At 63.4% G+C, this 55,759-nt stretch carries 51 protein-coding genes and 2 tRNA genes; 26 read left to right on the top strand and 27 right to left on the bottom strand.

Going from position 1 to position 55,759, the window contains the following annotated elements; genetic code table 11:
- Positions 1-150 precede the first annotated feature (150 nt).
- The 5 genes from AC19YR_RS18245 (at position 151) to AC19YR_RS18265 (ending at position 3,973) form a co-directional block, all read left to right on the top strand.
- Positions 151-522 (top strand): nuclear transport factor 2 family protein, encoded by a 372-nt coding sequence (locus AC19YR_RS18245; protein WP_500599613.1) that lies wholly within the window; start codon positions 151-153, stop codon positions 520-522.
- Between the two features lie 53 nt (positions 523-575).
- Complete coding sequence (locus AC19YR_RS18250; RefSeq protein ID WP_095108797.1) at positions 576-1,238, top strand: iron-containing redox enzyme family protein; 663 nt, start codon at positions 576-578, stop codon at positions 1,236-1,238.
- A 130-nt stretch (positions 1,239-1,368) separates the two neighbouring features.
- The gene (locus AC19YR_RS18255) at positions 1,369-3,201 is read left to right on the top strand and encodes a long-chain-acyl-CoA synthetase (protein WP_095108798.1); all 1,833 of its coding nucleotides are present in this window, start codon (positions 1,369-1,371) and stop codon (positions 3,199-3,201) included.
- A 167-nt stretch (positions 3,202-3,368) separates the two neighbouring features.
- On the top strand, positions 3,369-3,683 hold the full coding sequence (locus AC19YR_RS18260) for a hypothetical protein (RefSeq protein ID WP_095109002.1): 315 nt from the start codon (positions 3,369-3,371) through the stop codon (positions 3,681-3,683).
- Entirely contained in the window at positions 3,683-3,973 is a 291-nt protein-coding gene (locus AC19YR_RS18265; RefSeq protein ID WP_095109001.1) for a helix-turn-helix domain-containing protein, read from the top strand. The genes AC19YR_RS18260 and AC19YR_RS18265 overlap by 1 nt, the downstream gene beginning before the upstream one ends.
- A 12-nt stretch (positions 3,974-3,985) precedes the next feature.
- Here the strand turns inward: AC19YR_RS18265 and pdxR are convergent, their stop codons facing one another.
- Positions 3,986-5,485 carry a MocR-like pyridoxine biosynthesis transcription factor PdxR gene (gene pdxR / locus AC19YR_RS18270; protein WP_095108799.1) on the bottom strand — a complete coding sequence of 500 codons (1,500 nt, stop codon included), beginning with the start codon at positions 5,483-5,485 and terminating at the stop codon, positions 3,986-3,988.
- A 104-nt stretch (positions 5,486-5,589) separates the two neighbouring features.
- On the opposite strand from pdxR, the gene serC reads away from it, so the two are divergent.
- The 4 genes from serC (at position 5,590) to glyA (ending at position 10,131) form a co-directional block, all read left to right on the top strand.
- Complete coding sequence (gene serC, locus AC19YR_RS18275) at positions 5,590-6,672, top strand: 3-phosphoserine/phosphohydroxythreonine transaminase (RefSeq protein ID WP_500599565.1); 1,083 nt, start codon at positions 5,590-5,592, stop codon at positions 6,670-6,672.
- A 123-nt stretch (positions 6,673-6,795) separates the two neighbouring features.
- Positions 6,796-8,025 carry a benzoate/H(+) symporter BenE family transporter gene (locus AC19YR_RS18280; protein WP_500599567.1) on the top strand — a complete coding sequence of 410 codons (1,230 nt, stop codon included), beginning with the start codon at positions 6,796-6,798 and terminating at the stop codon, positions 8,023-8,025.
- Positions 8,025-8,837 carry a YggS family pyridoxal phosphate-dependent enzyme gene (locus AC19YR_RS18285; RefSeq protein ID WP_500599568.1) on the top strand — a complete coding sequence of 271 codons (813 nt, stop codon included), beginning with the start codon at positions 8,025-8,027 and terminating at the stop codon, positions 8,835-8,837. The genes AC19YR_RS18280 and AC19YR_RS18285 overlap by 1 nt, the downstream gene beginning before the upstream one ends.
- Positions 8,838-8,865: 28 nt before the next feature.
- The gene (gene glyA / locus AC19YR_RS18290; protein WP_500599569.1) at positions 8,866-10,131 is read left to right on the top strand and encodes a serine hydroxymethyltransferase; all 1,266 of its coding nucleotides are present in this window, start codon (positions 8,866-8,868) and stop codon (positions 10,129-10,131) included.
- 120 nt (positions 10,132-10,251) lie between these two features.
- On the opposite strand, the gene AC19YR_RS18295 is transcribed toward glyA, so the two are convergent.
- From AC19YR_RS18295 to gliR, 11 genes are all read right to left on the bottom strand, one after another.
- Positions 10,252-10,581, bottom strand: coding sequence for a hypothetical protein (locus AC19YR_RS18295; RefSeq protein ID WP_500599571.1), 330 nt, complete (start codon positions 10,579-10,581; stop codon positions 10,252-10,254).
- 214 nt (positions 10,582-10,795) lie between these two features.
- Positions 10,796-10,871 (bottom strand) — tRNA-Thr (locus tag AC19YR_RS18300).
- Positions 10,872-11,269: 398 nt separating this feature from the next.
- A complete protein-coding gene (locus tag AC19YR_RS18305; protein ID WP_500599573.1) occupies positions 11,270-12,511 on the bottom strand; it encodes a nucleoside deaminase in 1,242 nt (413 codons plus the stop codon).
- Between the two features lie 297 nt (positions 12,512-12,808).
- A complete protein-coding gene (locus AC19YR_RS18310) occupies positions 12,809-14,038 on the bottom strand; it encodes a methyltransferase (protein WP_500599574.1) in 1,230 nt (409 codons plus the stop codon).
- A complete protein-coding gene (locus AC19YR_RS18315) occupies positions 14,019-14,708 on the bottom strand; it encodes an ABC transporter permease (protein WP_095108807.1) in 690 nt (229 codons plus the stop codon). Before AC19YR_RS18315 ends, AC19YR_RS18310 begins: the two co-directional genes overlap by 20 nt.
- Entirely contained in the window at positions 14,705-15,400 is a 696-nt protein-coding gene (locus AC19YR_RS18320; RefSeq protein WP_500599575.1) for an ABC transporter permease, read from the bottom strand. Before AC19YR_RS18320 ends, AC19YR_RS18315 begins: the two co-directional genes overlap by 4 nt.
- A gap of 72 nt (positions 15,401-15,472) precedes the next feature.
- On the bottom strand, positions 15,473-16,225 hold the full coding sequence (locus AC19YR_RS18325; protein ID WP_095108809.1) for an ABC transporter substrate-binding protein: 753 nt from the start codon (positions 16,223-16,225) through the stop codon (positions 15,473-15,475).
- A gap of 13 nt (positions 16,226-16,238) precedes the next feature.
- Positions 16,239-17,012 carry an ABC transporter ATP-binding protein gene (locus tag AC19YR_RS18330; protein WP_095108810.1) on the bottom strand — a complete coding sequence of 258 codons (774 nt, stop codon included), beginning with the start codon at positions 17,010-17,012 and terminating at the stop codon, positions 16,239-16,241.
- A gap of 377 nt (positions 17,013-17,389) precedes the next feature.
- Positions 17,390-17,830, bottom strand: a complete 441-nt coding sequence (locus AC19YR_RS18335) for a hypothetical protein (RefSeq protein ID WP_095108811.1) — start codon at positions 17,828-17,830, stop codon at positions 17,390-17,392.
- A 5-nt stretch (positions 17,831-17,835) separates the two neighbouring features.
- On the bottom strand, positions 17,836-18,255 hold the full coding sequence (locus AC19YR_RS18340) for a hypothetical protein (protein ID WP_095108812.1): 420 nt from the start codon (positions 18,253-18,255) through the stop codon (positions 17,836-17,838).
- A 326-nt stretch (positions 18,256-18,581) separates the two neighbouring features.
- Complete coding sequence (gene gliR / locus AC19YR_RS18345) at positions 18,582-19,589, bottom strand: AraC family transcriptional regulator GliR (protein WP_095108813.1); 1,008 nt, start codon at positions 19,587-19,589, stop codon at positions 18,582-18,584.
- A 243-nt stretch (positions 19,590-19,832) separates the two neighbouring features.
- On the opposite strand from gliR, the gene AC19YR_RS18350 reads away from it, so the two are divergent.
- The 6 genes from AC19YR_RS18350 (at position 19,833) to AC19YR_RS18375 (ending at position 29,611) form a co-directional block, all read left to right on the top strand.
- Positions 19,833-21,428, top strand: coding sequence for an FAD-binding oxidoreductase (locus AC19YR_RS18350; protein WP_500599577.1), 1,596 nt, complete (start codon positions 19,833-19,835; stop codon positions 21,426-21,428).
- Between the two features lie 3 nt (positions 21,429-21,431).
- Entirely contained in the window at positions 21,432-23,033 is a 1,602-nt protein-coding gene (locus AC19YR_RS18355; protein WP_500599578.1) for a glycerol-3-phosphate dehydrogenase/oxidase, read from the top strand.
- Positions 23,034-23,052: 19 nt separating this feature from the next.
- A complete protein-coding gene (locus AC19YR_RS18360) occupies positions 23,053-24,612 on the top strand; it encodes an FGGY-family carbohydrate kinase (protein ID WP_095108816.1) in 1,560 nt (519 codons plus the stop codon).
- A 288-nt stretch (positions 24,613-24,900) separates the two neighbouring features.
- On the top strand, positions 24,901-26,199 hold the full coding sequence (locus tag AC19YR_RS18365) for a phospholipase (protein WP_500599579.1): 1,299 nt from the start codon (positions 24,901-24,903) through the stop codon (positions 26,197-26,199).
- A 38-nt stretch (positions 26,200-26,237) separates the two neighbouring features.
- Positions 26,238-28,181 (top strand): DUF1302 domain-containing protein, encoded by a 1,944-nt coding sequence (locus tag AC19YR_RS18370; protein ID WP_500599580.1) that lies wholly within the window; start codon positions 26,238-26,240, stop codon positions 28,179-28,181.
- Positions 28,182-28,237: 56 nt separating this feature from the next.
- Positions 28,238-29,611 (top strand): DUF1329 domain-containing protein, encoded by a 1,374-nt coding sequence (locus AC19YR_RS18375; RefSeq protein WP_500599582.1) that lies wholly within the window; start codon positions 28,238-28,240, stop codon positions 29,609-29,611.
- Positions 29,612-29,760: 149 nt separating this feature from the next.
- On the opposite strand, the gene AC19YR_RS18380 is transcribed toward AC19YR_RS18375, so the two are convergent.
- From AC19YR_RS18380 to AC19YR_RS18400, 5 genes are all read right to left on the bottom strand, one after another.
- Positions 29,761-29,836: transfer RNA gene (locus AC19YR_RS18380), tRNA-Phe, on the bottom strand.
- 102 nt (positions 29,837-29,938) lie between these two features.
- The gene (locus tag AC19YR_RS18385; RefSeq protein ID WP_095108820.1) at positions 29,939-30,211 is read right to left on the bottom strand and encodes an oxidative damage protection protein; all 273 of its coding nucleotides are present in this window, start codon (positions 30,209-30,211) and stop codon (positions 29,939-29,941) included.
- Positions 30,208-31,275, bottom strand: coding sequence for an A/G-specific adenine glycosylase (mutY, locus tag AC19YR_RS18390; protein ID WP_500599584.1), 1,068 nt, complete (start codon positions 31,273-31,275; stop codon positions 30,208-30,210). The genes AC19YR_RS18385 and mutY overlap by 4 nt, the downstream gene beginning before the upstream one ends.
- Positions 31,272-33,503 carry an AsmA family protein gene (locus AC19YR_RS18395; protein ID WP_500599585.1) on the bottom strand — a complete coding sequence of 744 codons (2,232 nt, stop codon included), beginning with the start codon at positions 33,501-33,503 and terminating at the stop codon, positions 31,272-31,274. Before AC19YR_RS18395 ends, mutY begins: the two co-directional genes overlap by 4 nt.
- Before the next feature lie 83 nt (positions 33,504-33,586).
- Positions 33,587-33,985 carry an acetyl-CoA sensor PanZ family protein gene (locus AC19YR_RS18400; protein ID WP_500599587.1) on the bottom strand — a complete coding sequence of 133 codons (399 nt, stop codon included), beginning with the start codon at positions 33,983-33,985 and terminating at the stop codon, positions 33,587-33,589.
- A 224-nt stretch (positions 33,986-34,209) separates the two neighbouring features.
- Between AC19YR_RS18400 and AC19YR_RS18405 the strand changes: the two genes are divergently transcribed.
- The 7 genes from AC19YR_RS18405 to AC19YR_RS18435 all read left to right on the top strand — a co-directional run bounded on the left by AC19YR_RS18405 (position 34,210) and on the right by AC19YR_RS18435 (position 40,180).
- Entirely contained in the window at positions 34,210-35,871 is a 1,662-nt protein-coding gene (locus tag AC19YR_RS18405) for an OFA family MFS transporter (protein ID WP_500599589.1), read from the top strand.
- Positions 35,872-36,150: 279 nt separating this feature from the next.
- The gene (gene hisB / locus AC19YR_RS18410; RefSeq protein ID WP_095108825.1) at positions 36,151-36,744 is read left to right on the top strand and encodes an imidazoleglycerol-phosphate dehydratase HisB; all 594 of its coding nucleotides are present in this window, start codon (positions 36,151-36,153) and stop codon (positions 36,742-36,744) included.
- Entirely contained in the window at positions 36,744-37,382 is a 639-nt protein-coding gene (hisH, locus tag AC19YR_RS18415; RefSeq protein ID WP_095108826.1) for an imidazole glycerol phosphate synthase subunit HisH, read from the top strand. Before hisB ends, hisH begins: the two co-directional genes overlap by 1 nt.
- The gene (locus AC19YR_RS18420) at positions 37,382-37,639 is read left to right on the top strand and encodes a DUF2164 domain-containing protein (RefSeq protein WP_500599591.1); all 258 of its coding nucleotides are present in this window, start codon (positions 37,382-37,384) and stop codon (positions 37,637-37,639) included. Before hisH ends, AC19YR_RS18420 begins: the two co-directional genes overlap by 1 nt.
- A gap of 101 nt (positions 37,640-37,740) precedes the next feature.
- Entirely contained in the window at positions 37,741-38,484 is a 744-nt protein-coding gene (gene hisA / locus AC19YR_RS18425; RefSeq protein ID WP_500599593.1) for a 1-(5-phosphoribosyl)-5-[(5-phosphoribosylamino)methylideneamino]imidazole-4-carboxamide isomerase, read from the top strand.
- A gap of 98 nt (positions 38,485-38,582) precedes the next feature.
- On the top strand, positions 38,583-39,353 hold the full coding sequence (gene hisF / locus AC19YR_RS18430) for an imidazole glycerol phosphate synthase subunit HisF (RefSeq protein WP_095108829.1): 771 nt from the start codon (positions 38,583-38,585) through the stop codon (positions 39,351-39,353).
- 71 nt (positions 39,354-39,424) lie between these two features.
- Complete coding sequence (locus AC19YR_RS18435) at positions 39,425-40,180, top strand: substrate-binding periplasmic protein (RefSeq protein ID WP_500599594.1); 756 nt, start codon at positions 39,425-39,427, stop codon at positions 40,178-40,180.
- On the opposite strand, the gene AC19YR_RS18440 is transcribed toward AC19YR_RS18435, so the two are convergent.
- From AC19YR_RS18440 to gpmI, 6 genes are all read right to left on the bottom strand, one after another.
- The gene (locus tag AC19YR_RS18440) at positions 40,171-41,424 is read right to left on the bottom strand and encodes a Vps62-related protein (protein WP_095108831.1); all 1,254 of its coding nucleotides are present in this window, start codon (positions 41,422-41,424) and stop codon (positions 40,171-40,173) included. The two genes, AC19YR_RS18435 and AC19YR_RS18440, sit on opposite strands and share 10 nt — an antisense overlap.
- Positions 41,425-41,466: 42 nt before the next feature.
- On the bottom strand, positions 41,467-43,059 hold the full coding sequence (locus AC19YR_RS18445; RefSeq protein ID WP_500599595.1) for a trypsin-like peptidase domain-containing protein: 1,593 nt from the start codon (positions 43,057-43,059) through the stop codon (positions 41,467-41,469).
- Positions 43,060-43,161: 102 nt separating this feature from the next.
- The gene (locus tag AC19YR_RS18450; protein WP_095108833.1) at positions 43,162-43,944 is read right to left on the bottom strand and encodes a divergent polysaccharide deacetylase family protein; all 783 of its coding nucleotides are present in this window, start codon (positions 43,942-43,944) and stop codon (positions 43,162-43,164) included.
- 1 nt (position 43,945) lies between these two features.
- Positions 43,946-45,253, bottom strand: coding sequence for a S41 family peptidase (locus tag AC19YR_RS18455; RefSeq protein WP_500599596.1), 1,308 nt, complete (start codon positions 45,251-45,253; stop codon positions 43,946-43,948).
- Between the two features lie 27 nt (positions 45,254-45,280).
- Positions 45,281-46,567 carry a murein hydrolase activator EnvC family protein gene (locus AC19YR_RS18460; RefSeq protein ID WP_095108835.1) on the bottom strand — a complete coding sequence of 429 codons (1,287 nt, stop codon included), beginning with the start codon at positions 46,565-46,567 and terminating at the stop codon, positions 45,281-45,283.
- A gap of 215 nt (positions 46,568-46,782) precedes the next feature.
- A complete protein-coding gene (gpmI, locus tag AC19YR_RS18465; RefSeq protein WP_500599598.1) occupies positions 46,783-48,312 on the bottom strand; it encodes a 2,3-bisphosphoglycerate-independent phosphoglycerate mutase in 1,530 nt (509 codons plus the stop codon).
- A gap of 154 nt (positions 48,313-48,466) precedes the next feature.
- On the opposite strand from gpmI, the gene AC19YR_RS18470 reads away from it, so the two are divergent.
- The 3 genes from AC19YR_RS18470 to secB are packed head-to-tail and all read left to right on the top strand — an operon-like array spanning position 48,467 to position 49,666.
- A complete protein-coding gene (locus tag AC19YR_RS18470; protein ID WP_095108837.1) occupies positions 48,467-48,880 on the top strand; it encodes a rhodanese-like domain-containing protein in 414 nt (137 codons plus the stop codon).
- A 1-nt stretch (position 48,881) separates the two neighbouring features.
- Entirely contained in the window at positions 48,882-49,136 is a 255-nt protein-coding gene (gene grxC / locus AC19YR_RS18475; RefSeq protein ID WP_095108838.1) for a glutaredoxin 3, read from the top strand.
- 41 nt (positions 49,137-49,177) lie between these two features.
- Positions 49,178-49,666 carry a protein-export chaperone SecB gene (secB, locus tag AC19YR_RS18480; protein ID WP_095108839.1) on the top strand — a complete coding sequence of 163 codons (489 nt, stop codon included), beginning with the start codon at positions 49,178-49,180 and terminating at the stop codon, positions 49,664-49,666.
- Positions 49,667-49,768: 102 nt separating this feature from the next.
- On the opposite strand, the gene AC19YR_RS18485 is transcribed toward secB, so the two are convergent.
- Positions 49,769-50,224: a tRNA (cytidine(34)-2'-O)-methyltransferase gene (locus tag AC19YR_RS18485; protein WP_095108840.1), complete on the bottom strand. Its 456-nt coding sequence runs from the start codon at positions 50,222-50,224 to the stop codon at positions 49,769-49,771.
- Between AC19YR_RS18485 and AC19YR_RS18490 the strand changes: the two genes are divergently transcribed.
- Positions 50,223-50,663, top strand: a complete 441-nt coding sequence (locus tag AC19YR_RS18490) for a hypothetical protein (RefSeq protein ID WP_095108841.1) — start codon at positions 50,223-50,225, stop codon at positions 50,661-50,663. The genes AC19YR_RS18485 and AC19YR_RS18490 overlap by 2 nt on opposite strands.
- Positions 50,664-51,100: 437 nt before the next feature.
- Here the strand turns inward: AC19YR_RS18490 and ntrC are convergent, their stop codons facing one another.
- The 3 genes from ntrC to glnA form a co-directional block, all read right to left on the bottom strand.
- A complete protein-coding gene (gene ntrC, locus AC19YR_RS18495) occupies positions 51,101-52,537 on the bottom strand; it encodes a nitrogen regulation protein NR(I) (protein WP_095108842.1) in 1,437 nt (478 codons plus the stop codon).
- Positions 52,534-53,619 carry a nitrogen regulation protein NR(II) gene (gene glnL / locus AC19YR_RS18500; RefSeq protein WP_500599600.1) on the bottom strand — a complete coding sequence of 362 codons (1,086 nt, stop codon included), beginning with the start codon at positions 53,617-53,619 and terminating at the stop codon, positions 52,534-52,536. The genes ntrC and glnL overlap by 4 nt, the downstream gene beginning before the upstream one ends.
- Positions 53,620-54,296: 677 nt before the next feature.
- Positions 54,297-55,703, bottom strand: a complete 1,407-nt coding sequence (gene glnA, locus AC19YR_RS18505) for a type I glutamate--ammonia ligase (protein ID WP_095108844.1) — start codon at positions 55,701-55,703, stop codon at positions 54,297-54,299.
- Between the last annotated feature and the right edge of the window lie 56 nt (positions 55,704-55,759).

Here is a 55,759-nt window from a genome sequence, read left to right on the forward strand (position 1 = left end):
CTCGCAGTGGTTGCCGTTGAAATAGCATCACCATAATGGTGACGCGCTCCTGGGTACTCAGGTGGTTGTATTGGGTAGACATGGCAACACCTTACATCAGGCGTTGCACTTGCTCCTTGAGACCGCCAAGCCAAGAACAAAGAAGCCGTTATCGAATTTTATGAACGTATGTTTGGTAATCGGGAACTTGCGGTCGCCGATACCCATATTGCCGAAGAATATGTTCAGCACAATAACGTGTTTATTCCGCCGCGGCGCGAAGGCTTCAAGACGTACTTCACTCAGTTCTTCAAGACCTTTCCGGAGTCGGGTACCAGTATTGAACGGGTGTGTGCCGAAGGGGACTATGTTTTTCTCTATGCCAAGCACTGGGCCAAACATCGCTTCTTTACCGTCAATTACAAGGTGATCGATATCTACCGTGTCGAAAACGGTGTGCTGATGGAGCACTGGGACACTATCGAAGGCCTCGGCCTGTTCTCCAAGTGCATCTATATCGTCAAATCCGTATTGCGCCTGTAACACCCTAAAAAGTGTCATGAACGATTCATCAACCCGCCAAGGAAGAAAGTGAAATGACTGAAGTTACCGAGTTCCGCAAAGAGCTGAAAGCCGTCTGTGATGAAGAGTGGGCCAAGATCAAATCCGGCCGTTTCTTCCAGATGATGAAACGCCCTGAATTGCAGCGTGATCTTTACGTCAAATCGATTGTTCAGGTGTACCACTACACCAAGAACAACGCGATCAACCAAGCGGTGGCGTGCTGGAACGAGGACCACAAGAAAGTGGGCCTGCTGCGCTTTGCGATGAAGCATGCGTATGAAGAACTGGGCCATGAAAACATGGCGTACAACGACCTGATCGCCATTGGCGTCGACCCGGCCGAGTTCGAAAAACCCATGTTGCCGGCCACCGAGGCGTTTTATGGCTACTTGGATTTCGTCTCTGTGTGCCGCGGCATCATCCCGCGTCTGGGCTACAGCTTCTGGGCCGAAGACAGCTACGAGCACCTTGAGCCGCTGATGGACGTGTGCAAGAACGGCCTCAAACTGACTGACCAACAACTGACCTTCTTTGTGGCTCACGCCATCATCGACGAAAAACACTCCGCCGAAGTCAACGCCGCCATCGACCGTTGGGTCGAGACCGACGAAGAGAAAGCGGCAGTGATGCAAGTGGCGCGCACCACCGTGTACCTGATGGGCAAGATCCTGGAGTCGGTCGCCGACGAGTTCTAAGCTGCGCCGCCCCGCGCAGGCCTGCTTGCGCGGGGCGTTTTTACATGGCGTACACAGAATAAAAACGATGCGTTGGCCGGGACTTGTTGCGTGTGCCCGGCGGGAACGGATCAACCCATGAGGAGGTGCCATGAGTAGCAATAGCGACATGATTACCTGGGGCATGATGCTGCGTAAGATCCCCTCCATCACCCGCGCCATTCCCCGGCTCATCAAGGGTGTCAACGTCACCAAGCTCAAACCCGACCAGCCCTGCGGCCTGGGCTGGGCCTTCGAGCAAGCGGTGCAGCGCAACCCCCACGGCCCGGCGTTGCTCTACAAGGAATGCCGTTTCAGCTACGAACAGGTCAACCAATGGGCCAACCGAATCGCCCATTACCTGCTGGCCCGTGGCCTGAAAAAAGGCGATGTGGTAGGCATCTTCATCGAAAACCGCCCGGAACTGCTGGTCAGCGTCCTGGCCGTGAGCAAGATCGGCGGCATCTGCGCCATGCTCAACACCTCGCAAACCCACAACGTGCTGATCCACAGCCTGAACCTGGTCAACCCGGCGGCCATCATCGTCGGCGAAGAACTGGTCGAGGCGTTCGACGCCGTGCGCAACGAGGTGGCCATCGACGAGCTGAACACTTTTTTTCTCGCCGACACCGACACCACCCGTGACCCGGGCATCGCCCCCGAGGGCTACGTCAACCTGACCCGTGTCAGCGAAGAACACGCCACGAGCAACCCCGTGACCACCGGCCAGGTGTACTTCGACGACGCCTGTTTCTACATCTACACCTCCGGCACCACCGGGTTGCCCAAGGCCGGTGTGTTCAAGCACGGGCGCTGGATGAAGGCCTACGGCAGCTTCGGCATGATCGCCCTGGACATGCGCCCCGACGACATCGTCTATTGCACCTTGCCGCTGTACCACGGCACCGGGTTGTGCGTGAGCTGGGGCTCGGCGCTGGCCGGCGCATCGGGGTTCGCCATCCGCCGCAAATTCAGCGCCAGCCAGTTCTGGGATGACGCGCGCAAGTTCAAGGCCACCACCATTTGCTATGTCGGCGAGCTGTGCCGCTACCTGCTCGACACCCCGCCCGCGCCCAACGACGCCGACAACCCGGTGGTGAAAATGATCGGCAACGGCCTGCGCCCCGGCGTGTGGACCGACTTCAAGGCGCGTTTCAAGATCGAGCGCATCTGCGAGTTGTACGCCGCCAGCGACGGCAATATCGGTTTCACCAATATCCTCAATTTCGACAACACCATCGGCTTTGCCCTGAACGCCTGGTCACTGGTGGAATACGAACACGACACCGGCGAGCCACGGCGTAACGCGAACGGTTTCATGCAGAAAGTCGCCAAGGGCGGCCAGGGCCTGTTGCTGGCCAAGATCGACGACAACGCGCCGTTCGACGGCTACACCGACCCGGAAAAAAACAAAAAGGTGATCCTCTACGACGTGTTCGAGAAGGGCGACCGCTACTTCAACAGCGGTGACCTGATCCGCGACATCGGTTTTGGCCACGCCCAGTTTGTCGATCGCCTGGGCGACACCTACCGCTGGAAGGGCGAGAACGTCTCCACCACCGAAGTCGAAAACATCATGGTGCAGCACCCGCACATCGCCGAAGCCGTGGCCTACGGCGTGGAAATCCGCAACACCAACGGCCGCGCCGGCATGGCTGCCATCACCCCGGCGGCGCCCCTGGAACACCTGGATTTTTGCGAGTTGCTGCGCTTCGTCAAAAGCCAGATGCCGCACTACGCGGTGCCGATGTTCCTGCGTATCAAGACCCGCATGGAAACCACCGGCACCTTCAAGTACCAGAAAACCAAGCTCAAGGCCGAAGCCTTCGACCCCAGCCAGACCGGCGAAGACCCGGTGTACGCCTGGCTGCCCGGCTCCGAGACGTACGTGCCGGTGACGCAGCAGGTGCTTGAGGACATTCACGGGGGCAAGTTCCGCTACTGAACGCTGCTGGGTGTGAGGCGAACAACAAGGCTTGCAGGGATGCGGGCCTTTTTGTTGGGGGCAGAAGAGGCGAATGACTTTGCAACGAAATACCGTTTATCCACAGATTGCCCGATTGGCGGCGGCGGGCTAGCGTTGTATACGTCATTGGCGTATAGATGGGCAAAATGTTATTTATCGAATCCCCGGTTTTTACAGAAGACGTGAATGAGCTTCTCAGTGACGACAGTTACGCGCAGTTCCAGGCGTTTCTGGCCGTTCATCCCACGGCGGGCGATGTGATCCAGGGGACAAATGGATTGCGCAAAATTCGTTGGGTTTCACGTGCCTCAGGCAAGCGTGGCGGGGTCAGGGTGATCTATTACCATCTCTCGTTGGCGTGCCAGATTCGCCTGATTCTCATCTACCGTAAGGGGCTCAAGGACGATCTATCGGCAAGGGAAAAGAGCGTGTTGAGTGAATTAAACAAAGGGTGGAAATGATGGAGAAGAATCTCTTTAACCGTCTGGTCGAAAGCATGACCCAGATGGACGAGATTGATCGCGGCGCGCGCGCGCCCTCGCGCGAATTTCATATCGATGCGCTGCAGATAAAAATGATCCGCAAGGCTACGGGCCTGTCCCAGGCTCGCTTTGCCAAAGCCATCGATGTGCCTGTGGCAACGTTGCAGAACTGGGAACAGGGCCGACGAGAACCAGAAGGCCCGGCGCGCGCCTTGTTGCGGGCGATTCATAACGACCCGGCGCATGTGCTGGCGGCACTTGAGTACTGACAGGGTCGCGCTTTACCCCTTACGCAACACCCGCGCCAACCGCTGCACCGCCGTGTCGATCTCATGGGCGGTCATGGACGAATAGCCCAGCAACCAACCCTGTTGCCGGGCCTCGCCGGCGTATAGGCGGCTCAGCCCCGAGAGTTGCAGGCCGGCGCTGGCGGCTTGGCGCAGGGTCTTTTCCTCCGACCAGCCTTGGGCGAGCAGGCAGGGGATCTGCAAACCGCCCTGGGGGCGCAGGGCGGTGGCGATGCCGCCCAGGTGTTGGCCGATGGCGGCGAGCATGGTTTCCCGACGCCCGGCGTAGAGCTTGCGCATGGCCCGCACATGGGCGTTGTAGTGGCCGTCCTCCATAAAGCGCGCCAGGGTCAGTTGCAGGATTTGCGGGGTGTGGCCGTCCATGATGCTGCGCGCGTAGGTGAAGGGTTTGACCAGCTCCTGGGGCAGCACCATGTAGCCCATGCGCAGGCCCGGGTAGAGGGTTTTGCTGAAGGTGCCGAGGTAGATCGTGCGCTGGTACGGGTCCAGGCCCTGCACGCAAGCCGTAGGCAGGCCGTCGTAGTGGAACTCGCTGTCGTAGTCGTCCTCGATGATCCATTTGCTCTGTTCGGCGGCCCAGCGGATCAGCTCCAGGCGCCGCTCCAGCGGCAGGGTCGCGCCGGTGGGGTATTGATGGGACGGCGTCACGTAGACACAGGGCGCGCCGCTGCGGTCGGCTTGCAGCAGGTCGGTGCGGATGCCCTGCTCATCGACGTCGATGGGCACGACGCGGGTCTCGGCAGTCTCGAAGGCTTTTTTCGCGCCGAAGTAGCCGGGGTTTTCCAGCAGGATCGGTTTGCCCGCGTCCACCAGCAATTGGGCGCAGAGGAACAACGCCTGGCGCGTGCTGCTCAGGATCAGCACCTGCTCGGCGCTGCACTTGGCCCCGCGTTCCAGGTTCAGGTAGGTGGCGATGGCCTTGCGCAGCGGCGCGGCGCCTTGCGGGTCGCCGTGCAGCAGGATGGTGGCGCGGTAGTCCTTCATGGCCTGGCGTTGCAGGCGTTCCCAGACATCGGTAGGAAAACTGCGGGTTTCCGGCAGGCCGGTGGCAAAGGCCTTGAGCACCTGCTGGTCGCTGACGCCGCCGCTGTCGAAGATCATCCGCCCGCGCCGGCTTAGGCCGGTGCCGGGCTCGGCGGCGTCGTGGCGGCTGTCCTGGCGTTTGAGGCGTTGGCGTGCCGCGCCGCGCAACTGGGCGCCCACGGTTTCGCAGACGTAACTGCCCGAGCCCTCGCGGCGCACGATGAAACCGTCGCGGTGCAATTGCCCGTAGGCGTTTTCAACGGTGTCGCGGGCAATGCCCAAGGACTTGGCCAAGGCCCGGGTCGCGGGCAGTTTCAGGCCTGGGCCGAGGGCGCCTTCGATGATGAGCGCACGCAGGGCCCGCTGAATTCGCTGGTGCAGGTCAAGCAGCGCGAACTCGGCATCGTTGAGGCGGATCTTGAGGGTTTCGAGCTCGAAGGTCTTTGCCATGTGGTCTGCCCAACCTGAATAAATTGGCCTGAAAAGGCAGGCCAGTCTATCCGTAGACTCTGCCCCTCGCCACCGGGCGAGCCGTGAGTGGAGGAGGGGCGGGCATGGCAAGGTCACATAACTTCAGCGCGGGGCCGACCGCGTTACCTTTGAGCGTGCTGGAGCAGGCGCACGGAGAATTCTTCGACTTCGCCGGCAGCGGCATGTCGGTGATGGAAATCAGCCATCGCTCGGACCTGTTCATGGAACTGGCCTACCGCGCCGAACAAGACCTACGCGCGCTGCTGCATGTGCCTACGCACTATCAGGTGCTGTTCGTGCAGGGCGGCGCCTCGCTGCAGTTTGCCCAGGTGCCGATGAACCTGATGGGCACGAAGGGCAGTGCGGACTACCTGCACACCGGGCTCTGGTCGGGCAAGGCGATCCAGGTTGCGCGGCGCTTCGGTGACGTGCGCATCGCCGCCAGCAGCCAGGAGAGCGATTTTGACCGCATCCCCGGCGCCGCACAGTGGCAGCTCAACCCGCAGGCCGCGTACCTGCATTACACCGAGAACGAGACGGTGCACGGCGTGCAGTTCGCCGCCACCCCCGAGGCCGGCGTGCCGCTGGTCTGCGATGCCTGTTCCAGCCTGCTGTCCAAACCCATCGATGTCGCCGGCCATGGCCTGATCTACGCCGCCGCGCAAAAGAACATGGGCGCGGCCGGGTTGAGCGTGGTGATAGTCGATGAGGCATTGCTCGACACCGCGTTGGCGTGTACCCCCGAAATCCTCAATTACGCCCACATCGCCCGGGCGCGTTCGATGCTCAATACGCCGCCGACCTTCGCCTGGTACCTCACCGGGCTGACTTTGCAGTGGCTGCGCCGCAGGGGCGGAATCGAGGCCATCCACCAGACCAATCTGGCCAAGGCGCGTGTGCTCTACGCCTGCATCGATGGCAGCGACGGCTTCTACCGCAACCGCGTGCAGGCGCCGTTTCGTTCGATCAACAACGTGCCGTTCGCCCTGGCCGATGCGGCCCTGGAGGCGGATTTCTTGCGCCAGGCCAACCTGCGCGGGCTCAAGGGCCTCAAGGGCCATGCCTCGGTCGGTGGCCTGCGCGCCAGCCTCTACAACGCGGTGACACTGGCGGCGGTCGAGGCCTTGAGCGAATTCATGCAGGACTTCGCCCGCCAACACGGCTAGGCCTGTCGTGAATTGGTCTGGTCAGTGTGCCAAAAGTGCCGGGGCCAGGCAGGCCATTACCGCGTTATAAATCGCCATTCCGTCGAGGCCCGTCGCCTCGTTTTGCCTGGAGCCCACGCCATCATGTCTTCTTCCGCCTCCCGCTCCCCCGTGCGTTTGCGCGACCTGGTGCACCCGGTTGTCGCCGGGTTGATTTCGGTCATCGTCAACTATGGTGGCACGTTCATTCTGGTGTTCCAGGCTGCCAAGGTCGCGGGGTTGAGCCCCGAGCTGACCGCCTCGTGGGTGTGGTCGGTGTCCATGGGTGTGGGCATCACCGGGTTGGTGCTCAGTTGGGTGTCCCGCGAGCCGATCATTACCGCGTGGTCGACGCCGGCGGCGGCATTCCTGGTGGTCGCCCTGAGCACCACGCCCTACGCCGAGGCGGTGGGCGCGTACATGATCTCGGCGGCGGCGTTCGTGTTGCTGGGCTTGTCGGGTTGCTTTGAAAAAGTTATCCGTTTGATCCCGCCGGGGGTGGCCGCCGGTTTGCTGGCCGGCATCCTGTTGCAGTTCGGCATCGGCGCCTTTGGCGGTTTGAGCGTCGATCCGCTGCTGGCCGGGGTGTTGATCGGCGCTTACCTGATCCTCAAGCGCTTTAGCGCCCGCTACGCGGTGGTGGGCATCCTGGCCCTGGGGCTGGCGTTGTTGTTGGCGGGCGGGCGGGTTGATCTGTCGGGGCTGAGCCTGCAACTGGCGAGCCCGGTATTCACGATGCCCGGGTTCTCCCTCAACGCCTTGCTCAGCGTGGCGCTGCCGCTGTTCCTGATTACCCTGACCGGCCAGTACATGCCGGGCATGCTGGTGCTGCGCAACGACGGCTTCAGCACCAGCGCCAACCCCATCGTCACCCTCACCGGCTTCGGCTCGCTGCTGATGGCACCGTTCGGCTCCCATGCGTTCAACATCGCGGCGATCACGGCCGCCATCTGCACCGGCAAAGAGGCCCACGAAGAGCCCTCCAAACGCTGGATCGCCGGGGTGGCGGCGGGGGTGTTCTACATGCTCGTTGGCATCTTCGGCGTGACGCTGGCGGCGGTGTTCATGGCCTTCCCGGCAACCTTCATCACCACCCTGGCCGGCCTTGCGCTGTTGGGCACCATCGGCGCGAGCCTGGCCGGGGCCATGGCCGATACCAAATCCCGCGAGGCATCGTTGGTTACCTTCCTGGCCGCCGCCGCTAACATCACGTTGTTCGGCATCGGCGGCGCGTTCTGGGGGCTGGTGATCGGGTTGTTCGCCTACGTCGTGCTCAACGGCCGTTTGCCGCGCCGCGAGCCCGCCCCTGCCACCCGCGAAGGAGCCGCCAACTGATGCCTAGCCCAACTGATGAAACCCTGCATCAACAACACGGCCGTTACCCCCAGGCCAACAACGTCGAGGACTTTCGCCGCAACCTGGCCGCCGTGCAGCAGCGCATCGCCGCCGCCTGCGCCCGCGTGGGCCGCGACCCGGCCAGCGTACGCCTGCTGCCGGTGAGCAAAACCTTTGACGAGGCCCACTTACGCCTGGCCTATGCGGCGGGTTGTCGGCTGCTGGGGGAAAACAAAGTGCAGGAGGCGCAACGCAAGTGGGAGGCCATGGCCGACCTGAGCGACCTGCGCTGGTCGGTCATCGGCCACTTGCAAACCAACAAGGCCCGGCAAGTGGCGCGGTTTGCGTCCGAGTTCCAGGCACTGGACAGCCTGCGCGTCGCCCAGGAACTGGACCGGCGCCTGCACAGCGAGGGGCGGCAGTTGGACGTGTTCGTCCAGGTCAACACCTCGGGCGAGGCGAGCAAATACGGCTTGGCGCCGGAGCAGGTTGGCCAATTCCTACAAGCCTTGCCCGGGTTTCCCGCGCTACGAGTGCGGGGGCTGATGACGTTGGCGCTGTTTTCGGCCGATGTCGCACGGGTGCGCCCGTGCTTCGTGCGTTTGCGCGAACTGCGCGAGCGCTTACGCCAGGACGCCCCGGCCGGGGTGGGCCTGGACGAACTGTCCATGGGCATGTCTGGCGATTTTGAAGTCGCCATCGAAGAGGGCGCCACCGTGGTGCGGGTCGGCCAAGCCATCTTCGGCGCTCGGGCCATGCCGGATTCCTATTACTGGCCAACGGCGGACGCCCGCCCCGTTGGCCATGACTGATGCTTTTTCTCTACAGGACGCCAACGCTATGTACGACTCATCCCTGAAACTTGAAGACTTCGACGCCGAGCTATGTAAGGCGATTCATAACGAAGAACACCGCCAGGAAGATCACGTCGAACTGATCGCCTCCGAGAACTACGCCAGCCCCTTGGTCATGGCGGTGCAGAACTCGGTGTTCACCAACAAGTACGCCGAAGGTTACCCGGGCAAGCGCTACTACAGCGGCTGCGAGTACGTAGACGTTGCCGAGCGCCTCGCCATCGAGCGGGTGTGCCAGTTGTTCGATTGCGACTACGCCAACGTTCAGCCCCACGCCGGCGCCCAGGCCAACGCGGCGGTGTTCCTGGCCCTCATCAACCCCGGCGACACCGTGATGGGCATGAACCTGGCCCAGGGTGGCCACCTCACCCACGGCAACCCGTCCAACTTCTCCGGCCGCCACTACCACATCGTGCCTTACGGCCTCGACCCACAAACCGGGCTGATCGATTACGACGAGATGGAGCGAATCGCCCTGCAAACCCGGCCGAAAATGCTGATTGGTGGCTTCTCCGCCTATTCGCGCTACAAGGATTGGGCACGCATGCGGGAAATTGCCGACAAGGTTGGGGCGATTTTCTGGGTGGATATGGCCCACGTCGCCGGCCTGGTGGCGGCGGGCGAATACCCCAACCCGCTGCCCCACGCCCACGTGGTCACCAGCACCACCCACAAAACCCTGCGCGGCCCGCGTGGCGGCTTGATCCTGTCCAAGGGCCAGGACGCAGCGTTCAACAAGAAGCTCGACTCGGCGGTGTTCCCCGGCGTCCAGGGTGGCCCGCTGATGCACCAGATCGCCGCCAAGGCAGTGGCCTTCAAAGAGGCGCTGGCGCCCGAGTTCAAAACCTACCAGCAGCAAATCGTGGTCAACGCCCGGGCCATGGCCGCCGTGCTGCAACAGCGCGGCTACACGATCGTCTCCGGCGGCACCGACAACCACATGATGCTCATCGACCTGTCCGCCAAACCCTACACCGGCAAAGACGCCGACGCGGCCCTGAGCAACGCCTACATCACCGCCAACAAAAACTCCGTGCCCAACGACCCGCGCTCACCCTTCGTCACCTCGGGCCTGCGCATCGGCACCCCGGCCGTCACCACCCGCGGCTTCACCGCCCTCGAATGCGAACAACTGGCCGGCTGGCTCTGCGACGTCCTCGACACCCTGGAAAACGGCGGCACCGAACACGTCACCCAACGGGTGCGCGAACAAGTGGTTGCCCTGTGCCGCCGGCACCCGGTCTATCGCTGAAGCCACCGGGCAAACGAACACAAAAAAGGCCTGCTAGGCGCAGGCCTTTTTTGCCGAGTTCTACTTATGGCGGCCCAACCAAACAGAACGGTTTTGAAGCCTGTTTGGATGGGCAGGATATTAGGGCTGTGCGTTGGTTTGCTTTGGGCATTTTAAAAGCCAGAACAGTGTGAGCACCGTCGGCCAAAACAACGTATTGAGGATGTCATGGACGCCTGCCTGCCAGCGCCAGTACCCGAGGCTGACGATATCGTCCCGCCGATCTAGCCACTCGCCAGCACCCACAAGGGCGAAAACAACCAGCCAACCCACGTAAGGCCTACCTCTTCGGACGACGGCCATCAATGTCAAATAGACCGTCAGCCCCACATAGATATGCAGCGCGTCTTTCGACAGCCCGGTTGCCGACACAATAAACAGCTTGATGCTTTGTGCGGTTGAGGTGTCCATACCCACTCATCCTCCATACACCCGTGCCAGGTTTGGCTTCCATCCGCGTAACGTTAAACCAATCAGGATGGCGAACCAGTGCGCAGCACCCCGTTTCTGCCGAATGACCTGGCCCCTGCCGCCACCCCACAAACCCCTAAAACGAAAAAACCCGCCAAGAGGCGGGTTTTTCGGGGGGTCCAGAGATTTTGAAAGCCTTCTCTGGAACCTTGTATGGTGCCGGCACCAGGAGTCGAACCCGGGACCTACTGATTACAAGTCAGTTGCTCTACCAACTGAGCTATACCGGCGTGTTAGGGCGACGATTATAGCGATTGGCGGGATTCTGTAAACCCCTGAAATCTGACTATTTTTAGCTGGCTCTGCCGCTGCTCGAAACCGCCTCGGTTTGACGGGTATCACCGTCGCAATCACCTGAACTGTCGAGACCACCAGAACCGCTTAAAACACTTCAACACTCTCCTAAGCTTCGAGTGACATTGCGTGTGAGCAAGGTTTTTGAAGGTGAGGAAGAAGTCCTCACCCATGACGCCGATACGCTCAGCCGTTTTGATGCTGAGCAAATCAAATCATGAGCAAAGTTGTGCTTCAACCGCCGAACCTCGGCCGTCAATTGGGGAGGATTTATATCGTCATCGTGACAGTGAAGGCCAGCCCACCTTTTACGGCGAGCCGGCCATTTCTTGGGTCAAACCCCGTTTTTCACCGCATCGATCAGCCCCTGGTCCAGCACTTGGGCCGGGGCGACTTGTACGCTTTGGGTGTAGAACGGCGGCAAGCTCTGGGCCAGGGTGGCGAGTTGTTGGGGGGTGGTGTTGGTCGGTGGTAGGACGTATTGCAGGTTGGAAGGGTAGCTCTGTGGCACGGGGCCTTCCATCGTTGAGCCGTAGGCGCCGAAGGTCATTACGGCTTGTGGGGTGCTGGGGTCCGGGGCGTAGAGGAAGACGAAGGTGCCGTATTTGGGGTGGGTCAGGTATTGCGCGGCTTCGGCGCGCACGGCTGGGTCGGGGTCGTTCATCAGGGTCCAGCGCAGCAGGGCGTAGCCGCGGGTGGTTTGCATGAATGCGGTTTTGATCGGGGACTGGTTTTCCGCGCCGCCCAGGCAGGCGATCAGGTTGCCGAAGGGGTCGAGCAGGGCGACGGCGTTGAAGCTGTCGGCGTTTTGCGCGGTGTTGAGCAGCGGTTGGGCCAGGGTAGCGCCGGGGTCGCGCGGGTTCGGGCAGGTGACGGTGAGGGCGTAGGGGCTCAGTTGGGTCAGGGCTTGGCGCACCTTGCTGTGGGCCGGGAGCGTGGCCGGGTTTTGCAGTTGTGCGGGCGGCAGGCCGCTGTTGTTGCTGGCGTCGCGCACGGTGTTGACGCTGGCGTTGAAGATGGAGGCGGTGAGGTAGTAGGCCGCGCTGTCGATGGTCTGTTGGCTGAATACCGGGCTGTTGGCGCCTTGGTAGGCGCGGCTTACCGGCGCGGCGATGGCGTAGTAGCCCCAGCTGTTCTGCGCCTGCTGGCGCACCGCTGGCGGCAGGGTGGGGAAGCTGAAGGCGCTGTTGTAGTTGATGCCGGCATAGTCGTCGATGGCGCTGACGGCCACGTTGAAACCGGCGGTGAGCAGGGAGCCGGCGCACATGGCGCAAGGGTCCAGGGTAGTGACCACGGTCAGTTGCGCGGGCGCGGGCAGGTTCATCGCGCCGCGGTTTTCAAAGTACCAGTCCACCAGTTGCCGCTCGCCGTGGGCGGTCGGGTCGTGGGGCAGGAAGTAGGGCTGCGCGGCGCCCGGAAAGGGCATCAGGACGTTGTTGTGCATGGCGACGATCACGTTGCCGGTGGCGTTGTCGATGATGGCGCCGCCGACGGCGAAGGTCTGTTGCAGGGCGGCGTCGATGGCCTGGTTGGCGACCAGTTCGACGGCTTGTTGCGCACTGTTCACTGTGCTCATGGGTGTTGTGCTCCTTGCGGTGGGCGCCAGGGATCTCTGGCGTTTGAACACCATAGCTGAGCTTTGCAAGGGTGCTTATGACGTTTCGCTAGAGTGCTTATGCACAACGGGTGGGCCAAGTGCGCGGATTTGCCGCGGTTTTGTGGAGCGGTTCGCATTGGGGCCTAACTAACTGTTTTTGCGCCTTTTTATTTTATGAACAAAAAATGACCAGGCTTGATTTACGTCGGAACGCCAGGGATTTACAGGCTTGCCTGAAAAACCATCAACAGAGTTATCCACAGGCTGTGCGGCAGATCAGTCGCGTTCGGCCAGCACCAATAAGTTGCGTGGGGTCAAGGGCGCAGGGCAGAACTGCCCGAGGCGCACGCGGTAGCCGCGCTCCTGCAAAAACAAGGCCCGGTCCAGCACCAACCACAGTTCCAGTGGGCGGCGGAACAGGCCCCGCAGCAGTTCTAGGTTGCGCACGTGGGCCAGGCGTTGCCAGCCGGCGGCTTCCAGGGCTGGCCAGTCTTGTTCGGGCACTGTGGATAAGTGCTTGAGGGCGGCCAGGTCGCGGCAGTAGTCGGCAAAGGGTTTGGCCAGCCAAGCGGCGGATAGGGACGGTGTGGGCAGGTAGTCGTCGCTGGCGCGCAGTTGCCGTTGCAGCAGGTCGAAGGCCAGGCGCCGGGCCATGGAGGTGTCGCGCTGGCGTCGGACTCGTGCCCCAGCGGTGACGGTTTCGCTCATCGGCAGCGCCAGATCTTCCAGCGAAAGTTGTAGGGCAGAGGCCTGGGCCGCTGCTGAAAGGGCTTGGTAGCGCTCGCCCTGGATGCGGTTGTAGCAGCACGGGGCGATGGCCAGTTGCCCACAGCCTGCGGCGCTGGCGAGTTGCATCAGGCGCACATGCAGGTCGCCGCAGGCGTGCAAGGCCACTGGGGTGTGGGTGGCATTCAGGCGCAACCCGGCTTCGGCGGCCATGACATCTTGCTGCACGTGGCTGGCTTGCAGCCGATGGCGGGCGCTCAACTGCTGGCCGGCCTCGATCAGCGCCGGGTCGTACTCCAGGCAGGTCAGGTGTTGTCCGGGTTGCAGGAGACGGCGGCCTAAGTGGCCTTTACCGGCGCACCAGTCGAGCCAATGGCTGGCGGGGTGCTTGAAGTCCAGGCAGGCGGCGAAGGCTTCGATCTGCTGCCATTTGCGCCCTGGTACATCCACCGCCAGCCGCGCCGCTGCGGGCGTCAACCCGATAACGGGCAGGCTGCCTACCGCGCAGAGTTGGGCTGAACGCTGGGCGAGGTCGGGAAACGGTGCGGGGGCGGCGAGGTGCTGCGGCTGGTTGTGGCTGGCGTCGGCCTCCTCCAGGGAGCGGCCGCGCAGCCACTGGGCCAGCGCTGGGTGGTCGCTTTCCCAGGGCAAGTGGCGGTGGGTGAACGGGCGTGGCCGCCACAGGTCTTGGTGGGCGGTGAGTAAGGCGTCGAGTTCCTGGAACCGGGCGAGCAACTGCTCGCCCTCCAGCACCGTCGGCTCAGCGGCCCTGGCAGGCATCGACGCGTAACCAGCGCTCCAGCAGTTTGAAGCCGCGCACCAGCATGTAGGACATCAGCAGGTAGAACATGCCTGCCGCGAAGAAGATCTCCACCGGCAGGTAGGTGCGGGCAATGATGGTGCGCGCCATGCCGGTCAGTTCCAGCAGGGTGACGGTGCTGGCCAGGGCGCTGGCCTTGAGCATCAGGATCACTTCGTTGCTGTAGGCCGGCAGGCCGATGCGCGCCGCGCGCGGCAGGATGATGTAGAACAGCGCCTTGGGCCGCGACATGCCCAAGGCCCGCGCCGCTTCGATTTCGCCGGGCGGAATGGCTTGGATGGCGCCGCGCAGGATCTCGGCAATGTAGGCGGCGGTGTGCAGGGTCATGGTCGCGGTGGCGCACCAGAACGGATCGCGCAGGTACGGCCACAGGGCGCTGGCGCGCACCGCGTCGAACTGTGCCAGGCCGTAGTAGACCAAAAACAGCTGCACCAGCAGCGGCGTGCCGCGGAAGAAGAAAATGTAGGCATAGGGCAGGGCGCGCACGTACCACAGGCGCGACGAGCGGGCGATGCCTAGCGGGATGGCCAGCAGCAGCCCGACGATGACAGCGATGGCTACCAGTTCCAGGGTCAGCGTGGCGCCCTGGGCCAGTTTCGGCAGCCACTTGATGATGACTTCCCAATTCATTGCGTGCCCCTCGCGAAGCCGCGTGCGGCGCGTTTTTCCAGGAAATGCATGCCGATCATGGCCAGCACGGTCAGGCCCAGGTACATGAAGGCGGCGACCATATAGAAAGTGAACGGCTGCTTAGTGAAGGTCACGCCGTTTTGCGCGTGGCGCATGATTTCTTCCAGGCCAATTACCGACACCAGTGCGGTGTCTTTCATCAGGATCATGAACAGGTTGCCCAGCCCCGGCAGGGCGATGCGCCACATCTGCGGCAGGATCAAGCGGGTGAAGATGCGAAATTTCGACAGGCCCAAGGCCACGCCGGCTTCACGGTGGCCCTTGGGGATGGCCAGGATCGCGCCGCGGAACACCTCGGTGGCGTAGGCGCCAAAACACAGGCCCAGGGCAATCACACCGGCAGCGAAGGCGTTGAGGGCGAGGTCGGGGTTGCCGAACCATTCGCCGATCATGCGCATCAGGTTGACGGTGCCGAAGTAAATCAGCAGGACCCACAGCAGTTCCGGGATGCCGCGAACCAGGGTCGAGTACGTGCCGCCCAGCCATTGCAGGGGCTTGTACGGGGAAGTCTTGGCCAAGGCGCCGGCCAGACCGAGCACCAGCCCCAGGCATAGCGCCGTGAGTGCCAGTTTGACGGTCATCAGCGCGCCCGCGGCAAGCGCCGGGCCGAATCCGTAGAGATCGATATTCATGGGTTTTTATTCATACCGCGGCAGGTTTGCCGGCAACCGGCGCCACGGGGGCGCCGGTGGGGCAAGTCAGTATCAGTAGATGCTGAACGGGAAGTACTTGTCGTTGATCTTCTTGTAGGTGCCGTCGGCGATGATTTCCTTCAGCGCGGCATTGAGCTTGTCACGCAGCGGGTCGCCCTTGCGCACGGCAATGCCGATTTCGTCGCTTTCCAGCACGGGCTCGCCCTTGAACTCATAGTTTTTGCCGGCATCGGACTTGAGCCAGTCGTAGTTGACGTACTTGTCGGCCAGGATGCCATCGACGCGCCCGGAGGTCAGGTCCAGGTAGGCGTTTTCCTGGGTGTCGTAGAGACTGACTTTGATGTCGCCGCCGTAGTTATCTTCCAGCCAGGTGCCGGCCAGGGTGGCGCGCTGGGTGCCGATGGTCTTGCCCTTGAGGGAGGCCTTGTCGGTTTTGAAGTCGACGTTTTTCGGCGCGATGAATTGCAGCTTGTTGGAGTAGTAGCGGTCGGTGAAGTCAACGGCCTGCTTACGCTCGTCGGTGATCGACAGCGAGGACACCAGGAAGTCGAACTTCTTGCTGTTCAGGGCCGGGATGATGCCGTCCCAGTCGGAGGTGACCACTTCGCACTCGGCTTTCATCTTGGCGCACAGGGCGTCGCCGATGTCTTTGTCAAAGCCCACGACCTGGCCGCTGGCATCCTTGTTGTTGAACGGCGGGTAGGCCGCTTCGATGCCCATCTTGAGTTTTTCGGCGGCCATCGCGTTGGCCGAGAACACCAGCGTGGCGGCAGCGGCCAGGAGGAATTTCTTATAGCTCTGCATGCGTGTAGCTCCGTTAGCGGTTGCTGGACATGAATTGTTTGCAGCGCGCCGAAAGCGGGTTATCGAACACCTGCTGTGGCGATCCTTGCTCTTCGATCAGGCCTTGGTGAAGGAACACCACTTCACTGGACACCTGGCGGGCAAAGCCCATCTCGTGGGTGACCAGCAGCATAGTGCGACCTTCTTCGGCCAGTGCGCGGATCACACTAAGTACTTCCTGAACCATTTCCGGGTCAAGGGCTGAGGTGGGTTCGTCGAACAAAATGACTTTCGGCTGCATGGCCAGGGTGCGGGCAATGGCCGCGCGTTGCTGCTGGCCGCCGGAGAGTTGCGCCGGGTAGGCGTGGCGCTTGTCGCCGATGCCGACCTTGGCCAGCAGGGCTTCGGCGACCTCGGTGGCCTCGGCCTTGCTTTGCCCCAAGACCCGGCGCGGCGCCTCGATGATGTTGTCGAGCACGCTCATGTGGGGCCAGAGGTTGAAATTCTGGAAGACAAAGCCTATTTCGCTGCGCATGCGGTTGATTTGCTTGCCGTCGGCGGCGATCAGCTCGCCGTTTTTCGCGGCCTTGAGCTTGAGCTCTTCGCCGGCGACAAAAATTTGGCCCTGGTGAGGGTTTTCCAGCAGGTTGATGCAGCGCAGGAAGGTGGACTTACCGGAACCGGAGGAACCCAGGATCGAGATCACGTCGCCGTCGCGTGCGGTCAGCGAAACCCCCTTGAGGACTTCCAGCGAGCCGTAGCGTTTGTGCAAGTTGCGGATTTCAAGCGCGGGCGCGGCCTGGGCCATGTGCGGTCCTCATTGTCTGTTGTGCTCCTGCTGTTGGGCGGCCTTCCTGGCGTGGCGCCAAGCTAGCATAGCGTTCGAATGACAGCCAACAGCCCCGCGCGGCGGAAACGACCAGGGTGCGGCAGGTTGTCGCATCGGCACAGCAGACTGTCGCGCCATCAACAACCGAACACCTGTTTGAACCGTTTTACGGCGGGTGTCGCGTAAAAAAGGTCGCGATGGTGCCAGCTTTGGGCGGGTGTTGGAAGCGTTAAGGGGGCAAAGGTGCGTCTGTGGGGGGCTTTGTGGGAGCAGCCGTAGGAGCCTGGCTTGCCGGCGATAGCGATTGTGAGGCCGCCATCGCGGGCAGGCCCGCTCCCACAGATGCCAGTGCAGGGTTATTGCACCGCTTCCAGCGCCTGGCGGTAGGTGTCCAGGGCGGTGCTGATGTCGGCGATCACTTGCGGGTCTTCGAGCCAGCGCTGGGCGCTCTCGCGGTCGAGGTTGTCGAGCCACATGCGGTAGTCGATCAGCATGTCGGCAGCCAGGTGGGTGGCGGCCATGGCTTCGTCGTCGGCGTTTTCCAGGTCCAGCAGGTCTGGGTGGTCATTGATGATGGCGCTCAGGGAGTTGAGCAGCTCCATCAGCATTTCGTGGCGGCCGCTGGTTTCGGCTTCGCGCATGCGGGCGAACATATCCAGCAGGTACTGGGGCATCGGCTCGCCGGGGGCGTTCGGGTCGTCGTGCATGGCGATCGGCGTGCGGCCATTGATGCGCAGTTGCTTGGCTTTGGCCTTGGCGCGCTTGGCGCGTTTTTGCTGCTTATTGACAGATGCCATTGGGCTTAATCCGCTTGCTGTAGGTTGGCGGCCGCGAGCTCTTGCGAGGCGGCGACGTAGTCGGTCTGGAACTGCGCGGACTCGATCCACGCCAGGGCGCTTTCCTCGTCTTCGCCGGTGGTCCACTGCCGGTATTCGAGCAGGGCGCCGATGATGAAGTCGGTGGCGGTCTCCTCACCTTCCTGCTCCACCACCAGGGCGAGCAATGGGTGGGCCAGGAACACCGTGCACATCGCCTGCTGGCTGACGCTCTGGGCGGCGCGCATGAGGTCGAACAACTCGCTCAGGTCCACCGATTCGAAATCGATGCGCGAGTCGTTGGGGTCCAGGTTATCGGTGCTGGGCGCCGTGCGCTGGGCGCGGTTCTGCTTGGCTTTGGTCTTGGCGCGTTGGGCGCGTTTGTGCTGCTTGTTTGCCGATGCCATGGGCATGGGGTCCTGTAGGTGGCGCGAAGGCGAGCATTGAAACGCAGGTGAGGCGAAATCCCAAGGCTTTATGGCGTGAGCGGTGGTTCAGCGCGGGCGATCCTGTTGTGCCTGCCGTAGCCGGCTCGGCCGTGCCTTGCTGTTCGTATTCGACAATCTGCCGGCCAATTTGCCAGCAGTTTGTACCTGCAACACATCAACGGCGCGCAAGGCTTGCTGGCGTGCCTGGCGGATCAGTTCGCCCAGGTGCGGCAGTAACGGCCTACAGGGTGTGCTGCCCAACGGCACTGAAAAAAGCAGAAGTTTGCGGCTGGTACTGCCCCCGCTCACCCCTGCCGATATTCCCCCGGCGTCAGTTGGGTGCGGCTTTTGAAGGCGCGGTGGAAGGAGCGCGGTTCGGTGAAGCCCAGGTAGTGGGCGATGTCCTGGATCGGCAGGTCGCTGTGGCGCAGGTAGTGTTCGGCCAGCTCCTGGCGCAGGTCGTCGAGGATCTGCTGGTAGCTGGTGCCGGCCTGTTGCAGTTGGCGTTGCAGGGTGCGCACGGTCATGGCGAATTGTTCGGCGACCCGTTCCTTGCGCGGCAGGCCGTCCTTGAGTAGTTGGCGCAGGGCGTTTTTCACCCGCAGCGGCAGCGGCGCGTCCACCAGTTCGGCCATCAGCCCCAGAGCGTGTTCTTCGAGGGTGCGCAGCAGGTTGGGGTCGGCCTGGCGCAGGGGCAGTTGCAGGTACGCCAGGGGCACCAGCAGGGCGGAGCAGGGTTGCCCGAACAGCACCGGGCAGCCGAAAAAATCCTCGTATTGCTCAAGGCGCGTGCCGGCCGGCAGCGGGTGCTCCAGCCACACCGCGCCGGGGGACACCTGGGTGTCGGCGATCCAGCGGGCGTAGAGCATCCACGAGGCCAGCACGCTTTCGATCATGTGCCGGCGCACCTGGGGCGGTTGGTGGCGGCAGTCCCACGCCAGGCGCACATGGTCGGCACCGGCCTCGATGCGGCTGGTGCCCATGTCGCCCACCAGTTTCTCGAACGGCTCGATGCGGCTCATGGCTTCGCCCAGGGTCGCGCAGTTCATGGTGATGTAGCCCAGCACGCTCCAGGAATTGGGCAGCACATAACGCGCCGAGTGCAGGCCGAACAGTGGGTCGCCCGAGGCCTGGCACAGGTGCTCGAGCAGCCGTTCGTGGGCCTCGTTGGGCACGCGCAGGGTGTTGTCGTTCAGTTGCTCGGCGCGCAGGCCCGAGGCGTCGAGCGCAGGCGTGATGGCCACGCCCAGTTGTTCGGCATGGCGCAGGTACTTGAGCAGGGGCGGGATCGAGGTAAAGCCGAGGGGCTGCATGATCGTATTCCTGGCGACGAGTCGTTCGGGTGTCCACGTCCGGGTAATGGGGCTTATGCGCAGCGGGTGAGCTCGTCAGCGCTCTGAAAGGTAATGGCAAACCGCGACTAAAGTAAATGGCGCACCCGCGCTGACTTAATTGGCTACTCCATCTGTCCCGATGGGACAGTCCCGCCCCGCTGGCGGCTGGCTAGTATGGGCGCCAGACGAACGATCCAATAAGAACAGCAAAGGAAGACACGCATGCGACGCTGGAATGGCTGGGGCGAAGAAAGCACAGTGGTGGAACTGCCGGCCCACGGCGCGGCGTTTCTCGCCCAGCGTGTGGGCACCGGGCGGGCACTGCCGGACGCGACCCTGGAACAGGCCCTGGTGCAGGTGCCGCCCTCGCGCCTGGCCGCACACCCCCTGTACAGCCTGCAAGCCCAGGATCGCCTGCTCCACGCCCGCGGCCAGAGCCTGCCCGATTGGCTGGCCCTGCGCGAAGGCAAGCCCGGCCTCTACCCGGACGCCGTGGCCTACCCGCAAAGCGCCGCCCAGGTGCGCGAGTTGCTGGCCCTGGCGGCTGAGCGCGACCTGTGCCTGATCCCTTACGGCGGGGGCACCTCGGTGGCCGGGCACATCAACCCGCTGCACGGCCCGCGCCCGGTGGTCACGGTGTCGCTGGCGCGGATGAATCGCCTGCTCGACCTCGACGAACAAAGCCTGATCGCCACCTTCGAGCCCGGCGCCACCGGCCCGCAAGTGGAAAGCCAATTGCGCGCCCGCGGCTACACCCTCGGCCACTTTCCGCAATCGTGGGAGCTGTCGACCCTGGGCGGCTGGGTCGCCAGCCGTTCCAGCGGCCAGCAATCGCTGCGCTACGGGCGCATCGAGCAACTGTTCGCTGGCGGCACCCTGGAAACCTTCGCCGGGTCGTTGCAGATCCCCGCGTTCCCGGCCTCAGCGGCGGGGCCGGACTTGCGCGAGGTGGTGCTCGGCAGCGAAGGGCGCTTCGGGATCATTTCCCAGGTCAAGGTGCGGGTCACTGCGCTGGCCGACGACGAGCGCTTTTACGGCGTGTTCCTGCCCGACTGGTCCAGGGCCTTGCAGGCGATCCGCCATCTGGCCCAGGCGCGGGTGCCGCTGTCGATGCTGCGCCTGTCCAATTCCGTGGAAACCGAAACCCAACTGGCCCTGGCTGGGCACCCGCGCCAGATCGCCTGGCTGGAGAAGTACCTGAGCTTGCGCGGCGCCAGCGCGGGCAAGTGCCTGCTGACCTTCGGCGTGACTGGCGAGCGGCGCCAGAATGCGCTGTCCCTGGCCCAGGCCAAGCGCCACCTCAAGGCGTTCGGCGGGGTGTTCACCGGCACCTTGCTGGGTAACAAGTGGGCGCAGAACCGCTTTCGCTTTCCGTACCTGCGCGAGAACCTGTGGAACGCCGGTTACGTAGTCGACACCCTGGAAACCGCCACCGATTGGAGCAACGTCGACAACCTGCTGAACAAGGTCGAAAGCAGCCTGCGCGATTGCCTGGCCGCCGAGGGCGAGCAGGTGCATGTGTTCACCCACCTGTCCCACGTCTATGGCCAGGGTTCGAGCATCTACACCAGCTACGTGTTCCGCCCGGCGGCGGACTACCCGGCCACCCTGGCGCGCTGGCAGGCGTTGAAGCACGCCGCCAGCCAAACCATCGTCGACAACCACGGCACCATCAGCCACCAGCACGGCGTGGGCAAGGACCACGCGCCCTACCTGGTGCGCGAGAAGGGCGCCCTGGCCATCGCCGCGTTGCACAGCCTGGGCGAGCACTTCGACCCGCAAGGGCGCCTTAACCCTGGCACCCTGCTGGAGCAATGACCGATGACTGCCTGGAACGCCCATTGGCGTGACGCCACCCTGGCGACCCTGGCCGCGCAACCCTGGGACTTGATCGTCATCGGTGGCGGCATCAGCGGCGCCGGCATCCTGCGTGAAGCGGCGCGCCGGGGCTGGCGTTGCCTGCTGCTGGAGCAACGCGACTTTGCCTGGGGCACCTCGAGCCGTTCCTCGAAAATGGTCCACGGCGGCTTGCGCTACATCGCCAGCGGCCAATGGCGCCTGACCCGCGATTCGGTGCGCGAACGCCAGCGCCTGCTGGACGAAGCGCCGGGGCTGGTGGACGCCATGGGCTTCGTGATGCCGCACTACCGCGGCGCTTTCCCCGGGCCGCGGGTGTTTGGCGGCCTGCTGACGGTGTACGACGCCCTCGCCGGGCGGCGCAACCACCGCTTTGTCAGCGCGCCGCAACTGCATTTCCTCGCCCCCGGGGTCAAGGCGCCGGGGCTGTTGGGCGGCTCCTGTTTTGTCGATGCCCTGACCGACGACGCACGGCTGGTCATGCGTGTGCTGGCCGAGGCCCGGGCCGACGACGCGTGTGTGGTCAACGGTGTGCAGGTGACCGGCCTGCTGCGCGAAGACGGCAGGGTCTGCGGCGTGCAGGCCCAGGACAGCGAAAGCGGCGCGGCCCTGACCCTGGGCTGCCACATGCTGGCGGTAGCCACCGGCGCCTGGGCCGAACGCCTGCGCCCGCCCAGCGCAGGCAGCCAATTGCGGCCCCTGCGCGGCAGCCATTTGCTGGTGCCGGGTTGGCGCCTGCCGGTGGCCCAGGCGTTGAGCTTTATTCACGCCCAGGACCGGCGCCCGGTGTTTGTCTTCCCCTGGGAAGGCGCGACGGTGATCGGCACCACCGACCTGGACCACCGCGAAGACCTCGACCAGAGCGCGAGCATCAGCACCGACGAAGTGCAGTACTTGCTGGCCGCGTGCGCCCAGCAGTTCCCCCAGGCGCGGGTGACGGCCCAAGACGTGCTGTCCACCTGGTCCGGCGTGCGCCCGGTGGTCGGCAGCGGCGCGGGCAAACCGTCGAATGCAACCCGCGAGCACGTGCTGTGGCGCGAGCCGGGTTGCGTGACCCTGGCTGGCGGCAAACTGACCACGTTCCGCCCGCAAGCCATCGAGGTGCTGCGCGCCTGCGCCGAGGAACTGGGGCGCAGCGTCGAGGATGACGGCGCGCCCGTGTTCGCCCCGGTGCCGGCCCTGGAAATCCCGGGCCTGAACCCCAGCCAATGGCGACGCCTGGCCGGGCGCCATGGCCGTGATCTACCGAGGTTGGCGCAACTGGTGGCGCAATTGGGCAGCGACACCGTGGGCGCGACGGCTACCCTGTGGGCGGAACTGGCCTTCGCCGCCGAACAGGAACTGGTGCTGCACCTAGACGACCTGCTGCTGCGTCGCACGCGCCTGGGCCTGCTGCTGGCCGACGGCGGTGCGGCGTACCTGGGGCAAATCCGCCTCCTGTGCCAACCACGCCTGGGCTGGGACGATGGCCGCTGGGCTGACGAAGAACAGCGCTACCGGGCGCTTTGGCGCAGGTATCACGGCGTCCCGGCCGATGCGCCGCTTTCTACCACCGATTTACTTTGACTGGCTGGCACGGTTCTCCATGAACGACAAAAACTATCTGCTGGCGATCGACAACGGCACCCAGAGCGTGCGGGCCTTGCTGTTTGATCTGCAGGGCAACTTGCTGGGCAAGGGCAAGGTGGAACTGGAGGCCTACTACTCCAAACACCCCGGCTGGGCCGAGCAGGACCCGGATTACTACTGGGCCAAACTGGGCGAGGCCTGCCAGCAGTTGTGGGCGCAGACCGGCGTTGACCGCAGCCAGATCCGCGGGGTGTCCCTGACCACCCAGCGCGGCACCGTGATTAACGTCGATGCCCAGGGCCAGGCCCTGCGCCCGGCGATCCTGTGGCTGGACCAGCGCCAGGCCGAGGTTAAGGGTTCGATCAAAGGCCCGTGGGGCTGGCTGTTCAAGGCCCTCGGCGTGCAAGGCACGGTGGATTACTTTCGCGCCCAGGCCGAGGCCAATTGGGTGGCCCAGCACCAGCCCGACATCTGGAGCAAGACCCACAAACTGCTGCTGCTCTCAGGGTTTCTTACCCACCGCCTGACCGGCAATTTCGTTGACTCGGTGGGCTGCTGCGTGGGCTACCTGCCGTTCGACTACAAACGCCTGCGCTGGGCCGCGCCGCGGGACTGGAAGTGGCAAGCGGTGGCCGTGCGCCCGGAGCAACTGCCCACGCTGCTCAAACCGGGGCAGATCCTGGGCCGCATCAGCGCCGAAGCCAGCCGCCACACCGGCATTCCCGAAGGCCTGGCGCTGATCGCCGCCGGTGCCGACAAGGCTTGCGAAGTGCTTGGCAGCGGGGTGATCGATGCGTCTACCGCGTGCCTGTCCTACGGCACCACGGCGACCATCACCACCACCCGCTCGCGTTACCTGGAAACCGTGCCGCTGATCCCGCCCTATCCGGCGGCGGTGCCGGACCACTTCAACTGCGAGGTGATGATTTATCGTGGCTATTGGATGGTCAGTTGGTTCAAGCGCGAATTCGGCCTGCGCGAAGTGCAGCAGGCCCGCGAGCAAGGGCTGGAGCCGGAGCAGTTGTTCGATGCGCTGGTCAACGCGGTGCCGCCCGGGTCCATGGGCCTGACCCTGCAACCCTACTGGTCGCCGGGCATCCGCGAGCCGGGTACGGAGGCCAAGGGCGCGATGATCGGTTTTGGCGACGTGCACACCCGCGCGCACATTTACCGGGCGATCCTCGAAGGCCTGGCCTATGCCCTGCGCCAGGGCAAGGAACGCATCGAGAAGCGTTCGGGCACCCCGGTTACGCGCCTGCGGGTGGCGGGCGGCGGCTCCCAGAGCGACGCGGCGATGCAACTGACGGCGGACATTTTCGGCCTGCCCGCCGAACGCCCGCACGTCTATGAAGCTTCCGGCCTGGGTGCGGCGATTGCCTGCGCGGTGGGCCTGGGCCTGCACGCGGATTTTGCCACCGCTATCGCCGCCATGACCCGCATTGGCGACGTCTTCGAGCCCGACCCCCAGGCCCAGCGCACCTACGAGCGCTTGTACAAGGAGGTTTACCTGCGCATGTACCGCCAGCTCAAGCCGCTGTACCAGAGCATCCGCGACATCACCGGCTACCCGGCGTGATACCCGGGCAGGTGTGGGGGCCCCACACCTGCTGTGGGCTGCAACCCAACCTCAAAAAACCATGCACCCGTGTGAGCGAGCCCTGCTCGCGATAGCCGTGGATCAGCCAGCACCGGAGCTGAATGTGCCGCTGCCATCGCGAACAGGCTCTCTTCCACCGTGACCCTGCGCCGCCTCGGCATGGCGCTATCGGTGAGTTTTTTTGGCGGGATCGGACAGTGCCGGTCTGGGGGGCGGTTGTTAGGCTCGGTTGCACTGCCGGTTCATCCAAATAAGAGCGAAAAGCCGATGAAGTTGCCGTTTGTGATCGCCCTGCTGGGGCTTGCCGGGTTTGCTCCCGGTGCGTGGGGGTGGTCCAACCATACGTTGGGCAGTTACCTGGCCTTGCAGGACGTTGCCCCGTTGCGCGAGGCGCCCACAGTGGAAGTCGAGCCCTTGGAGCAATTCCTCGCCCAAGAGCACACGGGCCTGGTGGCGCTGCTGCAAGCCCAGGAAAGCTTCGCCCGCGAGCACTTCGCCGATTACCCGCCGCGCCCGGACGACCTGGCCCTGACCACCACCCCGGCGAGCGACCCGCGCCGTGCGTTCCTCATGGCGTTGCGCGTCAACCCGCAGATCCACCTGGCGCTGATGTTCCAGCCGTTGCCCGGCCAGGACGAGCCCGCGCGCGGCCACCTCAAACCCAGCCAAGTGATGGTGGCGCAGACCCTCTCGCCCTGGGCCACCCAGCGTTTTATCGCCCTGGCGCCGGGGGAGCAGATCGCGCCACTGGCGGTGCTGGCCACGGCGGCGGACGAACCCGACTACGGCCACGACATCAACCTGTTCAGCGACAACCCCGGCGAAGTCGGCGCGCTCTACGGTTTTGGCGTGCAGTCGTTCGGCGACGAGCGCTTTGAGTACAGTTCCCAGGCGCCGTTCCACATCGGCTTTTTCCACGAAAGCGCGGTGATCTACGCCGGCGCGCCGTTCCTCAAGCGCAGTTGGCCGGATTGGCGCATCTACCAGTATTTCGACCTGGCGCGGTTCGCCTTCGCCACCGGCCACCCCTACTGGGGCTACCGCTTCCTCGGCTGGGGCCTGCATTACGTGCAAGACCTGACCCAGCCCTACCACGCCACGCCGCTGCCGGGGGCCGACCTGGCGGGCATGTTGCTGATGGAAGGCAAGGCTCTGGTCGGGTTCGACAGCGAGAAAAAAGCCGCCATCGCCCGCGTCGCCACCCGCCACACCGAAGTGGAGAAATACCAGGGCGCGTGGCTGGAGCAATTGCTGCTGGCCAAGGCGCCGCACCCGATGCTCGCCGCTTACGCCGACACCGCCCGCGACGCCACGTACCCGCCCTACAGCACGGCCTATGCCCGCGACGTGGTGGCCGCCCAAGCCAATGCCCAGGCTGCCGCGTTCGACGAGGCCATCGGCCAGTGGCTGGCGGCGTCCGGCGGGGTGCAGGGTTTTAGCCAGGGCAATCAGCTACAGCGGCAAACCTACGACCACGAACCGCTCAACAGCCAGTTGGTCGAGCTGCTGCGGCACATGGGTGCCCACAGCCGCAATTTCGTCAGGGCCGGCATGGGCGCGCACTGACTACTCAACAGAACAGGTCCGAACAGGAGATAACAACAATGACAATCGGTTTGCGGCGACAGGGCAGTGTGGGGTTGGGGCTGGCGGGGTTACTGTGCGCGGCGCAGGGCACCCAGGCCATGGAGTTCAGCGTGCTGGGCAACGAGGTCAAGGGTTCGTTCGACAGCACCCTGTCGTACGGCCAGCTCTGGCGGGTGCAGGGGCGCGAGCAGAGCAACGATGACGTCAACACCAATGACGGCAACCGTAACTTCGATACCGGCATGGTTTCCGAGGTGTACAAGATCACCTCCGAGCTGGAGGCGACTTACCAGAACTACGGCCTGTTCGTGCGCGGCACCGCGTTCTACGACAGCCAGATCATGGACAAGCGCAACGACTACAAGCAAAACAACAACCCGTCCCAGCCCAGCCAAAGCTACCCCAGCGACGACCGCTTCACCGACCAGACCCGCGACATCGCCGGCCATCACGTCGAAATCCTCGACTCTTACGTCTACGGCAACTGGGATGTGGGCGACCTGCCCGTGACCGCGCGCCTGGGGCGCCAGGTGTTCAACTGGGGCGAAGGGCTGTTCTACCGCGGCGGCGTCAACACCACCAACCCGGTGGATGCGGCCAAGTACCGCTTGCCCGGCGCCGAGGTCAAGGAAGTGCTGATGCCGGTAGAGGCGGTGAGCTTCAACATCGGCCTGAGCGACAACCTGACCCTGGAAAGCTTCTACCAGTGGAACTGGAAAGAAACCCGTATCGACCCGGTGGGCACTTTCTACGCGCAAACCGACCTGTTCGCCGACGGCGGGCGCACCGGCTACAACGACTTCAGCGGCACCGCCCTGGACACCCCGGTGCCGGTGTTCGGCAACGTCATCGGCCTGTACCAGGGCCTGGGCAACAACCCGGCGCTGGCCAGCGCCCTGGGCAGCACCGGGCTGTATGCCAACGGCGTGACCCCGGCCTACGGCAACACCCTGAAGGTCGCCTCCATCGGCCGCGACTACAACGCCCGCAACGACGGCCAGTACGGTTTCGCCATGCGCTACATCGCCGAAGAACTCAACAGCACCGAGTTCGGCATGTACTTGGTCAACTACCACGCCAAGGAACCGACCATCGCCGCCAACCTGGGCGGCTACAAAGGCATCGACATGGATGCCCTGACCGATATGCTCCGTGGCCTCGCCGGCGCCCAGGCCCAGGCGCTCGCCAATGGCCTGGCCACCGCCGACGTGATGGGCAACATCCAGGCCCACCGCAACTACGCCGAAGACATCCGCATGTACGGCCTGAGCTTCAACACCACCTTGGGCAAGGCCTCGGTGTTCGGTGAAGTGGCCTACCGGCCGAACCTGCCCATCGGCGTGGCGGCCACCAACGACCTGATCGGCGACCTGGCCAACGGCGCGGCTGCGGCTGCGGCGGGGCAAGCGGTGAACATCGGCGGGCAATGGGTGACCCTGGACAGCAACATCGATAACTCCGAGCGGGTCGAGGCGTTCAACACGTCCCTGGGCACCATCTACAACTTCGGCCCGAGCGTGGGCTTCGACTCGCTGTTCGGCATCTTCGAGCTGGCCACCGAGCACCTGCGCGGCAGCAGCCTGAAGTACAGCGCGTGGGATGGCAGCACCCGCCACTACGCGGGCACCGGTAACTACTCCTACGTATCTGGCGGGGAGAAGGACGATCAGGTCAGCGCCAACTCCTACGGCTACACCCTGATGTTCAACGGCACCTGGAACGACGTGTACGCCGGGGTCAACGTCTCGCCCTACGCGGTCTACAAGGACGACTTCAAGGGCAACTCCTACCAGGCCGGCAACTTCATCGAAGGCCGCAAGGCTTACACCCTGGGGGTCAAAGCCACCTACCAGAACAAGCTGGAGGCCGAACTGCAATACACCGAGTTCTACGGCGGCGGGCAAAACAACGGCATCCGCGACCGCGACAACATCGGTTTCAACCTCAAGTACTTCCTGTGAGTGTTCCGGCAGCAGTGCGCCGGGCCCATGGCCGTTATCCGTTTTGGAGTCTTTCCATGTTCAAGCAACACACCCTGATGAACGCCGCCCTGGCGCTGGCCCTGAGCGCGTGCGCCGGCCAGGCGTTGGCGGCGGTCAGTGCGCAGCAGGCGCAGCAACTCAAAACCACCCTCACGCCTTTGGGCGCCGAGCGCGCGGGGAACGCGGCGGGCACCATCCCGGCGTGGGACGGTGGCATCACCCAGGCGCCCAAGGGCTACGAGCCGGGCAAGCACCACATCGATCCGTTCGCCGCCGACAAACCGCTGTTCACCATCACCAAGGCCAACCTGGAGCAATACAAGGGCCAGCTCACCGTGGGCCAGATCGCCCTGTTCAACAGCTACCCGGACAGCTTCCAGATGCCGGTCTACCCCAGCCGCCGCTCCGGCGCGGCGCCGCAATGGGTGTACGACAACACCTTCAAGAACGCCACCAGCGCCACTTTGCTTGAAGGCGGCAACGGCTTTGCCGGGGCCTATGGCGGGGTGCCGTTTCCGATCCCGGCGGATGGGGTGAGCGCGCTGTGGAACCACGTCACCCGCTATCGCGGTACCTACGTGGTGCGCCGCGCCTCGGAAGTGCCGGTGCAGCGTAACGGCAGCTTCTCGTTGGTCACCTCCCAGCAGGAAGCGCTGTTCAACTACTACCGCAAGGACGGCGCCTTCACGGACCTGAAAAACGTGCTGTTCTACTACCTGGCCTTCGTCAAGAGCCCGGCGCGCCTGGCCGGGGGCGCAGCCCTGGTGCACGAAACCCTGGACCAGATCAAAGAGCCGCGCCAGGCCTGGATCTACGACGCCGGCCAGCGCCGCGTGCGCCGCGCGCCGAACCTGGCCTACGACACGCCCATCGCCGCCTCCGATGGCCTGCGCACCGCCGACGACACCGACATGTACAACGGCGCGCCGGACCGTTACGACTGGAAATTGGTGGGCAAGAAGGAAATCTACATCCCGTACAACAACTACAAAGTCTCCAGCCCCGACGTGAAGTACGCCGACCTGCTCAAGCCCGGCCACCTCAACCCGCAGTACACCCGCTACGAGCTGCACCGGGTGTGGGTGGTGGAAGGCACCCTCAAGCCGACGGCGCGGCACATCTACTCCAAGCGTGTGTTGTTTCTCGATGAGGACAGTTGGGGCGCGGCGGTGGTCGACCAGTACGATGGCCGAGGCGAGCTGTGGCGGGTGTCGATGGCGTACCTGAAGAATTTCTACGACCTGCCCACCACCTGGAGCGCCCTGGACGTCTTCCACGACCTGCAAGCACGGCGCTACTACGTACAGAACCTGGACAACGAAGAAACCCAGACCGTGGACTTCGCCCAACCCGTGCCGCCGGATTCGTACTTCATGCCGTCGGCCCTGCGCCTGCGGGGTACGCGCTAAGCCCAAGGCTGCGCCCGGGCCTGAAAAGGCCTGGGCGCGCCAGTAAGCGAAGAGAAGAAGGGAACTCAAACCGCAGAAAGCAAAAAACCCGCACTAGGCGGGTTTTTTGTGTGCTTCGGATGATGTTTGCACCACCTGAAGCTAATAAGTGGTGCCCAGAGACGGAATCGAACCGCCGACACGGGGATTTTCAATCCCCTGCTCTACCGACTGAGCTATCTGGGCAACGGGGCGCATTAAACGGGTTTTTCAGGGGGTCGTCAAGCAAGTTTTCTAAAAATATTTAATTATTACCGTCGCTTACGACCCGGCATCGGTTTTGTGGGGTTATTCGGCGGGGGGCACATAGCCTTCGGCCTTGGCGTAATCCTCGCCGCTGAAGAACTTGTCCATTTCGCCTTGCAGGTATTTGCGGTCTTCGGCGTTCATCATGTTCAGGCGTTTTTCGTTGATGAGCAGGGTCTGGTGTTTTTGCCAGTCGCCCCAGGCTTTTTGCGAGACGTGGTCGAAGATGTCCTGGCCTTTGGCGCCAGGGAACGGAGGGCGCTCGAGGGCGGGCAGTTCTTCGTGGTACTTGCGGCACATGATGGTGCGGGTCATGACGACTCTCCTGCGTTCAATACGTCGGCCGCGCGCTTGAGCAGTTTTTTCACCGGGGCGGCAAGGCCCAGGCGCGGCGGGGTGGCGAGGTTATACCAGAGCCAGTCGGCCTCGGCCACGTGGTGGGCCGATTCCTCGACCCGCACCAGCCAGGGCTCGATGGCCAGTTGGAAGTGGCTGAAGGTGTGGATCAGCCCAGGCATTTGCTGCTGTTGGCCCATGTGCAGGGAATGCTGCAGCGTCAGGTGTTCGAGGTCCTGTAGGTCGTCGAGTTCCGGCAGGCTCCACAACCCGCCCCACAGGCCCGTGGATGGGCGCCGGTAAAGCAGAATGGCGCCGTCGCGGTTGGCCAGCAGGGGCATCAGGGTGCGTTTTTGCGGGATGCTCTTGCGCGGCTTGGGGATTGGGTAGCGGGTTTCCAGGCCCAGCAGGTGTGCCTGGCAGCCGGTTTCCAGCGGGCACAGCAGGCAACTGGGCTTGCTGCGGGTGCAGAGGGTGGCGCCCATGTCCATCATCGCCTGGGTGTAGGCGTTGACCCGGTCATAGGGCGTGAAGCGCTCTGCGGTGGCCCACAACGCCTTGGCCACCTTCGGTACGCCCGGGTAGCCCTCCTGGGCGGTGAAGCGCGCCAGCACGCGTTTGACGTTGCCGTCGAGGATCGGCGCCCGCAGGCCCATGCTCAGGCTGGCGATGGCGCCGGCGGTGGACAGGCCGATGCCCGGCAGTTCGACGAGTTTTTCCACGTCCCGGGGGAATTGGCCGCCATGTTCGGCGACGATGATCTGCGCGGTCTTTTGCAGGTTGCGCGCGCGGGTGTAGTAGCCCAGGCCCGTCCACAGGTGCAGCACTTCATCTTCCGGGGCCTCGGCCAGGGCTTGCACCGTGGGCAGTGCGGCCATGAAGCGGTCGAAGTAGTTGAGCACGGTGCTGACCTGGGTCTGCTGCAACATGATTTCCGAGACCCACACCCGGTAAGGCGTGATGCCTTGTTGCCAGGGCAGGTCGTGGCGGCCGTGGCGGTCGTACCAGCTCAGCACGGCGGTGGAAAACTGCTCGGATGTCATTTTTTGAACAGACCTTTAAGGGCGTTTTTCAACTCGGGGCTGACCTTGTCGCCGAGTTTCTCTTCCAGTTTTTCGCTGAGCTTGTTGCCTGCCAGCTTGGTTGCGACCTGGCCGAGGCCGTCCTTGTCCAGGCGGCAGGCCTTGGCGCCCAGCTCCAGCGGGCCGCGGCAGCGCAATGGCCACTCGATGCCTTCGTAGCGTGGGTTCACGGCGCAGGCCGGGTCGGGCATGTCGCGCTTGTCGCCTTCGATGATGATGCCCACGCGGTAGTCCATGCCCAGCACGCGCAGGTCGACGTCGCCGTTGCCGTTGACGGTCAGGCCGGGGATGCGCACTTTCAGGTCCGGGTTGCTGGCCACGCCGTTGCGCAGGGTCAGGTTGCCTTTGAGTTCCTGGAAGGGCGTGTCCTTGCCGCGCGGAGTGCCGCTCAGGGTCTTGCGGTTGAGCAGGGCGATGCCTTGGCACAGTTGCTGCTCAAGGTTGGCGTTGACCAGCACACCGTTGTTGATGGCGAAGCCGACGTTGCCATTGAGGCTGTCCACCAGGGCTTTCTGGCTGTTGCCGCTGCCGTTCAGGTTGCTGTCGAGGTTGACCAGGCCTTTGACCTGGGGCACTTGGCCCTGGCTTTCGAGGATGCGTTCGACCGGCACTTTGTTGAGGCGCGTGCGCAGGCTCAGCAGCGGCGCAGCGGGGCGTACGTCGAGGTTGCCGCTGGCCTCGAACGTGCCGTTGTAGAGCTCGCCGCGCAGGTTTTCCAGCTTGAGCACGCCGCCCTGGCCGGAGGCCTTGAGCGCGGCGTTGTGGATCGGCAGTTTGTCGAGGGTCAGTTGGCCGAAGTTGAGGTCGGCGGCGATGTCCAGTTTGCCCAGGCGTTCCACCGGCAGCAGGCGTTCGGTGCTCCAGGCGCCCTTGGTCGGCGCGTCCGGCAACGGCGTGGTGCCCGCGCCGGCGCTGGCCATGGCGTCCGCCTCGCTGCTCTTGACTTCGGCCTGGCGCGCCACGGCGGCGCTGTTGGCTTGGGCGGATTTGGGCGGCAGGTAGCGGTCGACGTCGAGGGTGTCGCCCTTGAGCTGCACGCGCAGGGATTGCTTGGCGAAGTCGTCGACGGCGATGCGCCCGGTGAAGGTGCTGGCGTCGAGCTTCAGGTTGAGGTCTTCCAGGGCCAGGCTGGTGGGCGTGCCCTTGAGGCGGCTGACCAGTTCGACCTTGCTCAGGCTGCCTTCGCCCATGGCGGGCAGGGTCTGGCCGATGCTGTCGACGAATTTCGTCAGGTCGAACTGGGCAATCGACAGGCCACCGCTGATCTGCGGGGTCTTGTCCAGGTCGTTGACCTTCAGTTCGCCCAGGGCGCGCAACTGGTTGGCGGAGATTTTCAGGCCGTTCCACTCGGCAATGTTGGCGGCCATGTCCACCAGCAACTGGCCTTGGGCGGCGAAGGTCATGGTCTTGCCTTGCAGCGGTTCACCGGAAACTTCGCCGGACAGTTTCATGTCCTCGAACTGATAGCGCTGGAGGGCGCGGTCAAAACGCAGCTCGCCGGCCAGCTCCGAACGTACCCGCACCACGGGTTGGTTGCTGCTCAGGAATGCAGTGAGCTTGAGCGGGATATTGCTGCCTTCGTGGATGGCCCCGGTGCTCAACTGGATGCTCTCGGCGCTCAGTTGCTGGCCGCTTTGTTCGTCGAAGTATTCAACCCGGGCGTTGTTCACGGTCAGGCTGTCGATGTCCAGGCGGATCGGTTGCGCGGGTTTTTCCGGCGCCGGGGCAGGCGTGGCGGGGGTGGTGCTGGCGTCTACTTTCGGCGTGGCGGCGGTGTCGGGCGCCTTGGCCTTGCCGATGTCCTGCCAGTTGCCGTGGCCGTGCTTGTCGCGGTTCAGGCGCAGGTTCAGGCCTTCGACCCGCACGTCGCTCATCTGCACTTCGCGGCGCAGCAGGGGCAGTACGCGCACGGAGAGGCCGAGCATTTGCAGGTCGGCGAACGGCTTGTCGGGGTTGGTCAGGGTGGCGATGCCGGCGTCATGCAGCTCCAGGCCCAGCCAAGGGAAGAGGCTCCAGCCGATGTCGCCATTGAGTGTCAGCTCGATGTGGGCCTTGTCGCGGGCGATCTGGCGGATCTCGTCTTTGTAGTCGTTGGGGTCGAACAGGTGGGTCAGGGCAAAGCCCAGGGCCACGATGACCAGCAACAGCCCGAGAATGACCAGCCCCAGGATTTTGCCAAACGCTTTCATGGGCGCGTCCTTTCAGTGTGTCGAGTGCGGAATTAGCCGGGGAGTATAGCGCCGCCAACCCGGTGCCTGACTACCGGGTACGGTTACAGCAGGTCCAGCGGCAGGTGCAGTTTGGCGGCCAGGGCCTGGGCCTCCAGGTGGCCGGCGGGGGCTTGCAGGCGCAGCTGCGCGCCTTGTTGCGCGGCCATACGCTGGGCTTCGCACACCAGGCGTTCCGCTACTCCACGTCGTCGGGTGATTTTTCGTACGCATAGTTGGGAAAGATGCCAGACCTGCCCCTGGCGTTGCAGGCGCGCCGCACCCAGCAGGCGATCGTTGAAGCGCCCGGCGATCAGGCTAGCGTCGGCCAGGGCGCTTTCGATCAGCTGCAGGTCGTCGGCAAACGGCGCGAATAGCCAGGGCGGCGCGTCGTGGTAGATCTTGCGCAAGTCTTGCTGGTCCTGGTAGGTCGCTTCGTGCAGCGTCTGGACAACGATGGGCATGGGGGTTCCTTGTGCGGGGCAAGTACAGATGGCGCATAAAACGCCGGATCAGCAGGGTTTATCCGCCAGACGCAAATGGTAACCTCTGCCGGTTCGCCCGTCCTTCTGCGGCTTAACGTCGCGTTCTTGGAGCTTCACCCGATAAAACAGCCATGCCTGCGTGCACCAAGGCTGGGGCGAAGTGCGGCCGGCGAACGCTACTCAACATTGGGGGATACAACAAGATGAGCATCAGCACCGAGGCTGGCAGCATCGCTGCGCAGCCCGCGTTCCTGGCCAAGGAGCGCATTATTGCCAAGCCCGGGTTCAACCGTTGGCTGGTTCCGCCGGCCGCGTTGGCCATTCATTTGTGCATCGGCATGGCCTATGGCTTTTCGGTGTTCTGGATTCCGCTGTCCAAGGCGTGGGGCGTGACCACGGCCGTGGCCTGCGCGCCGGGCACCGGGTTTATCGAGCAGGTTTTTTCGGCGCAGTGCGACTGGCCGATCTCCATGTTGGGCTGGATCTACACCCTGTTCTTCATTTTCCTGGGCTGCTCGGCGGCTGTCTGGGGCGGTTGGCTGGAGCACGCCGGGCCGCGCAAGGCCGGTGTGGTATCGGCGTTGTGCTGGTGCGGTGGCTTGCTGATTTCCGCGCTGGGGGTCTACACCCACCAGATCTGGCTGATGTGGCTCGGCTCCGGGGTGATCGGCGGTATCGGCCTGGGCCTGGGTTATATCTCGCCAGTCTCGACCCTTATCAAGTGGTTCCCCGACAAACGCGGCATGGCCACCGGCATGGCGATCATGGGCTTTGGCGGCGGGGCGATGGTCGGTGCGCCGCTGGCGGCGTTGCTGATGGGCCATTTCGCCTCGTCCACCAGCGTCGGCGTGTGGCAGAGCTTTGTGGTGATGGCGGCGATTTACTTCGTGTTCATGATCGGCGGTGCGCTGGCCTACCGCGTGCCGCCCACCGGTTGGAAGCCTGAAGGCTGGAGCCCACCGGCGAAAAAAACCGCCAACGCGATGATTACCCACCGCCATGTGCATGTGAGCGTGGCCTGGAAAACCCCGCAGTTTGCTTTGGTGTGGCTGGTGCTGTGCCTGAACGTCTCGGCGGGCATCGGCATCCTGGGCATGGCCTCGCCGCTGTTGCAGGAGGTGTTTGCCGGCAAACTGCTGGGCAACGACCTGACCTTCAGCCAACTGGATGCCGCGCAATTGGCGCAGGTCGCCGCCATTGCTGCCTGCTTCACCGGTTTGCTCAGCCTGTTCAACATTGGCGGGCGGTTTTTCTGGGCGTCGTTTTCCGACTACCTGGGGCGCAAGAACACTTATTTCGTGTTCTTTGCCCTGGGTTTTGCGCTGTATGCGCTGATCCCCAACCTCGGCCACCTGGGTAACGTGGCGCTGTTCGTGGCGGCGTTCTGCATCATCCTGTCGATGTACGGCGGCGGTTTCGCCACGGTGCCGGCCTACCTGGCGGACCTGTTCGGCACACAGATGGTCGGCGCCATCCATGGGCGCCTGCTCACCGCGTGGGCGGCGGCCGGGGTGTTGGGGCCGGTGCTGGTGAACTACCTGCGCGAATATCAGTTGAGCATCGGCGTCGAGCGCGCGGCGGCCTATGACATCACCCTGTACATCCTCGCCGGCCTGCTGGTGCTGGGGTTCCTCTGCAACCTGCTGGTGCGGCCGGTGGCGGACAAATACTTCATGACCGACGCCCAACTCGCCGCCGAACAGGCCCTGGGCCACGACAAAGGCGCCGACAGCAGCACGGTGCTGCAATGGCAGGCCAGCGAAAGCAGCCGGCCCTGGGTGGTTGCGGCCTGGCTGGCGGTGGGCGTCCCGTTGGCGTGGGGGGTGTGGGTGACGTTGCAGAAGACGGCGGTGTTGTTTCACTAACCTCCTTTGTGGGAGCGGGCTTGCCCGCGACGGCGGCGTGTCAGAAAAGGTGATGTTGATCGACATTCTGCAAGCGCGGGCAGGCCCGCTCCCACACAAGCCCGCATTCCTCCATCTCGCACGGCAAACCCGGTCCGCTAAAACCAGCTTGTACGCACATGTACACCCCTGACGGCGCGGCCTCCAGCCCATCGGGGATGTGCTCATGAGGTTTCTGTTTGGCGCCCGGGCACCCTATAATGGCCACCTTTTTCGCCCAATGATTTTGCGGAGCTGGTGATGGCCGAACGTAAGGCATCCGTCGAGCGCGACACTCTGGAAACCCAGATCAAAGCCTCGATCAACCTGGATGGCACTGGAAAGGCCCGATTCGATATCGGCGTTCCCTTTCTTGAGCACATGCTGGATCAAATCGCCCGTCATGGGCTGATCGACCTGGATATCGAAAGCAAGGGCGACCTGCATATCGACGACCACCACACGGTGGAAGACGTCGGCATCACCCTGGGCCAGGCGTTCAGCAAGGCCATTGGCGACAAGAAAGGCATCCGCCGCTACGGCCATGCCTACGTGCCGCTGGACGAAGCGCTGTCGCGCGTGGTGATCGACTTCTCTGGCCGCCCCGGCCTGCAAATGCACGTGCCCTACACCCGCGCCACCGTGGGCGGCTTTGATGTGGACCTGTTCCAGGAGTTCTTCCAGGGCTTCGTCAACCACGCCAACGTCACCCTGCACATCGACAACCTGCGGGGCAGCAACACCCACCACCAGATCGAAACCGTGTTCAAGGCCTTCGGCCGTGCGCTGCGCATGGCTGTGGAGCTCGATGACCGCATGGCCGGGCAAATGCCATCGACCAAAGGCGTTCTGTAATGCAGACCGTCGCCGTCATCGACTACGGCATGGGCAACCTGCATTCGGTGGCCAAGGCCTTGGAGCACGTGGGCGCGGGCAAGGTGCTGATTACCAGTGACGCCAACGTGATCCGCGAAGCCGATCGCGTGGTGTTCCCCGGTGTCGGCGCGATCCGCGACTGCATGGCCGAGATTCGTCGCCTGGGCTTCGATGCCCTGGTGCGCGAAGTCAGCCAGGATCGCCCGTTCCTGGGCATTTGCGTGGGCATGCAGGCGTTGCTCGACCACAGCGAAGAAAACGCCGGGGTGGATTGCATCGGCTTGTTCCCCGGCAACGTGAAGTTCTTCGGCAAGGGCCTGCACGAAGACGGCGAACACCTGAAAGTGCCGCATATGGGCTGGAACGAAGTGCGCCAGTCGGTGCCGCACCCGCTGTGGCACGACATCCCGGACCTGGCGCGTTTTTACTTCGTGCACAGCTACTACATCGCCGCCGCCAATGCGCAGCAGGTGGTGGGCAGCGGCCATTACGGCGTCGACTTCGCCGCGGCCCTGGCCGATGGCTCGCGGTTCGCGGTGCAGTTCCACCCGGAGAAGAGCCACACCCATGGCCTGCAATTGCTGCAGAACTTCGCCACTTGGGACGGGCGCTGGTAATGGCCGCGAAAAAAAAGCCGCCGATCCTGACCCTCACCGCCGAGCAGGAAAGCGAGGCCAACCACAAGATCAAGCGCTTCATGCAGGACCGTTTCGAGCTCGACCTGGGCTCGTTCGAGGCCGCGGAAATCCTTGAGCTATTCACCCGCGAAATCGCCCCGCACTACTACAACCGGGCGATTTTCGACGTGCAAGCGCACCTCAAAGAGCGCTTTGAAAGCATCGAAAGCGACTTATGGGCGCTTGAGAAAAACTAGAGCAGCGGCAAGCTTCGCGCTTCACGCTGCAAGAATTGATACGCATGCCTGCTTGCAGCTTAAAGCTTGCAGCTCGCAGCTCTTTTGACGAAGGAAAAAGCATGCTCATTATTCCCGCTATCGATCTCAAGGACGGCGCTTGCGTGCGTCTGCGCCAGGGCCGCATGGAAGATTCCACGGTGTTTTCCGACGACCCGGTGAGCATGGCTGCCAAATGGGTGGACGGCGGTTGCCGGCGCCTGCACCTGGTGGACCTCAACGGCGCCTTTGAAGGCCAACCGGTCAACGGTGAAGTGGTTACCGCCATCGCCAAGCGCTACCCGAACCTGCCGATCCAGATCGGCGGCGGTATTCGCTCCTTGGACACCATCGAACACTACGTCAAGGCCGGTGTGAGCTACGTCATCATCGGCACCAAAGCCGTCAAGGACCCGGCCTTCGTGGCCGAGGCCTGCCGCGCCTTCCCGGGCAAGATTATCGTTGGCCTGGACGCCAAGGACGGTTTCGTCGCCACCGACGGCTGGGCCGAAATCAGCACCGTGCAGGTGATCGACCTGGCCAAGCAGTTTGAAAGCGACGGCGTGTCGGCCATCGTTTATACCGACATCGCCAAAGACGGCATGATGCAGGGCTGCAACGTCTCCTACACCGCGGCCCTGGCCGCCGCGACCCGGATCCCGGTGATCGCCTCCGGCGGCATCCACAACCTGGGCGACATCCAGGCCCTGCTGGACGCCAAGGCCCCTGGCATCATCGGCGCCATCACTGGCCGTGCGATCTACGAAGGCACGCTGGACGTGGCCGAGGCGCAAGCGCTCTGCGATGCGGCAAGCAGCACGTTTTAAGCGGCAAGTTTCCAGCTACAAGCGGCAAGCAAAAGCCAACCGCTTCTACTTGCCGCTTGTAGCTGGCCGCTAATAACTCTTATCGGAGATGAGCCCCCATGGCATTGGCCAAACGCATCATCCCTTGCCTGGACGTGGATAACGGCCGTGTGGTCAAGGGCGTCAAGTTCGAGAACATCCGCGACGCGGGCGACCCGGTGGAAATCGCCCGGCGCTACGACGAGCAGGGTGCGGACGAGATCACCTTCCTGGATATCACCGCCAGCGTCGATGGCCGCGACACCACGCTGCACACCGTCGAGCGCATGGCCAGCCAGGTGTTTATCCCGCTGACCGTGGGCGGCGGCGTGCGCACCGTGCAAGACATCCGCAACCTGCTCAATGCCGGGGCGGACAAGGTGTCCATCAACACCGCGGCGGTGTTCAACCCCGAGTTCGTCGGCGAGGCCGCGCAGCATTTCGGCTCGCAGTGCATCGTGGTCGCCATTGACGCCAAGAAGGTTTCGCTGCCGGGCCAAACCCCGCGCTGGGAAATCTTCACCCACGGCGGGCGCAAGCCCACCGGCCTGGACGCGGTGGAGTGGGCGGTGAAGATGGAAGGCCTGGGCGCCGGCGAAATATTGCTGACCAGCATGGACCAGGACGGCATGAAAAACGGCTTCGACCTGGGCGTGACCCGCGCCATCAGCGATGCCCTGGGCATCCCAGTGATCGCCTCTGGCGGTGTCGGCAACCTCCAGCACCTGGCCGACGGCATCCTCGAAGGCCACGCCAGCGCGGTGTTGGCGGCGAGTATTTTCCACTTCGGCGAATACACCGTCCCCGAAGCCAAGGCCTACATGGCGGCCCGCGGGATTACCGTGCGCTAGCACCACTGGCTACTGGACAGCATGGCGGGCTCACGGCACTCTGGGCCACGCCATGGATTTGGGTAACCGTCATGCTCAAACGCTTTCTTCCTGTATTGGCCAGCGCCGCGTTGCTCCTCGCTGGCGCGGCGTGGGCGGCTGAGCCTCACCGCCCCAGCGTGGTGCTGCTGACGGAAAACTTTCCGCCCTACAACATGGCAAAAAACGGTAAGAACTTCGCCCAGGACGAGAATATCGACGGCATCGCCGTGGATATCGTGCGGGAAATGTTCAAACGTGCCGGCATTAACTACAGCCTGACCCTGCGCTTCCCGTGGGAACGTATCTACAAACTGGCCCTGGAAAAACCCGGCTACGGCGTGTTCGTCATGGCGCGACTGCCCGACCGCGAAGCGTTGTTCAAATGGGTCGGCCCCATCGGCCCGGACGACTGGATCATGCTCGCCCGCGCCGATAGCAAAATCACCCTGCAAACCCTGGAGCAGGCGCGCAAATACAAGATCGGCGCCTACAAGGGCGATGCCATTGCCGAGACGCTGACCAAGCAGGGCCTGGCGCCCATCGTGGCGCTACGGGACCAGGACAATGCGCGCAAACTGGTCAGCGGCCAGATCGACCTGTGGGCCACCGGCGACCCGGCCGGCCGTTACCTTGCCCGGCAGGAGGGGGTCACCGGTCTCAAAACGGTGCTGCGTTTCCACAGCGCCGAGTTGTACCTGGCGTTGAACAAGGATGTGCCGGACGAGATCGTCAGCAAACTACAACTCGCCCTCGATCAACTGCGCAAAGAAGGCGAGGTGGAGCGGATCATGGCGCGCTATCTCTGATCGGCCCTGCTGGCACTTGAGTTGAGTTTTATGCCCACCTTGCAGGCGTTGCCCTGTGGATATTCGGTCCAGTAACTGGCCTGGTCATCCTTGTACAACAAGGTTTCCCCTATTTGGCTCCCGTCCTTGCGAAGCAACCTGTAACGGCTCTCGACCAAGTAAAAGGCCAGGGCCGTATTGGGCGCAATATCACTCCAGATGTTCAGGGTTTTTGCTTCTGACCAGCCTTGGGGTGTGGTTATTGCACTCAACTTTGCCGATGCCTTGAAGTGCGTTGCGACTGCCCACGGCGCCCTGATGTCAATTGAGGTTGTTGCGCTAAAGGTATTGGCGGCGGCGCTGTTGATGCCCGTCGTCGTAGACCAGTTATAGCGTTGGGGCGATTCAGCAGTGTTATGCCCGTGGCCGATCAGGATGTAGCGGTCGGTTCTTTCCACTTTATAAGTTGGCGATTGCGATACTTGTTCAAAGGCACTCAGTTGCGGGTCTTTTATCGTGAACCAGGGAAGTTCAGTGAAGCCCGTGCGTGTATTGCTGTCGAGACTTGAAGGTTCGGCATGGCTTGTAAGCTGCGGAGCATCGGCGGGTATGGTTGCCGTCACGGGCATACTGACTCGCAAGGCGTAAGCCGTGGCCATGGTGTTTGGTTTGGTATAGGCGCCAATACCCGCGAACGTGTTCGCGCAGAAGTAGACTTCGCCTGCCAACGCCGCTGGAGGGGTGATGTCCCAGGCACTGAAGTCCTTATCTGCCTGGGAGCCACGGTTGCTCCAGATGAGGTCGCCGATGGATGACTCAATAACCAGGTCTTCGCGCAGGCAGCGCACGGCATCCGTACGGGGCTGCTCCAGCCCATTGCCCACCACCAGGCCCATCGCGACGTAACCGGGTGGCGGTATCGGGCGCCATAGGGACGTGTTCCAACTGCCTTTATGGTTTTGCGTATTGAATCCTTCGCTGTCCCATACCTGCTCATACGAGAGCGGTTCACGTAGCGCGGTGCCTTGAGCACCCTCTATGTCACGCACGATGGGGACCATGTGTTTGTAATTGATGTCATCGAAGTGTGGGTAAATACAGTCTCCGACGGGATGATAGCCGAACAGTTGCTGAGAAATTCTAGGGCGCCAGAAAGTGGCTTTCTGGCTGCCGATTGTTCCTGCCATCGGGTGCCGGTTATTCCATAGGTAAATAAAGTGCTCGGTAAATCCTATTTGCAGATCTTTATATCTAAAGGGGTCCATGGGTTTCGACTCCTGTCATTGCCTTGGATGAGATGTGGCCGGTTAGCGCGGCTTGAGAATATCCACACGTAACGTCGAAGGCTGGTCGGCCTGGTCGTAGGCATAGGTGCAGATTTTGATCGGGTGGGTGTTGGTGCTGACTATCTGGATGAAGTCATCATCGGCGGGAGTGATGGCTTGGTCTTCCAACGGGTGGTGATAAATATCTTCACCCTCATCGTCGTCTTCCGGCTCTGGTCGCGGCAGGGGGATGGCCAGGTAGCCTACAGGGCGTAGGCAGTCAGTGCTGTGGGCTGGGCCCATTTTGTAGGTGTAGCGGCTCATGAAGGGCGGGGCCATTTTCCATTTCACGGTGTAAGCCTGCAGCCCTTCCTTATCGAGGCTGATGCTCACGTCCGGGGTGCGCGCCGGGCCCGGTTCAGCCAGTTCCACTGCCAGGGTCAGGGCATTTTTCATCATGCCGGGGGTGACGGGCTGCTCGGCCGATTCGACGCCGACCACGCACAGCATGTGCATGCCAGTCTGCGGGCCGATGGGGTCGTTGATGTAGGCGTTTTCGGCGGCTACGGGGGCGCTGTAGAGGGCCGGGTTTTCGCAGTCGATGGCGCGGCGCGTGGTTTTGTAGCGGTAGAACGGGGTGTTGATGGTGAACCTCAGGTCCCAGGTGGGGATGATGCTTTTGGAGCCTTTGTTGGCCGTGACGTAGTACTGCTTGATCGGCTGCGGGTTCTTGAAGCCGATGACGGTGGTGGGGTAGAGGTCGCAGGTGTCGCTATTGCTGTGCAGCACACCTTCGACAAAACAACTGCGCAGGAAGGTGACCGGGCTGCCGTAGTTGCTGTCGGCGTGGCGAGTGGCGATACCGTTCTTGACCTCGCAGGGGGCGTCGCGTTGGCATTTCTTATCGGCATTGGAACCGCGGGTGCTGGTGCCGAGGATGCCGAAGATCTCGTTGGAGTGGCGGTTGAGCAGGGGCCCACCGAAGCTGCCCGGGGCGATGCCTTGGCATTGGTTTTTCATCGTTACGCGCCAGACGTAGGGCTGCTCGACGATTTCCGCCGAGGCCTGCTGGGTGCAGGCGGATAGGCGCAGGGTGTCCCAGGCCGGGGCGCTCAGGGCCAGGATGTCGCTGCCGTCTGCGGGTGCCTCTTCAGCCAGTTTCAGCAGGGTGATGCCGTTGTCGATCAGCGTGGCCAGGGCGCTGTCGAGTTCGATGATCGCCAGGTCCACGCCCTGGCTGCTGCTCCACTTCAGGGTTTTGAGGGGATAGGTCTTGAGGGTGGCAAGGGTGTCGTCGAAGTAGTTGAACGAGATGCTGCCCTTGAGCGGCATGTCCTTGTGCACGAACTCGTTGGTGCGGTGGATGCAATGGCTGCTGGTGATGATATAGGCCGGGCCCGTGGCGTTGCCTTCGCCGTTACGGGTGTCGAGCAGGCTGGCGGTGCACAGGGTGTTGGTTTCGTTGCGCACGCGGCCTACGCCGGACCAGTGGCGGTTTTGGCCGCGGTCGTTGGTCAGCAGCCGGGAAGGGGTGAGGTTGGCCAGGTTGGCGCCAAAATCGCTGGGTGAGGCCAGCACGGGGACGCATAGAACGCCTGCGAGCAAGGCGCCGAAAAGTGAAGAGGGTGTGTTCATGTCGCTCCTTATGGGTCAGTGGCACCCCGCCGATTGCGGGGTGGTGCACTACCTAATCAGGAACTGCGGTGCGAAAAGCGGTAGCTATCTATGGGGCCGGCGCTAGCGGTAGGTGCCGTCGTTGCCGTGGGCAGCGCTTGCACGGTTGCTGCGCACGCCGATCATTTGGCGGATGTCGATCCATTCGATACCGCGGGCCTTGAGGCGCGGCAATTCGCGCTGTAAAACCGCCAGGGTCTGCGGGTAAGGGTGGCCGATGATGACCGCCGAACCGTGCTTTTGCGCCAGGACAATGGCGCTTTCAAGCTGCGCGGCGATGGCCGCTTCGGTGCGCTCGTCATCCAGGAACACATCCCGTGAGACGCTGGCCAGGCCGATCTTCTGCGCCTCGGCGGCGGCCACGGTGCTGGCGCTGGTGCGGCTATCGACGAAAAATTTGTGGCGCTGTTGCAGGTCGGCCATCAACCAGGCCATGGCCGGCCGTTGGGCGGTCATGCGGCTGCCCATGTGGTTGTTGATGCCGCTGGTGTAGGGCACGGCCTTGAATGCGGCGTCGAGGCGTTTTTTCAGCTCCTCGATGGGCAGTTCGGGGTGCCAGGCGAACGGCCCGGTGGCCGGGTCCATGGGCATGTGCAGGATGACGATTTTGCCGGCGCGATAGGCTTCGCGGGCGAATTCGGCGGCGTGGGGCGTGTCGGGCATGATCGCCGTGGTGACCGGCCCGGGCAGGGCCAGCACACGCCGATCCCGGGGCAGGTTCTGCCCCAGGTCGTCGATGATAAGGCTCAGGTAGGCCTTGTGGGGCTTGGCTGGGCTGTCGCTCGGCGCCGCCTGGGCGGCGCCGGCCACACAGCCCAGCAGGGCGAGGATCAACCGCAGGCGCATCTCAGTTGCCGCGGGTGATGCTCAGGCCCTTGAGCAGGCTCAGGGCCTGGGCCAATTGGTAGTCGTCGTCCTGGGGCATGGGCTTGGCCTTGGCGCCGGAACCGCTGGGCTTGTCCGCCCCGCCGTTGCCGTTGCCCAGGTGGCCTTGCAGGTCGGCTTCCTTGAAGTATTCGCCGTCCTGCTCGTTGGTGATCTTGGCCTTGCGCACTTCGATGTCGGGCACGATGCCCTGGGCCTGGATCGAGCGGCCGTTGGGGGTGAAATACAGCGCAGTGGTGATCTTCAAGGCGCGGTCGTTGTTCAGTGGCAGCACGGTTTGCACCGAACCCTTGCCGAAACTGGTGGTGCCCATGACCACCGCGCGTTTCTGGTCCTGCAAGGCGCCGGCGACAATCTCCGAGGCCGAGGCGCTGCCGCCGTTGATGAGCACCACCATCGGCACAGCTTCGCTTTCGTCCTTGCCGGTTGCGGAGAAGCGCAACTCGGAGTTGGCGATGCGGCCCTTGGTGTAGACGATCAGGCCCTTGGTGATGAAGTGATCGACCACCTCCACCGCCGATTGCAGCACGCCGCCGGGGTTGTTGCGCAGGTCCAGGATCACGCCGCTGAGCTTTTTGCCGTTGTCCTTGCGCAACTTGGCCAGGGCCTTGGACACCTCGTCGCCGGTCTTGACCTGGAACTGCGTGATGCGGATGTAGCCGTAGCCCGACTCCAGCAACTGCGCCTTGACGCTCTTGACCTGGATGGTGGCGCGGGTCAGCGTCACGTCGAACGGCGTGCCGCCGTCGCGCACCAGGGTCAGGGTGATTTTCTCGCCGATCTTGCCGCGCATCTTGTCGATGGCTTCGGTCATGCTCTGGCCACGGGTCGGTTGGCCGTTGATCTTGACGATAAAGTCGCCGGCCTGGATGCCGGCCTTGGACGCCGGGGTGTCGTCAATGGGCGAGACCACTTTGATAAAGCCGTCTTCGACGCCGACTTCAATGCCCAGGCCGCCGAATTCGCCGCTGGTGCTTTCCTGCAATTCGGCGAAGTCTTCGGGGCCCAGGTAGGCCGAGTGCGGGTCGAGGTTGCTGAGCATGCCCTTGATGGCGTTTTCCAGCAGGGTCTTGTCGTCTACCGGTTCGACGTAGGCGGCCTTGATGCGGTCCATGACCTCGGCAAAGGTGCGCAGCTCATCGAGTGGCAGCGGCGCCTTGGTGGTAGCGGCCGCTGGCAGTGGCGCCGTATCGGCGGCAAACGCCAACGGCGCCCCGATCACAAAGGCGATCGTCAGGGCCAGCGAGGTGAGGCGGGACAAATGCAGCATGTCGAACTCCTGAGTAAGGCAGCGCGCTTATCCTTGTGCGCGGCACCATTGTGCTGGATCACTCGGGTGACCCTGCTGACGAATAGCGAAATACAGTGCTGGCGTGTCCTGTCCGCCACTGCTGCCGACAGTGGAAATGGACTCGCCGGCCTTGACCACATCCCCGGCGGCCTTGAGCAGCGTCTGGTTGTGGCCGTACAAACTCAAATAACCGTTGCCGTGGTCGAGGATCACCAGCAGCCCGGCGCCGCGCAGCCAATCGGCAAACACCACGCGCCCGCCGTGCACGGCCCGCACCTGGCTGCCGGGCGAGGCGCTAATCATCACCCCGTCCCACTTGGTCCGGGCGTCATCGCCGCGGCCTTCGCCAAATCGCGCAAGCAATCGACCATCAACCGGCCATGGAAGTTTTCCCCGGGCTGAAGCAAATGCGCCGCCGAAGGTCGCACCGGTGCTGGAAACCAGCGCGCCAGGCGTAGCCTTGGCCGGTGTGCGCGGGCTTTGGCCAGCGTCGGCCTGGGCTTCACGCAAACGCTTTTTTTCGGCTTCCTGCTGGGCGATCAGCGCTTTTTGCCGCGCCTCTTCTGCCTCGCGAGCCTGGCGCGCCAGGGTTTCTTCGATGGTCTTGAGGACCTTGGACAGGTCGGCCTGGTCCTGCTGGCGGGCCTGGAGCCTGGCGTCGCGAGCCTTGAGGTCGCCGTTGAGCTTGGCCAGCACTTGCTGGCGCTCCTTGCGGACCTTGTCCAGTTCTTCGCGCTGGCTGTCGAGGCTGCTTTTTTGCACCAGCAACTGCGCCTGTTGCAGGGCAATATCCTGCTCGACGTTGGCCAGTTGGCGCAGGGTTTCGTTGAAGTTCTTCAACTGCTCCAGGCGGGCCTGGCTCAGGTAGTCGTAATAGGTGAGGGTGCGGGCGAATTTTTCCGGGTTCTGCTGGTTGAGCAGCAGCTTGAGGTACTCCTGGCGCCCATTCTGGTAGGCGGCCCGGGCCTGGATGGCGATCAGGCGTTGTTGTTCAACGCGCGCGCTCTGGAGTTTTTTTTTCTCCTCATCGAGCCGTTGCAGCTCGGATTCGCTCTTCTTGAGCTCTTTTTGCAGCGTCTCGACCTGCTTTTCCAGGTTGCCCATTTCGGTTTCGGTGCCGCGCAGGTCTTTCTGCACGCCGGTTTTTTCTTCCTGCAACTTGCCCAATAGCTTTTTCAGCTCGGCAATGTCCTGACGCGTGGCGTCCAACTGTTGTTGGGTCTGCGCGCGTTCGTCGGCGAAGGCCGGTTGGAGCAGGCAGGTCAGGGCAAGGGCAATCAGGGCGCGAAGCATAGAGGCGGGCGACACCAGGGAAAGGGACGGCCTAGTATGCCCGCCATGGGCAGCAAAAAAAACGCCCAATTGGGGCTGTGTGATGACTGACCCGAAAAACCCTGGAAACCACGGTAGGAGCGAGCCTGCTTACGATGATGGCGCATCGGGCGACTTGGCCGCTGGATGTGCCGACGTCATCGCGAGCAGGCTCGCTCCCACCGGTTTTTTGGGGGTTAGACGAGGATCGAAGTGCCGGTCATTTCCTTGGGCTGTTCCAGGCCCAGCAGCTTGAGCATGGTCGGCGCGACGTCGGCCAGCACGCCGCCTTCGCGCACCTTGAGGTCGCGCTTGCCGACGTAGATGAACGGCACCGGCTCGGTGGTGTGGGCGGTATGGGCCTGGCCGGTTGACGCGTCGGACATCTGCTCGACGTTGCCGTGGTCGGCGGTAATCAGGGCTTCCCCGCCGACCTTTTCCAGGGCCTGGACGATACGCCCGACGCACAGGTCCAGGCATTCCACAGCCTTGACCGCGGCGTCGAACACACCGCTGTGGCCGACCATGTCGCCGTTGGCGTAGTTGACCACGATCACGTCAAAGCGTTGGTTTTCGATGGCGTCGACTATTTTGTCGGTGACTTCGGGTGCGCTCATTTCCGGTTGCAGGTCGTAGGTGGCCACTTGCGGCGACGGGATCAGGATGCGCTCTTCGCCGGGGAAGGGCTCTTCGCGCCCGCCGGAGAAGAAGAAGGTCACGTGGGCGTACTTCTCGGTTTCGGCGATGCGCAGTTGGGTCTTGCCGTTTTTCGCCAGGTAGTCGCCCAGCACGTTTTCCAGGCTGCCCGGGGCGAAGGCCGAAGGCGCGGGAATGCTGGCCGCGTATTGGGTGAGCATGACGAACCCGGCCAGGGCCGGCTGGCGTGCGCGCTCGAATTCCTTGAAGCCGTCCTCGACGAACACCCGGCTCAGCTCGCGGGCGCGGTCGGCGCGGAAGTTCATGAACACCACGGCGTCGCCGTCTTCGACCCTGACCGGCGCACCGATGGCGGTGGCCTTGACGAACTCGTCGCTCTCGCCGCGCGCGTAGGCCGCTTGCAGGCCTTCCTGGGCGGTGGCGGCGTGGAACTGCGCCTGGCCATCGACAATCAGGTTGTAGGCCTGGGCCACGCGGTCCCAGCGGTTGTCGCGGTCCATGGCGAAATAACGGCCGATCAGGCTGGCGATGCGGCCCTTGCCCAGGGTCTTGAAGGTTTCGTCCAGCAGCTCAATGGACGATTGCGCGCTTTTGGGCGGCGTGTCGCGGCCGTCGAGGAAGGCGTGCAGGTAGATGTGTTCGGCACCGCGCTTGAAGGCCAATTCGGCCATGGCGATCAGGTGATCCTGGTGGCTGTGCACGCCGCCATCGGAGAGCAGGCCCATGAAGTGCACGGCTTTGCCGGCGGCCACGGCTTTGTCCACGGCGGCGCAGAGGGTCGGGTTCTCGAAGAACTCGCCGTCGCGGATCGATTTAGTCACGCGGGTGAAGTCTTGGTACACCACGCGGCCCGCGCCGAGGTTCATGTGGCCGACTTCGGAGTTGCCCATTTGGCCGTCCGGCAGGCCGACATCCATGCCCGAGCCCGAGATCAAGCCGTTGGGCTGCGTGGCGCACAGGTGATCGAGCACCGGTTTTTTCGCGGCGTACACGGCGTTGGATTCGTGGCTGTCACTGTGACCGAAGCCATCGAGAATCATCAGGACCAAAGGTTTGGGCGTGGTAGTCATGGAGTCCACTCGTGGCGAAGTTAAAAGGAGGGCGGTGAAAAAGGGAGTGGCAGTTTAAAGGCAAGTTCAATCCAAGTCACCGCCGGGCGGGGTTTGGTCGGCATTGGCGGCTGTGTATACTGGCCGACATTTTAACGCCCTGGAACCTCCTTCGATGGTTGCTCACCTGATTGAATTTGCCACTAATCACTATCTGCTCGTCGGCGCCTTCGTCGTACTGCTGGGCCTGCTGATCGCTCACCAGATGCAAGGTGGCGGCCGCAGCCTGAGCACGGGCGAGCTGACCGCGCTGGTCAACAAGGACGCCGGCGTGGTGATCGACATCCGCCCAACCAAGGATTTCGCCGCTGGCCACATCGTCGGCGCGCTGAACATCCCCCAGGACAAACTGACCGCGCGCGTGGGCGAGTTGGAAAAGCACAAGGCCAAGACCATCATCCTGGTCGATGCCATGGGCCAGCACGCCGGCACTCACGCCCGCGAACTGGTCAAGGCTGGCTACAACGCCGCCAAGCTGTCGGGCGGCGTGTCGAGCTGGAAAGCCGACAACCTGCCGCTGGTGAAGTGACATGACTGCTGTCGTCGTCTACTCCAGCGATTACTGCCCCTTCTGCTCGCGTGCCAAGCACCTGCTGGCCAGCAAGGGTGTGGCCTTCGACGAGATCAAGGTCGACGGCAAACCCCAGGTGCGCGCCGAAATGGCCCAGAAAGCCGGCCGCACCTCGGTGCCGCAGATCTGGGTCGGCACCACCCACGTGGGCGGCTGTGATGATTTGTTTGCCCTGGACCGCGCCGGCAAGCTCGACGCGCTGCTCCGGGCCTGAGTTCCCAAACCTGAAGACCACGCGATCAAGAAGGATCCGAGATGACTGACGAACAGACTACAGTGGCAAGCGAAGAAGAAACCGCCCCGCAATTTTCCCTGCAGCGCATCTATGTGCGTGACCTGTCCTTTGAAGCGCCAAAAAGCCCGGCGATCTTCCGCCAGGCCTGGGAGCCGAGTGTCGGTCTGGACCTCAACACCCGCCAGAAGGCCCTGGAAGGCGACTTCCACGAAGTCGTGCTGACCCTGTCGGTCACCGTCAAGAACGGCGAAAACGAAGAAGTGGCGTTCATCGCCGAAGTTCAGCAGGCCGGTATCTTCCTGATTAAGAACCTCGACGCCGCGTCCATGAGCCACACCCTGGGCGCGTTCTGCCCCAACATCCTGTTCCCGTATGCGCGTGAAGCGCTGGACAGCCTGGTGACCCGCGGTTCGTTCCCGGCCCTGATGCTGGCGCCGGTGAACTTCGACGCGTTGTACGCGCAAGAACTGCAACGCATGCAGCAGGAAGGCTCGCCGACGGTTCAGTAAGTAGTCCGAACCGCGACGCCGATCCCATGTGGGAGCCGGCCTGTGTGGGAACTGGCACGCCAGCTTCCGCATAGGCCGGCTCCCACATTTGTTATGGGGCCCTTACTTGAAACCCAGTTGTCGCCAGCCCTCATACACCGCCACGGCGACCGTGTTGGACAGGTTTAGGCTGCGGCAGCCTTCGCGCATGGGCAGGCGCAGGCGTTGGCCGTCGGGCAGGGCGTCGAGTACTTCGGCGGGCAGGCCACGGCTTTCCGGGCCGAACAAGAAGGCGTCGCCCTCGGCGAAGCTGGCATCGTGGAAGGGCCGCGAGCCCTTGGTAGTGAAGGCAAACAGGCGCGGCTGGCCCAGGCTTTGAAGGCAACTGGCGAGGTCGGCGTGGCGTTGCAGGGTGGCGTACTCGTGGTAATCGAGCCCGGCGCGGCGCAGGCGCTTGTCGTCCATGTCAAAGCCCAGGGGCTCGATCAAATGCAGGTGGCAGCCACTGTTGGCGCACAGCCTGATAACGTTGCCGGTATTCGGCGGAATTTCTGGTTGAAAAAGGATGACGTGAAACATGCACGGCTCCGAAGGTAATGATGGGCTGCATGATACCCCCCCGGACGACCCGCGGCCGAAGCTATTGCCGCGGGTGTTCGGCTCGCTGGCGATTGTCGGTTTGCTGGTGGGCCTGATGATCGGCCGCCTCACGGCGCCGGAGCCGGTGGAGTTGCAGCAAATCGAGGTGACGGCCGATGGCGTGCAGGTGTGGTTCAACGTCGAGCCCAAGGTGCACGGCGAGCACATCGACGGCACCGTCGCGCTGCTGTTCGACGCTCAGGGCAAGGCGCAGCGCGGGCGGTTGAAGGTCAATGACAAGGACGTGAACTGGCGGGTGCGGGCGGCGGATGCCGGGTTGTTGCTCAACTTCGTCGCGGCGCGGCCCTTGCGGGGCGAGTGGTCCGGCGCCGAGGTCGAGGGGCGCTGGCGCCTGCAAGTGCGCCTGCGGGAGGAATAAAAGAGGGAGTTCCCGGCCTGCCTGTACCAGGGCCCCCAAAAGCATCGGTGCCCGGCGCGTCGTGCGCCCTGGCCCCTATATAAAGAGGGGATTCTTGGCCTGCCTGTACCAAGGTCCCCGAAACTGGGTAGTACCCGTGTTATTGCAGGGGGCGTGCCAGGTCCGTCGTACTGTAGGAAAAAACACTTTTGAATGACCAAAGCCCCGGAATCCGGGGCTTTGGTGTTTTTGCGCAAGGGCGCCGGGGGTAAGACGGCGCACGATGGCGGGGCGAGGCGCTTTGAAATGGTGCGTGGGGGGCAAGAAAACTGTGGGGGTTTTTGTGGGAGCGGGCCTGCCAGCGATAGCGGTAGAGCAGTCGCCATCGCGGGTGCCTGACCCACCGCTATGGTGGGTCAGCCCGCTCCCTTAGAAGGTTGTCTTCGCAGCGCCGTTTTCTAGCTCTCATCCGCCTCGTCATCATCCCCGCCGTCGATTTTCATCCCCAGCTCCTTGATCTTGCGGGTCAGGGTGTTGCGCCCCCAGCCCAGCAGCACGGCGGCGTCGCGGCGCCGGCCAGCGGTGTGCTTGAGCGCGGTTTCGATCATGATCCGCTCGAAGCTCGGCACGGCGCTGTCCAGTAGGCTGGACTGGCCGCGTGCCAGGGCCTGGTCGGCCCATTGGCGCAAGGCTTGCTCCCAGTTGGTGACCGGCGCCGCGTCTTGCGGCAGGTTGAGCAATTCCGGCGGCAGGTCGCCCACATGCACTTCGCGGCCCGAGGCCATGACGGTGATCCAGCGGCAGGTGTTTTCCAGTTGCCGCACGTTGCCCGGCCAGGGCAGGTTTTTCAGGTATTCCTCGGTTTCGCTCTTGAGCAGCTTGGGTTCCACCGCCAGCTCCTGGGCGGCGCGGGCGAGGAAGTGCTTGGCCAGGGTGGGGATGTCTTCACGCCGGTCCGACAGGCGCGGGATGTGGATGCGGATGACGTTGAGGCGGTGGAACAGGTCTTCGCGGAACTTGCCGGCGTGCACCAGGGTTTCCAGGTTCTGGTGCGTGGCGGCGATGATGCGCACGTCCACCTTGACCGGCACATGGCCGCCCACGCGGTAGAACTCGCCGTCCGCCAGTACCCGCAGCAGGCGGGTCTGGGTGTCGGCGGGCATGTCGCCGATTTCGTCGAGGAACAATGTGCCGCCGTCGGCCTGCTCGAAGCGCCCGCGCCGCAGGTTGGCAGCGCCGGTGAAGGCGCCTTTTTCGTGGCCGAACAGTTCCGACTCCATCAAGTCCTTGGGTATCGCGGCCATGTTCAACGCGATGAACGGCGATGCCGCACGCGGGCTGTGGCGGTGCAGGGCGTGGGCTACCAGCTCCTTGCCGGTGCCGGACTCGCCGTTAATCAGCACGGTGATGTTGGAGTGGCTCAAGCGGCCGATGGCGCGGAACACCTCCTGCATCGCCGGCGCTTCGCCGATGATTTCCGGGGTGCGGGCCAGGGTGGGCGGCACTTCCAGGCCTTGCTGTTCCTGGGCGTGCTGGTTGGCGCGCTTGACCAGCGACACCGCTTCATCGACGTCGAAGGGCTTGGGCAGGTACTCGAACGCGCCGCCCTGGTAGGAGGCCACGGCGCTGTCCAGGTCGGAGTGGGCGGTCATGATGATGACCGGCAGGCGCGGGTGCTGTTCGCGGATCCGCGCCAGCAGGTCCAGGCCACTGGCGCCGGGCATGCGGATGTCGGAGATGATGACGTCCGGTTGCTGGCGGGCCAGGCGGCTCATCACCCCATCGGCGCTGTCGAAGCTCTGGGTGGTCATGCCTTCTTGTTGCAGGGCTTTTTCCAGCACCCAACGGATAGAACGGTCGTCATCGACGATCCACACGGTTTCACTACGGCTCATGTCGATGTGGCTCCTTGTTCCAGTGGCAGAAAGATCGAGAACGTGGTGTGGCCTGGATGGCTGTCACATTCGATCAGGCCCTGGTGCTGGCTGATGATGTTCTGGGTGATGGCCAGGCCTAGCCCGGTACCGTCGGGGCGGCCGCTGACCATGGGGAAGAAGAGGGTTTCCTGCAACTCGGCGGGGATGCCCGGGCCGTTGTCGATGATTTCGATCTTGGTCACCAAGCGATGGCGCACATGGCCGATGGTGAACTGGCGCAGCGCCCGGGTGCGCAGGGTGACGCGGCCCAGGCGCAGCTCGTTCTGGCTGCTGATGGCCTGCACCGCGTTGCGCACGATGTTGAGCACGGCCTGGATCATCTGCTCGCGGTCGATCAGCACGTCGGGGATGCTCGGGTCGTAGTCGCGCACCAGGGTGATGCCGCCCTGGGTCTCGGCCTCCACCAGGCTGGCCACGCGTTCGAGCACTTCATGGATGTTGGTCAGGGCCAGGGACGGCAGCTTGTTGGAGCCGAGCATGCGGTCCACCAGGTTTCGCAGGCGATCAGCCTCTTCGATGATGACGTTGGTGTAGTCCTTGAGGCTTTCGTCGGGCAGTTCGCGGGCCAACAACTGCGCCGCGCCGCGAATCCCGCCCAAGGGGTTCTTGATCTCATGGGCGAGGCCGCGCACCAGCATCTTGCTGGTTTCCTGCTTGGACAACTGCGCTTCCTCCTTGGTGATGCGCAGCAAGCGGTCGCGCGGGTGCACCTCCAGCAATAGCAGGGTGGCGCCGTTGCTCAGGATCGGGGTGACGGCGTAATCGACCGTCAGGGTCTGGCCGGTGAGCGCGGTGAGCATGGCTTCGCGCTTGGTGAACGGGTGGGCCTGCTCCACAGCCTGGCGCAACGAACTCAGGGCCTCGGCGGATTCGGTGAACAGCTCGCTGATAAATTGCCCGTGGCTGCGCTGGCCGCTGATGGCCAGCAGCATCTCGGCCGCCGGGTTCATGTACTCAAGGCGCAGGTCGGCGTTGAGCAGGATGGTCGCGGTGGTCAGGTTGTCGAGAAGCAAGCGGTGCAGTGCGTCGCTGATGGTCATTAGGACCTCTTTTGGAGCATGTCGCGCCCGTAGGGCACGCGCTGGTACGAGGAAAATGCAAAAACCAAACCAAGGCTCCGAAAAGAAGCGCCAAAGCCTTGAAACAGGCGTTTGAGGCGCTGTTTAGTGGCGCACGGCCAATATCGGTGGGTGGTTTCGAACCAAAATGGGCTGAGGAGTTACTTTGTTGAGGTGTGTTGCACCAATATAGTGCATAAGTGCGAAGGCTGCTGGGCGGGGACGTGAGCCTTGGAGGATAGAGGGGCTGAGCTATTTGCCAGGGCGCGAGTGAACCTCTGTGGGGGCGGGCCATCAGCCAGCATCTAGGATGTATGGGCTGCTGTCATCGCGGGCAGGCCCGCTCCCACTGAGGGTGTTAGAGGGCGCTGTCCTGACGGGTGGTGGAGGTGCTGCCGGTAGTCAGGTGAGTGCAGCCGAACGAGAGGATGCAAGCGATGGGCAGCATGAGTGCCAGGGCGCGGGCGTGTTTGAGCATGGTGTCTTCCTTGGGCGTTGTCGGTTGGGCCGGCAAGCTTACTCAGGGCGACGGGTGGGGAATGCCGGGCGCGGCGGCGCGCGCCAGGGAAGGGCGGTGGTTTTGATGTCAGAGATTTCAGCCATGAAAAAGGCCTCCCGAAGGAGGCCTCTGTTACGCCGCTTGCGCAAGCGTTACCGGATTAGCAGCTGTAGTACAGCTCGTATTCCAGTGGGTGTACGAAGGTGCGGACCTTGATTTCTTCTTCGCTTTTGAGGGCGATGTAGGCATCGATGAAGTCGTCGCTGAACACGCCGCCCTTGGTCAGGAACGCACGGCCCTTGTCCAGTTCTTCCAGGGCTTCTTTCAGGCTGCCGCACACTTGCGGGATTTCCTTGGCCTCTTCAGGCGGCAGGTCGTACAGGTTTTTGTCGGCAGCGTCGCCTGGGTGGATCTTGTTCTGGATGCCGTCCAGGCCTGCCATCAGCAGGGCGGCGAAGCCCAGGTACGGGTTGGCAGCCGGGTCCGGGAAACGGGCTTCGATACGGCGCGCCTTAGGGCTGGAGACGTAAGGAATGCGGATCGAGGCAGAGCGGTTGCGTGCCGAGTAGGCCAGCATGACCGGCGCTTCAAAGCCTGGGACCAGACGCTTGTAGGAGTTGGTCGAAGGGTTGGTGAAGCCGTTCAGGGCCTTACCGTGCTTGATGATGCCGCCGATGAAGTACAGGGCGGTGTCGGACAGGCCGGCATAGCCTTCGCCGGCGAAGGTGTTTTTGCCATCTTTGCCGATGGACATGTGTACGTGCATACCCGAGCCGTTGTCGCCGTACAGCGGCTTAGGCATGAAGGTCGCGGTGCGGCCATAGGCCACGGCCACGTTGTGCACGCAGTACTTGAGGGTCTGAACTTCGTCAGCTTTCTTCATCAGGGTGTTGAACTGCACACCGATTTCGTTCTGGCCGGCAGTGGCCACTTCGTGGTGGTGCACTTCGATGACCAGGCCCATTTCTTCCATGGCGTTGCACATGGAGGTACGGATTTCGTGGTCATGGTCGAACGGCGGAACTGGGAAATAGCCGCCCTTCACGCCCGGACGATGGCCGTGGTTGCCGCCTTCGATGTCCTGGTCGGTCATCCACGAGCCTTGCTCGGAGTAGATCTTGAACATCGAACCGGAGATGTCGGACTTGAATTTGACTTGGTCGAAGATGAAGAACTCAGGCTCCGGGCCGACGAACACGGTGTCGCCGATGCCGGTGGACTTGAGGTATTCCTCGGCGCGGTGGGCGATGGCGCGAGGGTCGCGGTCGTAGCCTTGCATGGTCGAAGGGTCGATCACGTTGCAGACCAGGATCAGCGTTGGGTCTTCGGTGAACGGGTCGAGCACGGCGGTGGAGTCGTCCGGCAGCAGGATCATGTCGGAGGCTTCGATGCCTTTCCAGCCCGCGATGGAGGAACCATCGAACATCTTGCCTTCTTCGAAGAAGGATTCATCCAGCGCATCACGGGCCGGCATGGTCACGTGGTGCTGCGTGCCTTTGGTGTCAGTGAAGCGCAGATCAATCCACTTGACGTCATGATCTTTGATGAGTTGAACCGACTTCGACATATGTCCTCCGGGGTGGATTCGGGCTGGGTAGTGGAGAGCCCTTGGAATGTGGGTGA

This window comes from Pseudomonas sp. MF08817 (assembly GCF_059862705.1).

Excerpts from the sequence above, each read along its gene's own strand:
- AC19YR_RS18250 (WP_095108797.1), top strand. The coding sequence starts at position 576 with ATGACTGAAGTTACCGAGTTCCGCAAAGAGCTGAAAGCCGTCTGTGAT.
- AC19YR_RS18255 (WP_095108798.1), top strand. The coding sequence starts at position 1,369 with ATGAGTAGCAATAGCGACATGATTACCTGGGGCATGATGCTGCGTAAG.
- AC19YR_RS18260 (WP_095109002.1), top strand. The coding sequence starts at position 3,369 with ATGTTATTTATCGAATCCCCGGTTTTTACAGAAGACGTGAATGAGCTT.
- AC19YR_RS18265 (WP_095109001.1), top strand. The coding sequence starts at position 3,683 with ATGGAGAAGAATCTCTTTAACCGTCTGGTCGAAAGCATGACCCAGATG.
- pdxR (WP_095108799.1), bottom strand. The coding sequence starts at position 5,485 with ATGGCAAAGACCTTCGAGCTCGAAACCCTCAAGATCCGCCTCAACGAT.
- serC (WP_500599565.1), top strand. The coding sequence starts at position 5,590 with ATGGCAAGGTCACATAACTTCAGCGCGGGGCCGACCGCGTTACCTTTG.
- AC19YR_RS18280 (WP_500599567.1), top strand. The coding sequence starts at position 6,796 with ATGTCTTCTTCCGCCTCCCGCTCCCCCGTGCGTTTGCGCGACCTGGTG.
- AC19YR_RS18285 (WP_500599568.1), top strand. The coding sequence starts at position 8,025 with ATGCCTAGCCCAACTGATGAAACCCTGCATCAACAACACGGCCGTTAC.
- glyA (WP_500599569.1), top strand. The coding sequence starts at position 8,866 with ATGTACGACTCATCCCTGAAACTTGAAGACTTCGACGCCGAGCTATGT.
- AC19YR_RS18295 (WP_500599571.1), bottom strand. The coding sequence starts at position 10,581 with ATGGACACCTCAACCGCACAAAGCATCAAGCTGTTTATTGTGTCGGCA.
- AC19YR_RS18305 (WP_500599573.1), bottom strand. The coding sequence starts at position 12,511 with ATGAGCACAGTGAACAGTGCGCAACAAGCCGTCGAACTGGTCGCCAAC.
- AC19YR_RS18310 (WP_500599574.1), bottom strand. The coding sequence starts at position 14,038 with ATGCCTGCCAGGGCCGCTGAGCCGACGGTGCTGGAGGGCGAGCAGTTG.
- AC19YR_RS18315 (WP_095108807.1), bottom strand. The coding sequence starts at position 14,708 with ATGAATTGGGAAGTCATCATCAAGTGGCTGCCGAAACTGGCCCAGGGC.
- AC19YR_RS18320 (WP_500599575.1), bottom strand. The coding sequence starts at position 15,400 with ATGAATATCGATCTCTACGGATTCGGCCCGGCGCTTGCCGCGGGCGCG.
- AC19YR_RS18325 (WP_095108809.1), bottom strand. The coding sequence starts at position 16,225 with ATGCAGAGCTATAAGAAATTCCTCCTGGCCGCTGCCGCCACGCTGGTG.
- AC19YR_RS18330 (WP_095108810.1), bottom strand. The coding sequence starts at position 17,012 with ATGGCCCAGGCCGCGCCCGCGCTTGAAATCCGCAACTTGCACAAACGC.
- AC19YR_RS18335 (WP_095108811.1), bottom strand. The coding sequence starts at position 17,830 with ATGGCATCTGTCAATAAGCAGCAAAAACGCGCCAAGCGCGCCAAGGCC.
- AC19YR_RS18340 (WP_095108812.1), bottom strand. The coding sequence starts at position 18,255 with ATGGCATCGGCAAACAAGCAGCACAAACGCGCCCAACGCGCCAAGACC.
- gliR (WP_095108813.1), bottom strand. The coding sequence starts at position 19,589 with ATGCAGCCCCTCGGCTTTACCTCGATCCCGCCCCTGCTCAAGTACCTG.
- AC19YR_RS18350 (WP_500599577.1), top strand. The coding sequence starts at position 19,833 with ATGCGACGCTGGAATGGCTGGGGCGAAGAAAGCACAGTGGTGGAACTG.
- AC19YR_RS18355 (WP_500599578.1), top strand. The coding sequence starts at position 21,432 with ATGACTGCCTGGAACGCCCATTGGCGTGACGCCACCCTGGCGACCCTG.
- AC19YR_RS18360 (WP_095108816.1), top strand. The coding sequence starts at position 23,053 with ATGAACGACAAAAACTATCTGCTGGCGATCGACAACGGCACCCAGAGC.
- AC19YR_RS18365 (WP_500599579.1), top strand. The coding sequence starts at position 24,901 with ATGAAGTTGCCGTTTGTGATCGCCCTGCTGGGGCTTGCCGGGTTTGCT.
- AC19YR_RS18370 (WP_500599580.1), top strand. The coding sequence starts at position 26,238 with ATGACAATCGGTTTGCGGCGACAGGGCAGTGTGGGGTTGGGGCTGGCG.
- AC19YR_RS18375 (WP_500599582.1), top strand. The coding sequence starts at position 28,238 with ATGTTCAAGCAACACACCCTGATGAACGCCGCCCTGGCGCTGGCCCTG.
- AC19YR_RS18385 (WP_095108820.1), bottom strand. The coding sequence starts at position 30,211 with ATGACCCGCACCATCATGTGCCGCAAGTACCACGAAGAACTGCCCGCC.
- mutY (WP_500599584.1), bottom strand. The coding sequence starts at position 31,275 with ATGACATCCGAGCAGTTTTCCACCGCCGTGCTGAGCTGGTACGACCGC.
- AC19YR_RS18395 (WP_500599585.1), bottom strand. The coding sequence starts at position 33,503 with ATGAAAGCGTTTGGCAAAATCCTGGGGCTGGTCATTCTCGGGCTGTTG.
- AC19YR_RS18400 (WP_500599587.1), bottom strand. The coding sequence starts at position 33,985 with ATGCCCATCGTTGTCCAGACGCTGCACGAAGCGACCTACCAGGACCAG.
- AC19YR_RS18405 (WP_500599589.1), top strand. The coding sequence starts at position 34,210 with ATGAGCATCAGCACCGAGGCTGGCAGCATCGCTGCGCAGCCCGCGTTC.
- hisB (WP_095108825.1), top strand. The coding sequence starts at position 36,151 with ATGGCCGAACGTAAGGCATCCGTCGAGCGCGACACTCTGGAAACCCAG.
- hisH (WP_095108826.1), top strand. The coding sequence starts at position 36,744 with ATGCAGACCGTCGCCGTCATCGACTACGGCATGGGCAACCTGCATTCG.
- AC19YR_RS18420 (WP_500599591.1), top strand. The coding sequence starts at position 37,382 with ATGGCCGCGAAAAAAAAGCCGCCGATCCTGACCCTCACCGCCGAGCAG.
- hisA (WP_500599593.1), top strand. The coding sequence starts at position 37,741 with ATGCTCATTATTCCCGCTATCGATCTCAAGGACGGCGCTTGCGTGCGT.
- hisF (WP_095108829.1), top strand. The coding sequence starts at position 38,583 with ATGGCATTGGCCAAACGCATCATCCCTTGCCTGGACGTGGATAACGGC.
- AC19YR_RS18435 (WP_500599594.1), top strand. The coding sequence starts at position 39,425 with ATGCTCAAACGCTTTCTTCCTGTATTGGCCAGCGCCGCGTTGCTCCTC.
- AC19YR_RS18440 (WP_095108831.1), bottom strand. The coding sequence starts at position 41,424 with ATGGACCCCTTTAGATATAAAGATCTGCAAATAGGATTTACCGAGCAC.
- AC19YR_RS18445 (WP_500599595.1), bottom strand. The coding sequence starts at position 43,059 with ATGAACACACCCTCTTCACTTTTCGGCGCCTTGCTCGCAGGCGTTCTA.
- AC19YR_RS18450 (WP_095108833.1), bottom strand. The coding sequence starts at position 43,944 with ATGCGCCTGCGGTTGATCCTCGCCCTGCTGGGCTGTGTGGCCGGCGCC.
- AC19YR_RS18455 (WP_500599596.1), bottom strand. The coding sequence starts at position 45,253 with ATGCTGCATTTGTCCCGCCTCACCTCGCTGGCCCTGACGATCGCCTTT.
- AC19YR_RS18460 (WP_095108835.1), bottom strand. The coding sequence starts at position 46,567 with ATGCTTCGCGCCCTGATTGCCCTTGCCCTGACCTGCCTGCTCCAACCG.
- gpmI (WP_500599598.1), bottom strand. The coding sequence starts at position 48,312 with ATGACTACCACGCCCAAACCTTTGGTCCTGATGATTCTCGATGGCTTC.
- AC19YR_RS18470 (WP_095108837.1), top strand. The coding sequence starts at position 48,467 with ATGGTTGCTCACCTGATTGAATTTGCCACTAATCACTATCTGCTCGTC.
- grxC (WP_095108838.1), top strand. The coding sequence starts at position 48,882 with ATGACTGCTGTCGTCGTCTACTCCAGCGATTACTGCCCCTTCTGCTCG.
- secB (WP_095108839.1), top strand. The coding sequence starts at position 49,178 with ATGACTGACGAACAGACTACAGTGGCAAGCGAAGAAGAAACCGCCCCG.
- AC19YR_RS18490 (WP_095108841.1), top strand. The coding sequence starts at position 50,223 with ATGCACGGCTCCGAAGGTAATGATGGGCTGCATGATACCCCCCCGGAC.
- AC19YR_RS18485 (WP_095108840.1), bottom strand. The coding sequence starts at position 50,224 with ATGTTTCACGTCATCCTTTTTCAACCAGAAATTCCGCCGAATACCGGC.
- ntrC (WP_095108842.1), bottom strand. The coding sequence starts at position 52,537 with ATGAGCCGTAGTGAAACCGTGTGGATCGTCGATGACGACCGTTCTATC.
- glnL (WP_500599600.1), bottom strand. The coding sequence starts at position 53,619 with ATGACCATCAGCGACGCACTGCACCGCTTGCTTCTCGACAACCTGACC.
- glnA (WP_095108844.1), bottom strand. The coding sequence starts at position 55,703 with ATGTCGAAGTCGGTTCAACTCATCAAAGATCATGACGTCAAGTGGATT.